Source organism: Pelagerythrobacter sp. (genome assembly GCF_041912895.1).
Classification (GTDB): domain Bacteria; phylum Pseudomonadota; class Alphaproteobacteria; order Sphingomonadales; family Sphingomonadaceae; genus Pelagerythrobacter.
The window spans coordinates 500,679-556,686 of record NZ_JAYSGI010000001.1; the positions used below are offsets into that span (position 1 = coordinate 500,679).

The window sequence follows — 56,008 nt, forward strand, 5'->3', positions numbered from 1 at the left end:
AGCTGGGGCTGGCCTTCGCGCATCTGGAAGGCGGTCTCCAGCGCCGGTGCGAGCACCGCGGGCGCGGTCTCGCCGGGCGCGCCGTACACCTGACCGGTGGCGATGATCGGGCGCGTCGTCGCGAGCTCGACCCCGAGGTCTTCGGCCACGTCGGCCAGCGAGACCCCGTCGCTCAACTGTTGCTCGATCTCGGCCGAGAGATCGGCGAGCGCGGTCTGCCGCTTTTCACTGCGCAATTGGTCGGCGATTTCGCCACTGGCCTGCTCGAGGCTGCGCGCCGCGGTCGAATCGATCGCGTCGACCCGCACGACGTGCCAGCCGAGCCCGCTGCGCGCCGGCGCCGCGATCGCGCCCTGGGCAGCGGCGAACACCGCACGCGCGACGTCGGCCGAGCTTTGCGCGGCGAGATTCTGCTGCGAGATCGGGCCCAGTTCGGAGGTGTCGAAACCCGCCTCGCTCGCGGCGCTTTCGAGCGAGCCGCCCGATGAGACGCGCTGGCGGATGGCATTGGCGGCCTGCTGCGTGGGCACGATGAGCTGGGTGACCCGGCGTTCCTCCCGCGCGGCATAGCGCGCCCGATCTTCTTCGTACCGGGTGCGAATCTCCGCAGCGGTCGGTTCGGCGCGTTCGCCCAGCGTATCGGCATCGAACGCGGCATAGCGGATCACGCGCCGTTCGGGCCGGATGAAGTCGCCGCGATTCTCGGTATAGTACGCCTCGAGCGCCTGGGCCGAAGGATCGCCGGTAGGCGCGAACGCCGACGCGGGGATCGTCGCGATGCCGCCAGTGCGGCGCTCGCGCAGCAGCGCGGCATAGCGCGACACCATCTTGTCGGGCGCCTTGGCGCCGAACGAGGCGGGGACGAGCAGTTGCTGCGCGAGGAAGCCCTGCGCGAGATCGGAGCGGAAGGTCGCCTCGCTGATGTTCTGCGCGCCGAGCACCTGCCGGAAGGTGTTCGTATCGAACTCGCCGTTCGCGCCGCGGAAGATCGGGAAGGTGAGAATCTCGCTGTTGACCAGGTTCTCGCCTGCACGCAGCCCGAGCCCGCGCGCGAACCCGGCGATCGCGACACGATCGATCATCTGGTCGAGCACTTCGTCGAGCCCGCCCTGTTCCACGAACGCGGGCATCGAGATGGTCGGATTCTGCTGGCGGACCTGATCGAGCGCCTGATCGGTGTAGCGCGCGAAATCGGCCGAGCCGATCTTCTCGTCGCCGACCACCGCGACCCGTTCCCCGCCGGCGATGCCGCCGAAGGTGCCGGTGCCGGCGATATCGCTGCTGGCGAACGCGAACGCGATCAGCGCCAGAAAGCCGAGGGTGACCGGAATGCCGAGCTTCGACTGGAAGAATCTGCGGAAGAAAGTAAGCATGTCGGGAGCGGTTCCGGAGCTGCGGGTTCGATTAAAGGCTTGCGCTATGCGGCGAGCGCTTTATCCGCCCTGCGACCTCGCGGCAACAGGTGCCCGACGCTTTTGGCATGGCAAGCCGATGTCACTGGCGGGCGGCGCCTTTCACCCCATATAGACGCCCGCGAATGCGGCGTCGAACCGCCGAACAATCGGGATTAGAACAGGATTCGTCATGGCCGAGCGGCCCTATATCGTTGGAAACTGGAAGATGAACGGCACGCGCGCGATGCTCGCGCAGGCGCGGGCCATCGATCGTGCGGCGCAGAACATGATGAAGGTCGAGGTCGCGCTCGCTCCGCCGTTCACGCTGATCCACGCGACCCACCGCGAGGTAGAGCAGATCGGCGTCGGTGCGCAGGATTGCCACGCGGGCGCCGACGGTGCGCACACCGGCGACATTTCGGCCTCTATGGCCGCCGACGCGGGCGCCAAGTTCGTGATCCTCGGCCACAGCGAGCGGCGGCAGAATCATGGCGAGAACGATTCGCTGGTCCAGGCCAAGGCCGCTTCCGCGCTCGAGGCCGGGCTGCGCGTGATCATGTGCTGCGGCGAAACCGAATCGGTCCGCGACGCGGGCGACGCGATCGCGTTCGTCTCGGCCCAGCTCGAGGCTTCGCTGCCCAAGACATTCGAGCGCGCTGGCGAATTGCTGACCGTCGCTTACGAACCGGTCTGGGCAATCGGCACCGGGCGCACCCCGACCGCGGACGACGTGGGCGCGATGCACCGCGCGATCCGCGCGCTGCTGGTGCGGCTCTACGGCGAGGACGAGGGGGGCGCGGTACGCATCCTCTACGGCGGCTCGGTGAAGCCCGAGAACGCGCGCGAACTGCTCGGCGCGGACGAGGTCGGCGGCGCGCTGGTCGGCGGCGCGAGCCTGACCGCTGAAAGCTTCATGGGCATCGTCATCGCCGCCGCCGAGGTTCACGAGCAGTAACCCCGGCGTGCGACTTGCCCCGACGCCGCGCAGCCCCTAGATGCGCGGTCAAACGGATCGAGATTGTTTCATGTTCATCTTCCTCTTCGTCGTTCAGTCCCTCGTCGCGGCCGCGCTCGTCGCCGTGGTGCTGATGCAGCGCTCCGAAGGCGGCGGCCTCGGGATCGGCGGCGGTGGCGGCCCCACCGGGCTGATGAGCGCGCGCGGCGCGGCCGACTTCCTGACCCGCGCGACCAAGTGGCTCGCGGTGGTGTTCGTCGTGCTGTCGATCGCGCTGGCGGCGATCGCTGCCGAGACGAGCGGGCAGGACGGGATCACCTCGACGCTCGACCGCACCGCACCGGCCGATCCGCTCGGCCAGGCGGGCGGGGCGCAGCAGCCTGTCGCGCCCGCCGCGACCGAAACGACGGCTCCGGCGACCGACGATCCGCTGGCCGACGCGACCGAGTAATTTCGCTTCGATAAATGTGGATCGCGGGCGCGCGCCCGCTGCATTCCGCTTGCCCCGAATCCACTCCGACCCTAAGGCCCGGCTCCCATGGCGCGGTATATTTTCATCACCGGCGGCGTGGTTTCCTCGCTCGGCAAAGGTCTCATGGCGGCGAGCCTCGGCGCGCTGCTGCAGGCGCGCGGCTACAAGGTCCGCATCCGCAAGTTCGACCCCTATCTCAACGTCGATCCGGGGACGATGAGCCCCTATCAGCACGGCGAGGTCTACGTGACCGACGACGGGGCGGAAACCGACCTCGACCTCGGCCATTACGAGCGCTTCACCGGCGTTTCCGCACGGCAGAGCGACAACGTCACCAGCGGGCGCATCTACCAGCAGATCATCGCCCGCGAAAGGCGCGGCGACTACCTCGGCGCGACGGTGCAGGTGATCCCGCACGTGACCGATGCGATCAAGGAATTCGCGCTCGCCGACCAGGGCGACCACGATTTCATCCTGTGCGAGATCGGCGGCACGGTGGGTGACATCGAATCGCTGCCCTTCATGGAAGCGATCCGCCAGCTTCGGAACGAGCTGGAGCCGGGCCGCACGCTGAGCGTCCACGTCACGCTGGTGCCCTACATCAAGGCCGCGGGCGAGCTGAAGACCAAGCCCACGCAGCACTCGGTGCGCGAACTCGCCAGCCTCGGCATCAAGCCCGACGTGCTGCTGTGCCGCTGCGAACATCCGCTGCCCGACAGCGAACGGCGCAAGATCGCCAATTTCTGCAACGTGCGGATGGAATCGGTCATTCCCGCGCTCGACGCCTCGTCGATCTACGCGGTGCCGCTGCAATATCATGCCGAAGGGCTCGACAGCGAAGTGCTGCGCGGGTTCGGCATCACCGACGCGCCCGATCCCGATCTGGCGACCTGGCACGACATTCTCGACCGCCACCAGCATCCGGAAGGCGAAGTGACGATCGGGGTGGTCGGCAAGTACGTCGGGCTGCCCGACGCCTACAAGTCGCTCAACGAGGCGCTGGTCCACGGCGGCATGGCCAACCGCACGAAGGTCAACATCCGCTGGATCGACGCCGAACTGTTCGAGGAAGACGACGACGAGATCGCCGCGCGCCTCGAACCGCTGCACGCGATCCTCGTCCCCGGCGGCTTCGGCGAGCGCGGCTCGGAAGGCAAGATCGCCTCGGTTCGCTTCGCGCGCGAGCGCAAGGTGCCGTTCCTCGGCATCTGCCTGGGCATGCAGATGGCCTGCATCGAGGGCGCCCGCAGCGCGGGGCATGCCGGCGCGTCATCGACCGAGTTCGGCCCGACCGACGAGCCGGTGGTCGGCATCATCACCGAATGGATGAGCGAAGAGGGGCTGCAGACGCGCGAGGCCGGGGGCGACCTCGGCGGGACGATGCGGCTCGGCGCCTACGACGCGAAGCTCGCCGGCAACAGCCACGTCTCGCGCATTTACGGCGGGGCGAGCGAGATTTCGGAACGTCATCGCCATCGCTACGAAGTCAACGGCGCCTATCGCGAGGCGCTCGAAGGCGACGGACTGCTGTTCTCGGGCATGTCGCCCGACGGCCTGTTGCCTGAAATCGTCGAACGGCCCGACCATCCATGGTTCGTGGGGGTGCAATTTCACCCCGAGCTCAAGTCGAAGCCGTTTGCGCCGCATCCGCTGTTCGCGGGCTTTGTCGCCGCGGCGCTCGCGCAATCGCGCCTCGTATAAACATAAGATAACTTTCTGCGAAATCGCGCCATATTGTTGCGCAACCCCTTAGTACGCCGGAATTCCTGTGCCGGGCCGGGACGAGCAGCGAAGCAATCGTTCGCCGCCGCTTTATCTTTTGATGGTTTTGGCGCATGATGACGTCACTGTGCGATTCCTCGCGGGAAATCGCGTGCGGCGGGCTTGCGAAAATTTCAGGCTTGGCCTGGAGCCGGATCGTCTTCTGCGACCCGGACGATCCGGCCCCGGACAAGGCGGCGCTCGCGTCGCGGGGGCGAGTCTCACGACTCGCCCCCAACTTCTTCAGATCACGCGTAGGGTCGAGCTCAGGCCGCGTCAGCCTTGCCCTCGCTGTCATCGTCGTCGTCGCGGACGACTTCGAGCGTGGCCTGTCCGTTGACCGCGATTTTCTTGGGCTTCATCGCCTCGGGCACTTCACGCACGAGGTCGATCACCAGCAGGCCGTCTTCGAGCCGGGCGTTCTCGACCCGGACGAAATCGGCCAGTTCGAAGCGACGCTCGAAGCCGCGGTTGGCGATGCCGAGATGCAGCATCTCGCCGTCGTCGCCCGAATCCTCGCGCTTGCGGCCCTGCACGACGAGCAGATTCTGTTGGGCGGTGATGTCGATGTCGGCGGTGCGGAAGCCGGCGACTGCGAGCGTGATGCGGAAATCGTCCTCGCCGCGGCGTTGGATGTTGAACGGCGGGTAGTTGTCGCCGGCGTTGGTGCGCGCCTGGTTCTCGAGCAGGTCGAACAACCGGTCGAAACCGACGGTCGAGCGGCGATAAGGGCTGAAATCGAAACGGTTCATCGAAACAAATCCTCTTATGAGCAATTTGACACTGTGCCGGGCCCACGCGTGGCAGCGCCCGGATACTATCGGCGGCGCGTCCATTGCGGCACGCGCCTCCATTCGCCAGATAAGGCCTGCGGCAGGCCGTTCAAGTGCCGCGCCGTGCCGAGAAGAACCGGGGAATTTCAATGCCTGAGCCCAAGATCGAGATCTACACCAAGTTCGGATGCGGATATTGCTTCCGGGCCAAGCGGCTGCTCGACAACAAGGGCGCCGAATACACCGAGCATGACATCACCATGGGCGGTCCGAAGCGCGAGGAGATGCTGGAACGCGCGCCGGGCGCCCGCACCGTACCGCAGATATTCATCGGCGAGACTCATGTCGGCGGCTCGGACGACCTCGATGCGCTCGAGCGGAGCGGCAAGCTGGACGCGCTGCTCGCCGGATGACGCGCATCGCACTTCTCCAGATGACCGCGGGGATCGATCCGGCGGCCAATGCGCGAACGGTTGACGATGCCGCGCGCGAGGCGGCGGGGGAGGGAGCCGCGATGCTGTTCACGCCCGAGATGTCGGGCATGCTCGATCGCGATCGTGCGCGCGCCGCGCAGGCGATTGCGCGCGAGGGCGACGACCGAACGCTCGCCGAAGCCCGCGAAGCCGCGGCGCGCGAAGGACTGTGGATCGCGCTCGGCTCGCTCGCGATCGATCGCGGCGACGGCAAGTGGGCCAACCGCAGCTTCCTGATCGGCCCCGACGGCGCGATCGCCGCGCGCTACGACAAGATCCACATGTTCGACGTCGACCTCGCGAGCGGCGAGAGCTGGCGCGAATCGAACGCCTACCGGCCCGGCGACGCCGTCGTCGCCGCCGAAACGCCGCTCGGCCGCATGGGACTCGCGGTGTGTTACGACTTGCGCTTCCCCGCGCTGTTCGAGGCGCTGGGCCGGCGGCAGTGCGACGCGATCGCGATCCCGGCGGCGTTCACCGTGCCCACGGGCAAAGCGCACTGGCACGTGCTACAGCGCGCCCGCGCGATCGAGGCGAGCGCCTACGTGATCGCCGCGGCGCAAGTGGGTGAACATGCGGACGGGCGGCGGACCTACGGCCACAGCCTAGTGGTCGATCCGTGGGGCGAAGTGCTGCTCGACATGGGCGGCGAGGCGCCAGGTCTTGGCTACGTCGAGATCGACCCTGCGCGGATCGCGGATGCCCGACGGCAGGTGCCGAGCCTTGCCAACCGCCGCGAAATTCCCGACTAGCGCCGCCACCATGATCGTGTTCGACCTCTCGTGCGCCGAAGGGCACCGCTTCGAAGGCTGGTTCGGTTCGTCGGACGATTTCTCCAGCCAGCTGGCGCGCGGACTGGTCGCGTGCCCGCAGTGCGGTTCGCCCGAGGTGGCGAAGGCCCCGATGGCGCCCGCGGTCCCGGCGAAGGGCAACCAGCGCAACGAGGTGCAAGCCGCGCGCAGGCCCGTCGCGGGCGGAAAGATTCCGCCCGAGGTACGCCGCGCGATGGAGGCGCTCGCCAAGGCCCAGGCGCGCGCGCTCGAAAAGAGCACGTGGGTCGGCGAGGGCTTCGCGGAGGAATCGCGCGCCATGCACTATGGCGAGAAGGATCTCGCCGCGATCCACGGCAAGGCGACGCTCGAGGAAGCGAAGGAACTGCTCGACGAAGGCATCGGCGTCGCCCCGCTGCCATTCCCGATCGCCGAACCCGACGAACTCAACTGATTGCCAGTGCCCCGCGCGTTCCCTAAACGCATGCCGCGTGCGCCCGTAGCTCAGCAGGATAGAGCACCAGATTCCTAATCTGGGGGCCACAGGTTCGAATCCTGTCGGGCGCGCCACATCGCGACATCCCGCGCATTTCGCTTGATATTGTCGGCAAGCTCTGGGAATTCCGGCCGGAATGCTTCCGGGGCCTCCTTCTTTTCACGCGATTGCGGCGATGGTGGTCACGATCGCGATGTTCGTCGCTTTTGCGCGCGGGCGGATGTCGACCGAGATCATTTCGCTGCTGACGATCGCGGTGATCGCCGTCGGGCTGTATTTCTTTCCGCTCGAAGGCACCGGCCCGACCGACGGCCTGCAACTCGCGTTCTCGGGCTTCGGGCACTACGCGCTGATCACGATCTGCGCGCTGATGATCATGGGCCGCGGGCTCGTGGTGACCGGCGCGCTCGAACCCGCGGCGCGTTTTCTGGAGCGGGTGTTCAAGCTCAACGTCCAGCTCGGTTTGCTCGTCTCGCTTTTGATGGCCCTGCTCCTGTCGATGGGCATCAACGACACGCCGGTGGTCGTGCTGCTGCTGCCGATCTTCGTCAGCCTCGCGGCGCGCGGGGCGATGCCCGCCTCCAAGACGCTCATTCCGCTCAACGCGGCGGTGCTGATCGGCGGCATGGCGACCACCATCGGCACTTCGACCAACATCCTGGTGGTGTCGATCGCGCGCGATCTCGGCATGCCGCAGATGAGCGTGTTCCATTACACCCCGATCGTGCTCGTCGCCGCGCTCGTCGCGTTGCCGTACCTGTGGCTAGTGATGCCGCGGTTGCTGCGCGACAATACGGCCACTGAAACTCATGCCGCGCGGCGTTTCCATACCCGCCTACGCGTGGGCGACGAGAGCGCGCTCAACGGACAGGTGCTGGCCGCGATCCTGCCGCGACTGCCGGGCGACCTGGAGTTTCACGACGCGCCGCAGGGGCCGATCCAGCTGCAGCAGCGGCTGAGCGTGTCGGGCACCCACGAAGCGCTCGAAGAAGCGATGCGCACGCTCAAGGGCGAGGTCGCGCCGGCCTGGGTGCTGGACAGGATCAAGCGCAGTTCGACGTCCTCGGGAGAGGATATCGCGGTGGTCGAGATGACCGTGACCGCCGATTCGCGGCTTATCAGCCGAACCCTGCCGACCTCGGGCGTGGCCGATCTCTACGGCGTCGCCGTGCTCGGCATCCACCGGCCCGAACGGCTGGTGGGGGAAAAGGATCGCTACAGCGAAGGTGGCGATCTGCGCATCGCCGAGGGCGACGTGCTGCTGGTCATGGGCATCCCCAAGGACCTCAACGATTTCGCTCGCGCGGACAGCCTCCTGACGCTCGAGGGGATGCGCGAGCTGCCGCGCCGTTCGAAGGCGGTGCTTGCCGGCGGAATCATGCTCGGCTCGGTCGGCCTCGCCTCGATCGGGCTGCTGCCGATCGCCGTCTCGGCGCTGGCGGGGGCGATCCTGATGTTCGTCACCGGATGCGTGAAGTTCGACCGCGTCGGCCGCGCGCTGTCGGCGCAGGTCATCGTGCTCGTCGCGGCGAGCATCGCGATCGGGCGGATCATCCTCGAAAGCGGCGCCGCAGGCTGGCTGGGCGAGGTGCTCGCGGCCGGCCTGCAATTCCTCCCGCCCGCGGGCGTGCTGGCGGCGATCATGCTGTTCGTGACGCTGCTGACCAATTTCGCTTCGAACGCGACGGCGGCGACGGTGGGCACGCCGATCGCCTTCGCGGTGGCACAGCAACTGGGGCTGCCACCCGAACCGTTAATCCTCGCGGTGCTGTTCGGCTGCAACCTCTGCTACGCGACGCCGATCGCCTATCAGACGAACATGCTCATCATGGCGGAGGGCGGCTACGAGTTCAAAGACTACATCCGCACCGGCCTGCCGCTGGTGATCCTGATGGTCACGACGCTCTCGTTCCTGCTGGTGACGACTTACGGCATGTGATGCCGGCGCTTCGGCGCGCTTTCCTAGGTGGCCGCGATCTGCGATGATCGGCGACAGAGGTGCCGTGGACCGGGTGAAAGTCCACGCGGATAGGGGGGATTGTCCAATGAAGAGAGCAAGTTCGCGCACATCGTTTCGCTGGTTTGCATCGACCTCGATGGCTGCTGCTGCGGCGCTCACGTTGTCTTCTCCCGCGCAGGCAGACGAGCTGCGCGACGCGGTTGCGGCGGACATGCCCGAGCTGATGGACCTCTACCGCGATCTCCACGCCAATCCCGAACTGAGTTTCGAGGAAGTCGAGACCGCGAAGAAGCTGGCGGCGCGGATGCGCGACCTGGGGTTCGAGGTGACCGAGCAGGTCGGCCGGACCGGAGTGGTCGCAGTGATGGAGAACGGCGACGGCCCGACGATCATGCTGCGCGCCGACATGGATGGCTTGCCGGTGGTCGAGCAGACCGGGCTGCCGTTCGCCTCGAAGGTGGTTGCGACGCCGGCTTCGGGAGTCGAGACCGGGGTGATGCACGCCTGCGGGCATGACACGCACATGACCGCCTGGATCGGCGCGGCGCAGCAGCTCGTCGAGCGCAAAGGCGAGTGGTCGGGCACGCTGGTGATGATTCTCCAGCCCGCCGAAGAGATCGGCGAGGGCGCCTTGGCGATGATCGAGGACGGGCTCTACACCCGCTTTCCCAAGCCGGACTATGTCGTCGCATTCCACGACGCGGCGCAGTTCCCGGCAGGTATGATCGGCTATTCGCCCGGCTACGCGTTGGCCAACGTCGACAGCGTCGATATTGTCGTGCCGGGAATTGGCGGACACGGCGCCTATCCGCATACCACGAAGGATCCCGTCGTGCTGGCGAGCGCGATCGTGATGAAGCTCCAGACGCTGGTCAGCCGCGAGAGCAATCCGCTCGATCCGGCGGTGGTAACCGTCGGCAGCTTCCGCGCGGGCGCGAAGCACAACGTCATTTCGGACGAGGCTCGGTTGCAACTGACGGTGCGCTCGTACAGCGACGAATCGCGCAAGCAACTGCTCGACGGAATCGCGCGGATCGCGCGCGGCGAGGCGATCGCCGCGGGCATGCCCGACGACAAGATGCCCACGGTCACCGTGATCGAGCCCTATACGCCTTCGACCTTCAACACACCCGAGTTCACCGAGCAGGTGATGGTACGGTTCAAGACCCGGTTCGGCGAGGATCGCGTGGTGCAGGTGCCCTCGGTCATGGGTGGGGAGGACTTCGGCCAGTTCCTCCGCGCGTCGCCGGACGACACCGAATCGCTCATCTTCTGGGTCGGCGGCGTGCCGCAGGAACGGTTCGACGCGGCGCAGAAGGGCGAGGCGGAGCTGCCTTCGCTGCACAGCCCGTTCTGGGCGCCCGACGCGGAGAAGGTGATCGCGACCGCCGCCGAGGCGCTGACCGCGGCGACGCTCGACCTGCTTCCCGCGAACGGCGGCTAGACTCTAGAGCTCGAGCACACCGCCGCCGCGCGCGGCAGAGCCTTCGAGGAGCGAGCGGGTCTGGCGGGCACGGGTTTCGTGGAACTGACGCAGGAGTTCCTGCTGCGTGGCCGGATCGAGCTCGTCGAACTGCGCCTTGCTGAGGCCGAGCGCAGCATAGTCTATCCCGGTTCCGGCGCGCGTGGTGGTGTTGCGGCGCGGGGCGGAGCTTGCGCTCCGGTCGCTACCGCCGAGCGGGTCCATCGGCGCACCGTAAGCGCCGCCCCCGCCGCCGTAGTCGAACGAAGCGGACTGCGCGGGTTGGCCCGACCCGATCAATAGCTTGGGCTGGCCGAACTTCGCGACTTCGGCGCGCTCGAGATCGGTCTGGGCTTCGTGCGCGGCGATTTCGTCGGCGACCGCCTGGCGGCTCTCGCCATCGGCGAAGATCGCGAGGCCGGCGGTCAGACACACGGTGACGACGGCGAAATGCCGGTACATCTTCGCGTTCATCGCCGCCTGGTTCACGCGCCGCGCCATCGGCGGATCGGGTAACCGCCAAGGGTTAAGATCGGGCGAAAATATGACGGCCGCCGAGGTTCGTGGAACCCCGACGGCCGTGCTCTCCTCCCCAGGAGATCGTGCCCAGAAGATCGTGAATGCGTTCAGCTATAGGTGCCGAGGCGGTGGTGCAGCGCGTTGATGCGGGCAAGCTCGTCGCGGTCCTCCACCGTGCGCGCGTGGCTGGCGAGCGCGGCGCGCAGCAGCTTGAAGTCGGCGGTCGAGAACAGCGCGCGGGCGCGGCCGGGCTCGCGGGGTAGCGTATCTGTCGTCATCGTGCCTCTCCTTCGGGCGGTTTCGCGGCGGCGGGGACACGTGCCGCCGCGAACTGGGTGCGGCTATGCTGCCGCGAACTGGTTCATCGTGTTGTGCTGGCCGCCGGCCTTGAGCGCGGCTTCCCCGGCGAAGTATTCCTTGTGATCGTCGCCGATGTCGCTGCCGGCCATGTTCTGGTGCTTCACGCAGGCGATGCCCTGGCGGATTTCCTCGCGCTGGACCTGCTTGACGTAGCCGAGCATGCCTTCCTCCCCGAAATAGCGCTTCGCGAGGTTATCGGTGCTCAGCGCCGCGGTGTGGTAGGTCGGCAGGGTGATGAGGTGGTGGAATATTCCCGCCTCGCGCGCCGAATCCTTCTGGAAGGTGCGGATGCGCTCGTCGGCCTCGATGGCGAGATCGGTGGCGTCGTAGTCCACGCTCATCAAACGGTCGCGCTCGTAGGCCGAAAGGTCGCGGCCTTCTTTCGCCCATGCATCATAGACTTGCTGGCGGAAGTTGAGAGTCCAGTTGAAGCTGGGCGAGTTGTTGTAGACCAGCTTGGCATTCGGGATCGTCTCGCGGATGCGGTTCACCATGCCGCCGATCTGGCCGATGTGCGGCTTCTCGGTCTCGATCCACAGCAGATCGGCGCCGCTCTCGAGCGCGGTGATGCAGTCGAGCACACAACGGTCCTCACCGGTGCCGGGACGGAACTGGTAGAGGTTCGAGGGCAGGCGCTTGGGCCGCATCAGCTTGCCGTCACGGGTGATGAGGACATCGCCGTTGCCGATCCGGCCCGCGTCGACCTCCTCGCAATCGAGGAAGGCGTTGTAGCGGTCGCCGAGATCGCCCGGCTCCTTGCTGAAGGCGATCTGCTTGGTGAGCCCTGCGCCGAGGCTGTCGGTGCGCGCGACGATCACGCCGTCCTCGACGCCCATCTCGAGGAAGGCGTAGCGGATCGCGCGGATCTTCTGGTGAAAATCCTCGTGCGGCACGGTGACCTTGCCATCCTGGTGGCCGCACTGCTTCTCGTCGGACACCTGGTTCTCGATCTGGAGCGCGCAGGCGCCGGCCTCGATCATCTTCTTGGCGAGCAGATAGGTCGCTTCGGGATTGCCGAAACCCGCATCGATATCGGCGATGATCGGCACGACGTGCGTCTCGTGGTTCTCGATCGCGTGCTCGATGCGCTTGGCCTCGACCTCGTCGCCGCGCTCGCGCGCCTTGTCGAGATCGCGGAACAGCATGCCGAGTTCGCGCGCGTCGGCCTGGCGCAGGAAGGTGTAGAGTTCCGCTATCAGCGCGGGGACGCTGGTCTTCTCGTGCATCGACTGGTCGGGCAGGGGGCCGAACTCGCTGCGCAGCGCGGCGATCATCCAGCCCGAGAGGTATAGATACCGGCCCTTGGTGGTGCCGAAATGCTTTTTGATCGAAATCATCTTCTGCTGGCCGATGAACCCGTGCCAGCAGCCGAGCGACTGGGTGTAGGCCGCCGGATCGGCGTCATAAGCGGCCATGTCGGCGCGCATGATCTTCGCGGTGTGGCGCGCGATGTCGAGGCCGGTGGGGAAGCGGTTCTGGATCCGCATCCGGGCGGCCGCTTCGGCGTTGATCGCGTTCCACGACGCGCCGCGCGTGCCGATGGTGTCGCGGAACTCGTCGATCTTGCCCTGGTACGTCACGTTCGGTCTCCTGATTCGATCGGCATCGCTGCCTTCAGACCCCGTAATCGCGCCGACAGCGGCGATTCTCCAGATAAAGTTACAAACTTTGTTGTCTGTTCGCGCGATAGGGCGCAAAGAGGCGTGTAAAGATGTAAAGGAATTTACAAATGGCCGAGGAAGCCGTCTTCGCCGGGCCCGCGCTCCGCCGCCTGCGCAAGCGCGAAGGATTGACGCAGGCGGCCATGGCCGGGCAGCTCGCAATCTCGCCGAGCTATCTCAACCTGATCGAGCGCAACCAGCGCCCGCTCACCGCGCGCGTCATGGTCCAGGTGGTCGAGCGGTTCGACTTCGATCCGCGCAGCCTGCGCGCGGCCGAGAGCGTCGGCGGGGTCGACGGGCTCGCGCGCCGCTTGGCCGATCAGCGCTTCGCGGAACTCGCGATCGATCGCGACGAAATTGCCGAGGTGCTGGCGATGGCGCCGCATCTCGCGACCGCCTTCGCGCAGCTTTACGACACCGCCGGCGAGGCTGCGGCGGGCGGTGCCGACCCGCTCGAATCGTCGCGCCGCGAGATCGAGCGCTGGCGCAACCATTTCGCCGATCTCGATACCGCCGCCGAAACGCTGGCGGACGAACTGCGCCTGTCGCGCGGCGATATCGGCGCGGCGCTGGCCGAGCGCCTGCGCGAACGGCACCAGATCGCGTTGCGGGTGCTGCCGCGCGATGTCATGCCCGATGCGGTGCGGCGGCTCGATCTTCACGCGCGCCAGCTCCAGCTGTCCGAGATGCTGTCTCCGGCGGCGCGCAATTTCCAGATCGCGGCGCAGCTCGCCCAGCTCGAGCAGCGCGACGCGATCCGCGCACTCGCTTCGGGCGGCGAACTCGTAGGCGAGGATGCCCGCAAGCTGTTCGAGCGGCACTTGCACGGCTATTTCGCCGCCGCGCTGATCATGCCTTATGGCCGCTTCCTGCGCGCCTGCGACGCGACCGGATACGACTTTCCCGTGCTCATGCGCCGGTTCGGCGTCAGCTTCGAGCAGCTCGCACACAGGCTGACGACACTCCAGCGGGTCGGCCAGCGCGGCCTGCCGTTCTTCATGGCGCGGGTCGATCGGGCGGGGCAGCTTTCCAAGCGCTTCGCCGGGGCGAGCGGAGCGACTTTCCTGGAAGGCGGCGAGAGCTGTCCGCTGTGGCGCGTCCACCGCGCATTCGAGCGCGCCGGCGAATGGGGCGTGCAGGAAATCGCGATCGACGGCGCGGAGGCGCACGATCACTGGCTCACCGTATCGCGCGTGACCGACGGCGTCGCGGCCGAAGGCGAAGCGCAGTTCGCGGTCGTAGTGGGGATCGAGGCGCGCTTCGCGGCCGATCTCGCCGCAGCACGCGGCCTGCCGCTCCGGCGAGAACATGCGCAGGGGATCGGGCCCGGATGCCGCGCCTGCCATATCGCCGATTGCCGCCAGCGCGCGTTTCCGCCGCGCCACGCGCGCCTCGCCTTCGATAACCACCAGCGCGGGATCACCCCGTTTCGCTTCGGGGCGGAGGCCTGACGGGGAACCAGCCTTTCGCGCCGGGATTTTACCGGCAGCAAGGCAGAGGGAGCAGCGAGATGACCGAAGAACGCATCACCGAAATCGAAACGCCCGACGGCAAGACCCACACGCAGACGACCGTAGTCCATCACGACGAGCCGCGCCGCAGCGGCGGCAGCGGCTGGGTGATCGCGCTGGTGCTGGTGCTGGCGGTGATCGCCGGCGTCTATTTCTTTTCCCGGATGAGCGGGGCGGAAGCGGCCAAGGACACCGCGATCGCCGATGCCGCCGGACAAGTCGGCGACGCCGCGCAACAGGCCGGCCAGGCGGTCGAGGACGCCGCCAACGAAGTGACCGACGGCAACTAGGCCCGATCCGATCGGCGCAATCGCGCCTTAACCTTCGCTAGCCGCCCGCCGCGGCGGATTTTCGCGGGGTGTAAGGTTTACCGACATTTCATCTCTGTCTCGTAATCCGGTGATCCTCGCGAGGATCCCGGACCGAGACAGGAATGATCCGCCTCTTCAAACACTACATCCCGCACGCGGTGCTGCTGCTTGGCCTGCTGGACTTGTTCCTGCTGGTGGCGGCAGGCGAACTGGCGTGGCTCACGCGTGCTTCGCAGGCGGGCATCGAGGTCGGGCCGCTGCGCGAGCGACTGGCGCCGCTGGCGGGTTTCGCGCTGACGGTGTGGCTCGCGATGATCGCGGTCGGGGTCTACGGCAGCGAGGCGCTGCGCTCGATGCGATATGCCTGCGCGCGCCTGATGGTCGCGATCAGCCTGGCGATCATCGCGCTTTCGCTGATCGACTTCCTGCTGCCGGGGCTGACCTTCTGGCGCTCTACGCTGCTGTTCGCGATGGTGATCTCCGCGGTTCTGCTGGTTGCCGACCGGGTATTGATCGGCTCGTTTCTCGGCACGTCGGCCTTCCGCCGCCGGGTGATGGTGCTCGGCGCGGGGCCGCGCGCCGCGCGGCTGCGCACACTCGCCGAACGGCCGGAGAGCGGCTTCGCGATCGTATCCTACATCGCGATGACCGACGGCGAGCAGGCGGTCGAGGAAGCGATCGCGCGCCTCGCGATCCACGATCTCGGCCGTTTCGTGGAGAACCTCGGCGCCAGCGAAGTCGTCCTCGCGCTCGAGGAGCGGCGCAATGCGCTGCCGCTCAAGGACCTGCTGCGGATCAAGACGCACGGCGTCCACGTCAACGACTTCTCCAGTTTCATGGAGCGTGAGACGGGGCGGGTCGATCTCGACACGCTCAATCCGAGCTGGCTGATCTTTTCGGACGGGTTCTCCTCCGGCCGGATGGTGTCGAGCGCGGTCAAGCGATTGTTCGATATCGCCGCGAGCGGGCTGTTGCTGGTGCTCGCATCGCCGGTGATCGTGCTCTTCGCGCTGCTGGTGAAGCTCGACAGCAAGGGGCCGGCGTTCTTTCGGCAGACGCGCGTGGGCCTGTACGGTCAGCCTTTCCAGCTCATCAAGCTGCGGTCGATGCGGACCGATGCGGAGAAGGACGGCGCGAAATGGGCCGAGCGCGACGATCCGCGGATCACCCGGCTCGGCCGGTTCATTCGTAAGGTGCGGATCGACGAACTGCCGCAGGTCTGGACGGTGCTGAAGGGGCAGATGAGTTTCGTCGGCCCCCGGCCCGAGGTGCCGCGCTTCGTGGCCGATCTCGAGCAGCAACTGCCCTATTATGCCGAGCGCCATATGGTGAAGCCCGGCATCACCGGTTGGGCGCAGATCAACTATCCCTACGGCGCCTCGACCGAGGATGCGCGCCACAAGCTCGAATATGATCTCTACTACGCGAAGAACTACACGCCTTTCCTCGACCTGCTGATCCTGTTGCAGACGCTGCGCGTCGTGCTCTGGCCGGAGGGGGCGCGATGATCGGGCTGGCGCTCGGCACGGCTCCGCTCGGCTGGCAGCTTGCCGGGTTCTTCCTGGCGGTCGCGGGGGCGGTCGCCGCGGCGGTCTCCGCACTGTGGCTCGCGCGACGGCGAACCGCGCCCATGCCGCATCGCGCCGCGACGCTGACGGCGCTTGCGGCGACCGCGCTGTGGTGCGTGGCAACCGCGGCGCTCGGGCCGCAGCATGCGCTTGCGGAACTGCTTGAAGTGGTGCGCAACCTCGCGTGGATCGGGGTGGTCTATCGCCTTTTCGCCGCCGACGGGCGGCACCATGCCATCGTGCTGGTGCGGCCCGTGATCGTGGTTCTCGCGCTCGTCGAGGGGCTTCAGCTCGTGCTGCTGGCGATCGTGGGCGGCATCGCGCCCGATTTCGCCGCCCGGATCGCGGAGATCGGCGCGGTCTTCCGCATGCTGGTGGCGATCGGTGCGCTGGTCCTGCTGCACAACCTCTATGTCGGGGCGGCCCCCGGGGCGAGGCAGGCCTTGCGCTGGCCGGCCGCGGCGCTCGCGGTTTTCTGGGCCTACGAGCTGAACCTGTTCACCATCGCCTGGCTCGGCGGCCGGCTCGACGAGCTTGTGGCACTCCGGGGCCTGGTGGCAGGCGGGGTCGCCGTCGCGCTGGTGTTCGGCGGAAGCGCGGCGGAACAAGGGCTCCGCCTCGCGCCTTCGCGAGCCGTGGCGTTCCGCACGTTCTCGCTCGCGGTGATCGGCGGATACCTGCTGCTGATGGCGGCGATCTCCTATCTGCTCACCGCTTTCGGCGAAGGGGAGCAGCGGCTCACCCAGGTCGGTTTCCTGATCGCCGCCACAGTCGGGGCCGTGCTGTGGCTGCCGTCGCGCAAGCTGCGCGAATGGTGGCGGGTGACGATCGTCAAGCACCTGTTCCGGCATCGCTACGACTATCGCGCGGAATGGCTGCGGTTCACCCGCACGATGGGGGAGGGCGGTCCCCCCGGCGAGGCGCTGCCGCAACGCGCGGTGCGGGCGATGGCCGATGTCGCCGAAAGTCCTTCCGGCCTGCTGCTCGCGCCCGATGAGGATGGGGCGCTGGTCCTCGCCGCGCGCTGGCGTTGGCCGGGGATCGAGGTGCCGGCGATCGCCGTACCGCCCGCTTTCGTTTCCGCGATCGAGCGCGAAGCGCAGATCGTCGACGTCGAGCACGCATCGCGCGCCGTCAACGCCGCGCGATTGCCCGATTGGCTCGATCCGGCGCAGGGCGTATGGGCGCTGGTGCCGCTGCTGCACTTCGACCGGCTCCAGGGCGTGATCGTGCTCGCCCGGCCGCCGGTGCCGCGGCGGCTCGACTGGGAGGACTTCGACCTGCTCAGCGTCGTCGGCCGCCAACTCGCCAGCTATCTCGCCGAACGGTCGGGCCAGGAAGCGCTGATGGAGGCGCGCCAGTTCGACGAATTCAGCCGCCGCATCGCGTTCGTGATGCACGACGTGAAGAACCTCGCGAGCCAGCTCTCGCTGCTCGCGCGCAATGCCGAGCGCCACGCCGACAACCCCGACTTCCGCGCCGACATGCTCGTCACCCTGCGCAACAGCGCGGACAAGCTGAATGCGCTGCTCGCGCGCCTCGGGCGCTACGGCGCGGGCGGCGGCGCCCGGCGCGAGCGCGTGGACCTGCGCGAGGTCGCGGGCCGGGTGAAAGCGCGGCTGGCGGCGGACGGGCGGATCAGGGTGGTCGCCCCGGGCGAAGTGGTCGTACCGGGAGACTCCGAAGCGATCGAACAGGCGCTGCTTCATCTCGCGCAGAACGCGCTCGATGCCAGCGACGCGGCGCAGACGGTGCATATCGCCGTCGCCAGCGACGGGCTGCGCGGCACGATCGAGGTGATCGATTCGGGGCAGGGCATGACCGCCGATTTCGTGCGCGAGGGGCTGTTCAGGCCGTTCGTATCCTCCAAGCCCTCGGGCTTCGGGATTGGAGCGTTCGAGGCACGCGAGCTCGTGCGCGCGATGGGTGGACGGATCGATGTCGTATCGCGCGAAGGCGTGGGCACGCGCTTCGCGATCAGTCTGCCGCTGTTCGCCGCGCAGGAGCTCATCCGCAACCACAGCACCGCCATCGCGGAGGCCTCATGATGCCGCAGGATCGCCCCAAGCTGTTGATCGTCGAGGACGACGAAGGTCTTCAGGCCCAACTCAAGTGGGCCTACGAGGATTTCGAGATCGTTTCCGCGCACGATCGCGACAGCGCACTCGCCGCCCTGCGCGCCGACATACCGCCCGTCGTCACGCTCGATCTCGGCCTGCCGCCCGATCCAGACGGAGTGAGCGAAGGCTTCGCCGTGCTCGACGCGATCATGGCGCTGAAGCCCGACACCAAGGTCATCGTCGCGTCGGGACACGGCGCGCCCGAAAGCGCGCTGGAAGCCATCGCGCGCGGCGCGTACGATTTCTACCGCAAGCCGGTCGACATCGACGCGTTGGGCCTGATCGTGCGGCGCGCGCTCAACCTACACCGGATCGAGGCCGAGAACCGCCGCCTCGCGCTCCGCGCTGCCGACGACAACGCCGTGCTCGGCGGCCTGCTGACCGGTGCTCCGGAGATGATGAAGGTCGCGCGCACGATCGAGCGGGTGGCTAACACCGGCGCTTCCGTCGTGCTGCTCGGCGCGAGCGGCACGGGCAAGGAACTGCTGGCGCGCGGACTGCACGATGCGAGCGACCGCGCGGGCGGACGGTTCGTCGCGATCAATTGCGCCGCGATCCCCGAAACCCTGCTCGAAGCGGAGCTGTTCGGGCACGAGAAGGGCGCGTTCACGGGCGCGGTGAAGACCACCGAAGGCAAGATCGAGCAGGCGCACGGCGGCACTCTGTTCCTCGACGAGGTCGGCGACATTCCCCTGCCGCTGCAGGTCAAGCTGCTGCGCTTCCTGCAGGAACGCCAGATCGAGCGGCTCGGCGGGCGCAGCCCGATCGACGTCGATACCCGGATCGTCTGCGCCACCCATCAGGACCTCGAGGCGATGATCGCGCAGGGCGGCTTCCGCGAGGATCTCTATTACCGCCTCGCCGAGATCGTCGTGCGCATCCCCTCGCTCGCCGAACGCGCGGGCGACGCCACGCTGCTCGCCAAGGTGTTCCTCAAGCGGTTCGCGGCGGAGATGAATCCCGCGATCAAGGGCTTCGCGGCGGACGCGCTGGCGGCGATCGACGGCTGGGGCTGGCCGGGCAACGTGCGCGAGTTGGAGAACCGCGTGAAGCGCGCGGTGATCATGGCGGACGGCAAGATGATCGGCGCCGAAGACCTCGATCTCGAGGCAGCCGGGGACGACGAGGAAATGCCGCTCAACCTCAAGCGCGCGCGCGAGCAGGCGGACCGCAAGGTCATCCGCCACGCGCTCGCCCGCAGCGAAGGCAATATCTCGCACGCCGCCAAGCTGCTCGGGATCAGCCGCCCGACGCTCTACGACCTGCTCAAGCAATATGATCTCCAGTCCTGACACCCGGCTGCTTCGGTGGGTGGCGGCGCTCGCGCTGTTCGCGCTTGCCGGATGCGAGGAGCCCGCACCGTCGCCCGCACCGCTCGAATCGGCGGAGACGGCGCTCGCGCGCGGCGATGGCTTGGGCGCCGAGATCGCGCTGCGCCGGCTGCTGGACGACGGCGCGCCGCGCGAGCGGCTGGCGGCCTATTTCGGTGAAGCGGAGCTGGCGCAAGGCAACCTCGCCGAAGCGCGCCAATGGCTCGGACCGGCGGAATTCGCGCCCGGATCGCGCGCACGCGGCCTGCGAATGCTCGGCATTCTGGAGATGCGCTCGGGCAACCTCGCCGCTGCCGGAGCGGCGCTCGACCGATCTCTCGCCGTCGACGCGCTCGATCCCGAACTGTGGGTCGCGATCGGCCGGCTGCGCTATCTGGGCGGGGAGCAGGCGCAGGCGGTCGAAGCGAGCCGGCGCGCGGTCACGCTGGGGCCGCACAATCCCGAGGCGCTGCGGTTTCGCGGCCAGCTCGTGCGCGACGCCCACGGCATGACCGCCGCGCTGCCGTGGTTCGAGGCCGCGATCGAGGCCGATCCCGACAATATCGATCTGCTGGCGGACTACGCCGCGACGCTCGGCGAGGCGGGGCGTGCGCGCGACATGCTCGCCGCCGTTCGCCGCATGGCGGAGATAAATCCGGGCGACCCGCGGCTGTTCGTATACCAGGCCGCGCTCGCCGCCCGCGCGGGCGACTTCGATCTTGCCCGTGGGCTGCTGTCGCGCGCGGGCGATGCCGAGCGGATGGACGCCGCGTCGGCGCTGCTGGCAGGGGTCATCGACTTGCAGGAGGGCAATCCCGCGACGGCGGCGCAGGCGTTCGACCGGCTGTTGCGGAGCCAGCCGGACAACCGGCGCGTGCGCCAGTTGCTGGCGCGGGCGCTGCACCTTGCGGGCAACGATCGCGAACTGGTCTATCGCTTCGCGGCGGAAGCGGCAGCGCCGGGCGCCGAACCCTATCTCGCCCAGATCGTCGGCCGGGCGTACGAGGCACTGGGCGAACGTGACAAGGCCGCGCCGCTTCTCGAGAAGGCCGCCGGGGCCGACCGCAGCGGCCTGACCGCGCTGGCGGCGGCGATCCCGCTCGAGGTTGCGCAGGCGCGGGGCGGGGACGACGGGCGCGACGCCGTATCGCTCGTGCGCGGACTGATCGCGGCCGGTCGAACCGACGCCGCGATCCGCGCCGCCGAAGTCTTCCGCGGGCGGTTCCGCGGATCGGCCGACGCGCTCGGCCTCGCCGGAGATGCCTATCTCGCCGCCGACGATCCCGAGCGCGCGCTCGACCGATACCGCGCGGCTGCGGAAATCCGCCGCTCCTGGCCGCTCGCGCGGCGGATGCTGGCGGCGCACGTCGCGCGCGGCGACCGCGCCGGGGCCTGGTCGCTGCTCAGCGACCACCTCGCGGGCGAGCCGGCCAATCGCGAAGTGGCCGCGATGTTCGCACTGCTCGCGTTCGACGCGCGGAGAAGCGAACAGGGCGAAGCCGCGCTCGCCCATGCGCTCGCGGGCGGAGGATCGCGCGATCCGCAATTGCTGGCGCTCGCCGCGCAGATCGCGCTGCAAGACGGCGATGCCGCCGCCGCGCGTGATGCGGCCGAGCGGGCCTACGCGCTCCAGCGCCGCAATCCGCTCGCCAGACGCGCGATCGTTCGCGCTCTCGATGCGACGGGGGAAGAGGAGACCGCGGAGGTGCTGGCACGGGACATCGCGCGCTAGCGCCCGATCGGTCTCGACAGCATCGGCGCGGTGCGCCATCGGATGCCCGTGGCGATCCCCGTGCTTTCCCGTGTCGACCCGATGGTCCGTCTGCTCGTCGTCGCGATCGCGCTCGCGACGCTCGTCCCCGCGGTCGGCGCCGGGCGGGAGATCGCGCAGGCGGTGTCGAGCGCGGCCATCTTCGCACTGTTCTTCCTCAATGGGTTGCGCTTGCCGCGCGACGAGGTGCGCCGCGGTCTCGGCCACACGCGGTTTCTCGTTCCGCTGGCGGCATGGTGCTTCGGCGCGATGGCGCTTGCCGGGCTCGCCCTGTCGGCGCTGGCCGACGGGCGCCTGCCGATGGAAATCGCGACGGGTTTCCTGTTTCTCGGCACGCTCGCATCGACCGTGCAGTCGGCCGCGGCCTACAGTTCGATCGCCGGCGGAAACGTCGCGGCGTCGGTGGTCGCGGCGGCCCTGCTGAACATCGCCGGCGTGTTCGTCACCGCGCCGCTGTTCGCGTTGCTCGGCGGTCTGGAGACGGCCGACGTCGGGCTCGGCGCGCTGGCGCGAATCCTCGGGCTGCTCGTCGTTCCGTTCGTATTGGGTCAGGCGTTCCAGCGCGCGGGCCGGGCATGGGTCGTTGCGCATCCCCGGGCGGTGTCGTGGACCGACCGTGGCGCTATCGCGATCGCGGTCTACGTCGCCTTCTCGGGCGCGGTCGAGCGCGGGCTGTGGTCGGCGCTGGATGCGGCGCAGTGGGCGGTTTTCGGCGGCCTGCTCGCGATGTTCCTGCTCGCGGCATTCGGCGGGAGCTGGCTGGTATCGGGGGCGCTGCGGCTCGACCGCGCGACGCGCATCTCGTTCATGTTTGCCGGCGCGCACAAGAGCGTGGTGAGTGGAGCGCCGATCGCGCTGATCCTGTTCGCGCCCGCGGCGGCGGGCCTCGTGATGGTGCCGCTGCTGGCCTACCACCTCGCGCAACTGGTGGTCTCGGCCCCGCTGGCTACTCGGCTGGCGCGTTCGCCTCGCTGACCGGGTGGCGCCGGTTGTGGCGCACCGACCACCACAGCGACAGCCCGATCAGGATCGCGCCGATCAATCCGGTGATCGTCTCGGGGATATGGAACCTCGCCGAAAGCAGCATGATCGCGCCGAGCACGATGATCGCCCAGAACGCGCCGTGTTCGAGGAAACGGTACTGCGCCAGCGTCCCGCGCCTGACGAGATGGATGGTCATCGAGCGGACGAACATCGCGCCGATCGACAGGCCGAGCGCGATCACGATCATGTTGTTCGACAGCGCGAAGGCGCCGATCACCCCGTCGAAGCTGAACGAGGCGTCGAGCACGTTGAGATAGAGGAACCCGCCGAGGCCGCTGCGCACGACGGCGCCTTGCAGACGCGCGGTGTCGGCTTTCATCTCGAGCACGGTGTTCAAGCCTTCGACGGCGATGAAGGTGACGAGGCCGAGGATGCCCGAGACGATGAAGGTCAGCGCATCGGCCGGATCGAGCATCGTCGAAACGCCCCACATCGCCAGCAGCAGCAGGGCGATCTCGACCGCCGGAAGCGCGGCGATGCGGGCGAGCCTGCGCTCCACCGCCGCGATCCAGTGAACGTCCTTGTCGAGATCGAAGAAGAACTTGAGGCCGACCATCGCGAGGAACGCGCCGCCGAACCCGGCGATGCCGACATGCGCCGAACTGACGATCTCCTCGTAACGGGCTGGATCGTTGAGCGAGAGGTTCAGCGTCTCGATCGGGCCGAGCCCGGCCGCGATGGCAACGATCGCCAGCGGAAAGACGACGCGCATGCCAAACACCGCGAAGGCGATGCCCCAGGTGAGGAAGCGCCGCTGCCACACCTCGTCCATTTCCTTGAGCACGGAGGCGTTCACCACTGCGTTGTCGAAGCTGAGCGAGATCTCGAGCACCGAGAGCACCACGATGATCCACACCAGCGAGGCGGTCGCGCCGATGTCTCCGGTGCTCGACCAGCCGTACCAGACGCCTAGCCCGAGGCAGATCAGCGTGAAGACGAGCGAGAACTTGTAGAAGCTAAGGAACGTGGCCATGCGGCAACCCCGATGAGACGAGCGCGCCCGCTAGGAAATTCGCGCCCGTGCCGCAAGGCGCAACATGCGCGCTACTTCGGCTGGTAGGTCTGGTCCTCGCCCGGGAAGGCCCGGCTGCGCACGTCGGCGGCATAGCTGGCGGCCGCCTTCGAGATGATCGCCGCCAGTTCCTCATACCGTTTCACGAAACGCGGCACGCGGTCGAACATGCCGAGCATGTCGTCGCACACCAGCACTTGCCCGTCGCACTTCGCCGAGGCGCCGATGCCGATGGTCGGGCAGGAGAGCGCCTGCGTCACTTCGATCGCGATCGGCTCGACCACGCCTTCGACGACCACCGCGAACGCGCCTGCCTCGTCGAGCGCTTTCGCGTCGGACACGATCTTCCCGGCTTCAGCATCGTCCCGCCCGCGCGCGGCGTAGCCCCCGAGGACGTTGACCGCTTGCGGGGTCAGCCCGACATGGCCCATCACCGGGATGCCGCGCTGGGTCAGGAACGCCACCGTTTCGGCCATCGCCGCGCCGCCTTCGAGCTTCACTCCCGCCGCTCCGCTGGCCTTGAGCAAGCCCGCGGCGCTTTCGAATGCCTGTTGCGGCGAAGCCTCGTAGCTGCCGAAGGGCATGTCGACGATCACCACCGCGTGATAGCTGCCCCGCACCACTGCGGCGGCATGGTTGGCCATCATGTCGAGCGTGACGGGGATCGTCGAGGGCAGGCCATAGATCACCTGCGCGAGGGAATCGCCGACCAGCAGCAGGTCGCAATGCTCGTCCAGCAATTGCGCCTGACGCGCGGTGTAGGCGGTGAGCATGACGAGCGGCTCCTCGGTCACGCCGTCCGTTTTGCGCTGGCGGATCTTCGGCACCGTGAGGCGTCGCATCGGCTGTGGGGTGGGGTTGGCGCGGCTGGTCGCGGTGTCGAGCTGGAAGGTCGTGGACATGGCCGGGGTTCTAGCCGCAGCGGGCAAAAGCGCCAACCGTGCCCTTGGCCCGATCGCCTTTTCCATGCAGAAGGGTGCCAAATGGCGCGACCGGCCGTGTCGGCGGCGCGCGCAAGAGGGGTTTTTCCAAAGATGGCCGCAACCGGCGATACCACAGGCGCCAAGACGACCAGCGAAGGCTGGTCCTCACGCTCGGCGTTCATACTCGCGGCGATCGGCGCCGCGGTCGGGCTGGGCAATATCTGGCGCTTCCCGACGCTCGCGGGTGAAAGCGGCGGCGGCGCCTTCGTGATATTCTACGTCGGCTGCGTGTTCCTTCTCGGCCTGCCGCTGGTTCTCTCCGAGATTATCGTCGGGCGGGTCGGACAGACCGATGCTGTGGGATCCATCAAGCGCGTCGCGGCGAAGTCCGGCGTGGCTCCGGGTTGGTCGATCTTCGGTGCGATCGGCGCCTGCGCGGCTTTCCTGATCCTGTCGTTCTATTCGGTCGTGGCCGGATGGGTGCTCTACTACGTCGGCGTGATGGGCGTCGATTTCGCCGAGGCGCTGGCGGCGGGGGACCCGTTTCGAGGGGCGCTGGCCGGCGAGAGCCGCGAGATGATCCAAGGCAGGATGGCCGGGCTCTTCGCGAGCCCGAGCCTGATGCTCGGCATGCACCTGGTGTTCATGGGTGCGACGTTCTTCATCGTCGCGCGCGGCGTGCACGGCGGGATCGAGAAAGCGGCGACCTGGCTGATGCCGGGCTTCTTCGCGCTGCTCGTGGGGATCACGATCTATGGCGCTTTCGCCGGCGAGATGGGCCAGGCGCTGGCGTTCCTCTTCACGCCCGACTGGTCGAAGCTGACGCCGCCGGTGATGAACGCGGCGCTCGGTCAGGCGCTGTTCTCGCTCTCGCTCGGCGTCGCTGCGCTGATCACTTACGGATCGTACATCAAGGAAGGGTCCGGGCTGGGGCCGACCGCCGCGATGATCGCCACCGCCGACACCTGCGTGGCGCTGCTGGCTGGGCTGATGATCTTCCCGATCGTGTTCGCGGTCGGACTCGATCCCGCCGCCGGACCGACGCTGGTGTTCCAGTCGCTGCCGTTCGCATTCCAGACGATGCCCGGCGGCGCGCTGATCGGCCTGCTGTTCTTCGTGCTCATCCTCGTCGCCGCGATCACCAGTTCAATCTCGCTGCTCGAAGTGCCGACCGCGTGGGGGATAGGCGAACGGCGCTGGAGCCGGGTCCGGTCGGCCTCGATCTTCGGCGGCGGCGCGTTCCTGATCGGGATCGCCTGTCTTCTCGGTTACAATGTGTGGTCGGACGTGCGCCCGCTCGGCTTCTGGCCGATCTTCGCCGAAACCGACATACTCGACACCGTCGACGGATTCACCGGCAAGATCATGCTTCCGGTGGTCGCGCTCCTGACCGCGATCTTCATCGGCTGGAAGGCGGATCGCAAGCTCGTGGGCGCGACCGCCGGGCTCTCGCCCGCGATGCTCGGCGTGTGGCGGTTTCTCGTCGCGTGGCTGTGCCCGATCGCGGTCGCCCTGATCCTGCTCTTCGGATTGTTTCCGGGGCTGCTCGGTGCCTGACGAATTCCGGTTGTCACCGGGCTGAAATATCATAGAAACAGCGCGTCGGCTGGCAGGGCGGGGGAGTCTCGCTGCGGGCCCGGGAGAACCCCTGCATGTTACTGGACAGGATAAAGCCGCTCGATGCGATTCTCGCGACGGCACAAAGGAAGTCGCTCAAGCGAACGCTGGGGCCGATCCAGCTTATGCTGTTCGGTATCGGCTGCATCATCGGCACGGGCATTTTCGTGCTGACTTCGGTCGGCGCGCAGAAGGCCGGGCCGGGCCTGATGATCGCCTTCGCCATCGCGGGCGCGGTGTGCATCGTCGCCGCGCTTTGTTATGCCGAGATCGCCGCGATGGTGCCGGTGGCGGGCAGTGCCTACACCTACAGCTACGCGACCATGGGCGAATTTCTCGCCTGGACGGTCGGCTGGGCGCTGATCATGGAATATGCGATCGCGGCGAGCGCGGTCTCGGTCGGCTGGTCGGGGTATTTCAGCGGGACGATCCTGAACGAGTTCCTCGGTATCCAGTTACCGCAATTCCTCGCTGCGGGTCCGCTGGCGTTCGGCGGCGAGGAAGGCGGGTTCATCAACCTGCCCGCAGCGCTGATCGCGCTGGTCGTCACCGGTCTGCTGATCGTGGGCACCAGCGAAAGCGCGAAGGTCAACGCGATCCTCGTGGCGATCAAGGTGGCAGCGTTGACCGCCTTCGTCGCGCTGACGCTGACCAGCCCGGAATTCGATGCCGACCGCTTCAACCCGTTCCTGCCCGCCGGCCTGTTCGGTGGCTGGGGCACCGGCGTCGGCGCGGTCGGTGCGGCGGCGACGATGTTCTTCGCCTATGTCGGGTTCGACGCGGTTTCGACCGCAGCGGAGGAAACGAAGAACCCGCAGCGCAACGTGCCGATCGGGCTGATCGGATCGCTGCTGTTCTGCACCGTGTTCTACATCCTCGTCGCTGCCGGTGCGATCGGCACGATCGGCGGACAGCCGATCTTCGACGCCACCGGCTTCCCGCTCGAGGCGGGATCGCCCGAACTCGCGCGCCAGTGCGCGATGCCGCAATATGCCGGCGCGCTGGTGTGTTCGGACGAAGCGCTGGCCCACGTGCTGCGCCAGATCGGCTTCTCGGGCATCGGCAACCTGCTCGGCATCGCGGCGTTCCTGGCGCTGCCGTCAGTCATCCTCGTGCTGCTGTTCGGTCAGACGCGCATCTTCTTCGTGATGAGCCGCGACGGTCTGCTGCCGCCGCTGCTGAGCCGGGTCCACCCGCGTTTCCGTACGCCGCACGTGGTGACCGCGATCACCGGAATTGCGGTGGCGGTCGCCGCTGCGTTCTTCCCGGTGGGGCAACTGGCGGACATCTCGAACGCCGGCACGCTGTACGCATTCCTGATGGTCGCCACGGCGGTTATGGTGCTGCGTCGCCGCGATCCGACGCGCGAGCGCTCGTTCCGCGTGCCGTTCGTCTGGGTCGTTGCGCCGCTGACCATCGTCGGCTGCGTGCTGCTGTTCTTCAACCTGCCGAGCCAGGCGATGCTGTTCCTGCCGATCTGGAGCGCGATCGGCATCGTGATCTATTTCCTCTACAGCCGCCGGAACAGCCATCTGGGCCGCGGGATCGTGGAGGTGATCGACGATATCGAAGGTGAGGAAAAGACCGTGCCGATCGATACGCCGCGGGGCTGATCGGGCCGGTATAACGATAAAGGGCCGCCTCTCGCGAGGCGGCCCTTCTTGTTTCGATCGGCAGACTGGTCAGAGCGTTGTTTCGGTGTGCTGGTCCTTGGCGTCTTCGTGAACCGTTATGCCCAGCGCCATCTTGGCGGTGTCGAGCAGCCCCATCTCGCCATCCCAGATTTCGGCATGGCCGAGGTCCATGCGCAGGAACAGGATGTCGGGATCGTCCTTGCCGCCATCGTACCAGGCGGCGACGAAGTTGTTCCAGAACTGGTCGAACCGTTCCTTGCTGGTCTCGACCGAAAGGTTTCCGTGGAACCGAGCATACATGTCGTGCCCCTTCGATTCGAAGGTAGCTGACACCGGCCCGAGCGCAGCGAACTTGCTCCGCGTCTGCGTGAAGAACCAGATCGCGCTGTTCGCATCCTTGTCGAGCTGCGGGCTCATCGGCACGGCGGTGGCGCTGTCGCCGTCGAGCTGAAGAAATAGGAAGGGCGAATCGGCAAGCGCCTTCCAGAACTTCGTCTTGAGCTTGTCGGGGTCGCCTTGCTGATATTTCATCGGAACGTTCCTTTCGCTGTCCTTCCGCCAACGGCCCCGGCCAGCGTTTCGTTCCGCGGAGAAATCAGCGACTTGCCAACCGCGGCAAAAAAGAACATATACCGAACACATGGCGTCGCAAACCATCCTCGAACGGCTCGAAATCCTCGCCGACGCAGCGAAATACGATGCCTCGTGCGCGTCGTCGGGGACGGCGAAGCGCAATTCGCTCGGCGGCAAGGGGATCGGTTCGACCGAGGGCATGGGGATTTGCCATGCCTATGCGCCGGACGGGCGGTGTATCTCGCTGCTCAAGATCCTGCTGACAAACTACTGCGTGTTCGATTGCCATTACTGCATCAACCGCAAGAGCTCGAATGTCCGCCGCGCTCGGTTCACGCCGCAGGAAGTCGCCGATCTCACGCTGAACTTCTATCGCCGCAATTACATCGAGGGGCTGTTCCTGTCCTCGGGCATCGTGAAAAGCTCCAACCACACGATGGAACTGTTGGTCGAAACCGCGCGCATCCTGCGAGAGGAGCATGACTTTCGCGGATACATCCATCTCAAAACCATCCCCGAAGCCGATGCCGAACTGGTCCATCAGGCGGGGCTCTATGCCGATCGCGTATCGATCAACGTCGAATTGCCGACCGATAGCGGGCTCGCGCGTCTGGCTCCCGACAAGAGCGTGTCGCAGATCGAAGGGGCGATGGGTCGGACGAATTCCGACATTATCGAGGCGAAGGACGCGAAGAAGCGCTTCCGCCATGCGCCGCGCTTCGCGCCTGCGGGCCAGTCGACCCAGATGATCGTCGGCGCCGATGCCGCGACCGACGCCGATATCGTCGGGAAGGCGAGCCGGCTGTACACCGGGTTCAAGCTGCGGCGGGTTTATTATTCGGCGTTCAGCCCGATCCCCGACGCGAGCGCGGTCCTGCCGCTCAAGCGACCGCCCTTGATCCGCGAGCATCGGCTTTATCAATCGGACTGGCTGATGCGGTTCTACGGCTATGCTCCATCGGAGGTGAAGGAGGCGACCGGGCCCGACGGCAATCTGCCGCTCGATATCGATCCCAAGCTTGCATGGGCGCTGAAGTTTCGCGACCGGTTCCCGCTCGACGTCAACCGTGCCGCGCGCGAGGATTTGCTGCGCGTGCCGGGTCTGGGCGTGACCGCGGTCAACCGCATCGTCGCCGCGCGCCGGCACCGGACCTTGCGGCTCGACGATGTCGCCCGGCTGACGCTGTCGATCGCCAAGGTGCGGCCTTTCCTGTGCACCGCCGACTGGCGACCAACCATGCTGACCGACCGCGCCGATCTGCGGGCATTGCTGGCGCCCAGACAGGAGCAGCTCGAGCTGTTCGCGGCATGACCGCGCTTCGCCAGGTCGATGCCGACGTTCGCTATGCGGTGCGGTTGCCGGAGCCGGACGATTTCGATTTCTGGCGCGATCGCGCCCGTGCGCTGGTGCAGTGCGGCGTCGCTCCCGAGCGCATATCGTGGCTGGAGCCGCACGGCGCCGGCGAACTGTTTGCGCATGGCGACGAACCTTTGCCCGTCCCCGATGCGCGGTCGCGACCGGTGCGCGCCAGTCGCCGGTTTATCGAAGTGGCGCGCAATGCCGCGCTCCATTCCGATCCGCAGCGGTTCGCGCTACTCTATCGTCTGCTCTGGCGGTTGCAGTCGAATCCTGCGATCATGGACGACAAGGCCGATAGCGACGTCCGCCGGGTGGAGGATCTGGCCAAGGCGGTCCGCCGCGACAGCCACAAGATGCACGCCTTCGTCCGCTTTCGCCGGATCGAGGGCGATACCGCGGGCGGCGAGCGCTACGTCGCCTGGTTCGAGCCCGACCATCACATCCTGCGCGCCAACGCGAGCTTCTTCGTCCGGCGCTTCGCGGGAATGGCCTGGTCGATCCTCACGCCGCGCGGTTCGCTGCATTGGGACGGCGAGACGCTGGAGGAGGGGCCGCCCGCGCAACGGTCCGACGCGCCGGCCGGCGATCCGATGGAAGAACTGTGGCGCAGCTATTATGCATCGATTTTCAATCCCGCGCGTTTGAAGGTCGGCGCGATGCTCAAGGAGATGCCGCGCAAATACTGGAAGAACATGCCCGAAACCGCGCTCATTCCCGGCCTGGTCGCGGGCGCGCAACAGCGGGAGCGGACGATGGTGGCTGAAGGAGCGATGGAGTTCGAGGCGCGGCCCGGGTCGCTGAAGGGGGTCGACGAGGCGATCCACGCCTGCCACCGTTGCCCGATCGGCTCGCTCGACAATCGCGCGGTCATGGGGGAGGGCCCGAAAGGTGCGGCGCTGATGATCGTGGGCGAACAGCCGGGCGACCAGGAAGACGAGGCCGGAAAGCCCTTCGTCGGGCCGGCGGGTCAGTTGCTCGACCGGCATCTGGAAAAGGCCGGGATCGATCGCGGGCGGACCTACGTTACCAATGCGGTCAAGCACTTCAAGTTCGAGCCGCGTGGCAAGCGGCGGTTGCACAAGTCGCCTTCCGCGAAGGAGATCGATACCTGCCGCTGGTGGCTGGAAAGCGAGCGCGAACTGGTGCGGCCGAAGCTGATCCTCGCGATGGGCGGCAGCGCGGCGCGGGGTCTGCTCGGCAAGTCGGTAAGCATCTCGAAGGCGCGGGGCGAGCCGATCGCGCTGGAAGACGGCAGCGAACTGTGGATCACCGCGCACCCCTCCTACCTGCTGCGGCTCGACGGAGCGGCGCGCGAGGAGCAGGCGCGCCTGTTCGATGCGGACCTTGCTGCGGTGAAAGAGCGACTGTCGGAACTGGCGGCATGATCGGCGGATCGACGTTGCATTGAGCGAGCGGCAGCGGACTTTTTCGCGCGCGATCGGGCGTTTGCGAGGCGATCGCCGGGCGGTCTGGCTGCTGATCGTGGCCGGGCTACTGCTCGCCGCCCGCGGCTGGCTGGCCGACCATCCGCAGCACGATCCCTGGGCGCCGCTCGACCTGCGCGATCCGCCGGGCTGGGCGACCCGCACCAAGCTGCTTTCGCTGAAGGACGATCCCGTTGAATGCCGCGCGGTGCTCGAGCGCAGCGGGGTTGCGTTCCGGACGCTCGACCAGGCGGGCGAGGGAGCGTGCCTCCGGGCTGACCGGACGGTGCTTTCGGACCTGCCGCTATCGCCGCAGGTGCCGCCTGCGACCTGCGCGGTCGGCGTCGGCATGGAGCTGTGGATGCGCGACGTCGTGCAACCGGCGGCGCAGGCGCGCTTCGGCAGCGAAGTGGCGCGCGTCGAGCATTTCGGCGCCTACAGTTGCCGCCGCCTCTACGGGCGTTCCGAAGGCAGGTGGAGCGAGCATGCGACGGGCAATGCGATCGACATCGGCGCGTTCGTGCTGGACGACGGCCGCCGGATCGGCGTATTGCAGGATTGGGACGGTGAAGGCGAAGAGGCCGCGTTCCTGCGCGCGGTGCGCGACGGTGCGTGCGATTTCTTCGCCACCGTGCTCTCGCCCGATTACAACGCGGCGCACGCCGACCACTTCCATCTGGATCAGGCGGGGCGCTACAGCGGCGTGTGCCGCTGAGCCGGTCTGTTACCTGACGCTTTCCAGCGCATAGCCGGCCGAGCGCACGGTGCGGATCGGATCGGCCGCGCCCTCGAGCTCGATCGCCTTGCGCAGCCGGCGGATGTGGACGTCGACCGTGCGCAGTTCGATATCGCTGCCGGTGCCCCATACCCCGTCGAGCAACTGGTTACGACTGAACACGCGGCCGGGGCTTTCCATGAAGAACTTGAGCAGGCGGTATTCGGTCGGGCCCATCTGAAGGTTCTGCCCGCGGCGCGACACCTTGTGCGCCACCGGGTCGAGCTTGATGTCGCCGACCTCGACCGTTTCGCCCGCCAGCGCCGGGCGGATACGGCGCAGGACGGCGGCGACCCGCGCCAGCAGCTCGCGCGGGGAGAAAGGCTTGGTGACGTAATCGTCCGCGCCGGTTTCGAGCCCGCGGATGCGGTCGTCTTCCGCTTCGCGCGCAGTCAGCATGATGATCGGCACGTGCGCGGTCGCCTTGTCGCGGCGCAGGCGGCGGCAGACCTCGATCCCGCTGGTACCTTCGATCATCCAGTCGAGGATCACGAGATCGGGCACTTCCTCGGCCGCGAGCATCAGCGCCTCGTCGCCGTCGGCGGTGGTGCGCACCCGATAGCCTTCGTTCGAGAAGCGGTACTCGAGCAGTTCGGACAGCGCCGGATCGTCTTCGATCAGAAGGAGCGTTGCGGTGGACATGACCGTTTTAAGACACCGCGATTATTTCACTTTGACGACAACGCCGTCACAAATCTTCGTCGACCGGATAGACCCCCGTCGCCGCGAAATGGACCATTTCCGCGACGTTGGTCGCATGATCGCCGATCCGCTCGATATTGCGGGCCACGAACAGCAACTGCGCCGCGGTCGAGATCGTCGCAGGATTCTCCACCATGTGGCTGACGAGATTGCGGAAGATCGAATCGTAGAAATTGTCGACCTTCTGGTCCGCCGCGATAACCGCCCGCGCCAGCGCAGGATCGCGCGCGCCATATGCGGTGAGCACGTCATGGACCATCTCGGCCGCCAGTTCGCCCATCGCGGGCAACAGCGTCAGCGGTTCGAACTTCTTGCGGTCGGCGATCTCGCGGCTCGCGCGGGCGATCGACTTCGAATAGTCGCCGATCCGCTCGACCACGCCGGCGATCTTGAGCGCGGCGATCACTTCGCGCAGGTCGTCCGCCATCGGCGCGCGCAGGGCGATCACGCGCACCGCGAGCTTGTCGATCTCCGATTCGAGCGCGTCGATCTTCTTGTCGCCCTTGATGACCTGCTTGGCGAGCGCGTCGTCGCCCTTCACCAGCGCGTCCATCGCGTTCTGCACCGCGACTTCGGCCAGTCCGCCCATTTCGGCGATCAGGCCGCGCAGGCGGGTGATGTCCTCGTCGAACGCCTTGACTGTATGCTCGGCCATCATCCGTACCTGCCCGTGATGTAATCCTTGGTCCGCTCTTCGAGCGGATTGGTGAATATGTCAGATGTGCGACCGTATTCCACCATCTTTCCAAGGTGGAAGAAGGCGGTGCGCTGCGAAACGCGCGCGGCCTGCTGCATCGAGTGGGTGACGATCACGATCGCATAGCGGCCGTTCAACTCGTCGATCAGTTCCTCGATCTTCGCGGTCGCGATCGGGTCGAGCGCCGAGCATGGCTCGTCCATCAGGATGACCTCGGGATCGACCGCGATCGCCCGCGCGATGCACAGCCGCTGCTGCTGGCCGCCCGAAAGCGCGGTGCCGCTGTCCTCGAGCCGGTCCTTCACCTCGTTCCACAGGCCCGCGCGCTGGAGCGAGGTCTCGACGATCGCGTCGAGTTCCTGCTTGCCTTCGGCGAGGCCATGGATGCGCGGCCCGTAGGCGACGTTCTCGTAGATCGACTTGGGGAACGGATTGGGCTTCTGGAACACCATGCCCACGCGCGCGCGAAGCTGCACCACGTCCATCTTCGAGCGGTAGATGTCGTCCCCGTCGAGCAGGATTTCGCCTTCGACCCGCGCCGAGGGGATCGTGTCGTTCATCCGGTTGAGCGTGCGCAGGAAGGTCGACTTGCCGCAGCCGGAGGGGCCGATGAAGGCGGTGACGTATTTCGTCGGGATCTCGATCGAAACCTCGTCGATCGCCTTCTTGTCACCGTAGAACACGGAGACGTCGCGCGCGTTCATCTTGGCTTGGGTGTCTTCCAGGTTGGGATGGACTACAGTCACCACTTTTTCTCGAACTTGTTGCGCAGGTAGATGGCGAGGCCGTTCATCACCAGGAGGAACAGCAGGAGGACGATGATTGCGGCCGAGGTCCGTTCCACGAAACCACGGTCGATCTCGTCCGACCATAGGAAAATCTGCACCGGCAGAACAGTGGCCGGCGAGGTGAACCCGTCGGGCGGGCTGGCGACGAAGGCGCGCATGCCGATCATCAGCAGCGGCGCTGTCTCGCCCAGAGCGCGCGCCATGCCGATGATCGTGCCGGTGAGGATTCCGGGCAGGGCGAGCGGCAGGACGTGGTGGAACACGACCTGCACCGGCGAGGCGCCGATCGCCAGCGCCCCGTCACGGATAGAGGGTGGCACCGCCTTGATCGCGTTGCGGCCGGAGATCACGATCACCGGCATCGTCATCAGCGCCAGCGTCATGCCGCCGATGAGCGGGGCGGAGCGCATGCTCGGGAATATCCACAGGAACACCGCGAGCCCGAGGAGGCCGAAGATGATCGACGGCACCGCCGCGAGGTTGTTGATCGACACTTCGATCAGGTCGGTCCAGCGATTCTTGGGCGCGTATTCCTCGAGGTAGAGCGCGGCGAGCACGCCGATCGGGAAGGCGAGCGCGAGCGTGACGATCATCGTCAGGATCGAGCCCTTGAGCGCCCCCCAGATGCCAACCTGTTGCGGATCGGTGGCGTCCGCACGGGTCAGGAAGCCAAAATCGAGCGCGGTGTCGAGCTTGCCTTCGCTCACCAGCCGTCCGGCGAGCGCGCGCATCTCGGCGGTCCCTTCGCCGTCGAGCGCCGCCGCGAGGTCCGAGCTGGCCGGGAGGTCGAAGCGCGCGGAAGTTTGCAGCAGCGCGGGATCGGCGATCACCGCCGCGCTCACGTCGCGCCACGCACCGTTGTCGAGCTGGGCCGCGCCATCCTCGCCGAGATCACGTTCGGCGAAGAACTGCACGACCGAGGGCAGACCTTGGGCTTCGAGGCTCTGCATTCCGCCGGGCTGCGACAGGACCGCGGGATCGCCGACGAGGCCGGCTTCGGTGAAGTCGACCGAAACCGCCAGCTCGGCGCGCTGGAAACCGCCGATGCCGTTGAGCGTCATCGTCACCAGCAGGAAGGCCAGCACGACGACCGAGAACAGGATCGCGCCGATCCCGGCGAGCTTGAAGCGCCGCTCCGCGGCGTAGCGCCGCTTCAGGCGCGCTTCGAATGCCTTCGTGCGCGTTGGGGGCGTGTGCTCACTCATAGGCTTCGCGGAACCGCTTGACGACGCGCAGGGCGATGAAATTGAGCCCCAGCGTTACGAGGAACAGGACGAAGCCGAGCGCGAAGGCGCTCAGCGTCGCGGGATGGTCAAAGCTGCCTTCGCCCGTCAGCATGGCGACGATTTGCACCGTCACCGTGGTCATCGCGTCGAGCGGGTTGGCGCTGAGGTTGGCCGCGGTCGACGCGGCCATAACTACGATCATCGTCTCGCCGATCGCACGGCTGACCGCGAGCATGACGCCCGCGACGATCCCGGGCAGCGCGGCGGGGACGAGCACGCGACGGATCGTCTCAGACGTCGTCGCGCCCATCGCCAGGCTGCCGTCGCGCATCGCCTGCGGAACGGCAGCGATCGAATCGTCGGCCATCGAGGACACGAACGGGATGATCATCACGCCCATCACGATGCCCGCGGCGAGCGCGCTTTCGCTGGAGGGGTTGGACATGCCCGCCGCCAAGGCGAGGTCGCGGATCGCGGGCGCCACCGTCAGCGCGGCGAAATAGCCGTAGACCACGGTCGGCACGCCCGCGAGGATTTCCAGCGCGGGCTTGACCCACGCGCGCACGCGCGGAGCGGCATATTGCGTCAGGTAGATCGCGCTCATCAGGCCGAGCGGAATGGCCACGATCATCGCGATGATCGCGCCGATGAAAATCGTCCCCCAGAACAGCGGGATCGCGCCGTAGCGGCTTGGATCGGGATTGTCGGCGCTGGCCATCGGGTCCGGGCCCCAGTGGGTGCCGAACAGGAAGTCGATCGGGTTGACCATGCCGAAGAACCGGACAGTCTCGAACACCAGGCTGGCGAAGATGCCGAGCGTGGTCAGGATCGCGACCAGCGAAGCGAGCAACAGCACGATCATCACCGTGCGTTCGACTTTGGTCCGCGCGGCGAAATCGGGCTTGAGCCGCAGGAACGACCACGCTCCGCCGATGAAGCCGAGCAGCAATGCGACGACGATGCCGATCGTCTGATAGCGGCCGATCGCCTCGCGATAGGGTTCAATCAGCGCGCTCGCGTCCTGGTTGAACACCGCCGGAGCGGCGCCGATCGCGACGGCACGCGCTTCGGCCAGCAGCGATTCGCGCCGGAAGCCGAACGGCGGCAAGTCCGCAGCGCCGGGCGAGGCGAGCACGTGCTGGCTGACCAGATGCGGCGCCACGCCCCCCCAGATCACGATGAAGATCACCATCGGCACCACGATCCACAGCGCGACGTACCAGGCGTGATAAGTGGGGAGGGCGGCGAGCTGGCCGGCCCCGCTCTCCCGGCGGAAGGACCATGCGCGCGCGCGGGCGGCGAGCCATCCGGCAAGTCCGAGCCCCAGCGCCAGAAGGAAGAGTATCGTCAGCGACACGCGAGTACGATCCTCAGATCGATGGAAATTCGAAGGGCGAGCCGGCGGAGCTGCTGCCCGCCAACGGCGCAATGTTGAAGTTTTGTGACAGTTTCATGACGTCTCGTCGGAGTCCTCCGGAGCGAGGGGAATACGCACCGCGATCGTCGTGCCGTGGCCGAGCTTGCTGGAGATGTCGAGCCGCCCGCGATGGCGCTCCACGATATGCTTGACGATCGCCAGCCCGAGGCCGGTCCCGCCCGACGCGCGGCTGCGGCCCGGATCGGTGCGGTAGAACCTGCGAGTGAGATGGGGCAGGTGCTCGGGCGCGATCCCTTCGCCGCGATCCACGACGGTGAGTTCGGCTTCGCCACCGGGCAGTTGTTTCAGCGAGACGTCCACCTTCTCTGCCGGGTCGCCGTACTTGAGCGCGTTGTCGACCAGATTGCGGACGAGCTGTTCGAGCTGGCGCGCATCGCCCTGCACCGCGATTCCGCGCTCGCTCCGAAGTTCTATCCGCCCCTGGCGGTCCGGGCCGGCGGCGTCGCGTGTGGCGCTTTCCACGAGTTCCCCCAGCGCGACCGAATCCTGCGGCAGATCGTGCTTTTCCGCTTCTACGCGCGACAGCGACATGAGGTCGTTGACGAGGTTCTGCAGCCGCCGCGCCTCGTTCAGCACGGTATCGAGGAATTTCGCGCGCGTATCGGCAGGTGCCTTGCCTTCGTCCTCGCGCAGCGTTTCCACGTAGCCGATGATCGACGACAGCGGCGTGCGAAGCTCGTGGCTGGCGTTGGCGACGAAATCGGTATGCGCGCGGCTGATATCGGCCTCGGCGGTCTGGTTGAGCAGTTCGATTACGCCAAGATCGTCGGTCAGGCGCTGGTAGTTGACGATCCATATGTCGCGCCGGCGGACGAGCCCCTGCACGGTCGCCTGCCCGCTGTTGCCGCGCTCCAGCAGGGCGACCGCTTCGGGATGGCGGAAGGCCACGCGCAGATCCTGGCCGAGGACATGCGCGCCCAGCAAGTTGCGGGCGGACTTGTTCGCCAGCGAGATACGGCGGCTTTCCATGACCAGCAGCGGCGTGCCGGCATGCTCGATCAGGTCCCCCATCCGATCGCGGTTGAAGCGAACGTTCGTGGCCGGTTCGACCGCCGGCGGCGGCGCGGCGGTCGCCAGCCACAACGATCCTGCCCAGACCAGCAGCACCGACACCGCGAGCCAAAGCTGCGCCCCGGCGACGGCCATGGCCACCGCGGTGAGGACCGCGAGCGCCAGCGCGGCGACGGGGTAGGTGCGATCCGACTCCATAGCCGCGCGGCCTTAGCCATACCCCGGCGTGCCCGCCAGTCGCGATTTCGCCGGGGCGCCCGATGGATGCAGGTGTCGGAAGGTGGTGACCCCTACGGGAATCGAACCCGTGTTTCAGCCGTGAGAGGGCCGCGTCCTAACCGCTAGACGAAGGGGCCATGCCATTTGGCTGGCGCGCCACGGGCCTTGCTTGCCGGTGGTGACCCCTACGGGAATCGAACCCGTGTTTCAGCCGTGAAAGGGCCGCGTCCTAACCGCTAGACGAAGGGGCCGAACCGTGCTGCTGCCGGTGGCGTGGCGGCGCACTTACGGGCGCGGCGCGGCGCGGTCAACCCCGCGATGCAACGCGCGTCAATCGGCCCACGCGGCGTCCTCAATATGCAGCTCCGCTTGCGGGCGGGCGCCCCAGTCGTCGATCTTCGCGCGGCCCGCCAGCCACAGCTTGCGCCCCTTCGCGCCGTGGAGCAGCGACTGGCCGAGTTCGCTTTCCGCCATGCGGAAGCCGATCGCCTTGAACGACTTACCGTCGTCCCCGCTCGCGATCACCCGCACGTGATCGGTGCCGACGAGATCGGCCTTCACCAGCCGCACCGGCCCGACCGCCAGCTTCGGGCCGGGCCAGCCGACCCCGAACGGCCCGGCGCGATCGAGCGTTTCGACGAGTTCGGGCGTCAATCCGCCCGGCGCGAGCGAGAGGTCGAGCGGCAGCACCTGCTCCGCGCTCGCACGCTGCACCGCGCCCGCCAGCCGCGTATCGAGCCAGTCGGCCAGCGCATCGAGCTTTTCCGCGTCGATCGTCAGCCCGGCCGCCATCGCGTGGCCACCGCCTGCCACGAGCAGGTCCGATTCGCGTGCCGCGATGATCGCCGCGCCGAGATCCACGCCCGAGATCGAGCGGCCCGAGCCCTTGCCCTGGCCACTTTCGCCGTCGAGCGCGATCACGATCGCGGGCTTGCCGGTCTTTTCCTTGATGCGCCCGGCGACGATGCCGATCACGCCCGGATGCCAGCCGGTGCCCGAGAGCACGAGGACCGAGCGGTTGTGCTGGCGCGCGAGCTGCGCCTCGGCGGCTTCCTGTACCTCGGCCTCGATCGCGCGGCGCTCGTCGTTGAGCGCGGAAAGCTGGGCGGAGATCGCCTGCGCCTCGTCCATGTCCTCGGTGGTCAGCAGCCGGACACCCAGGGTCGATTCGCCGACGCGCCCGCCCGCGTTGATCCGCGGGCCGAGCGCGAAGCCGAGATCGCTGCACGCCGGTGCGCGCGTCAGCCGGCTCGCGTCGATCAACGCCGACATGCCGACGTTCTGCCGCCGCGCCATCACCTTCAGGCCTTGCGCCACGAACGCGCGGTTGAGCCCGTGAAGCGCGGCGACGTCCGCCACGGTGCCGAGCGCGACGAGATCGAGCAGGCCGCGCAGGTCGGGCTCCGGGCGGCTCTCGAAATACCCGCGCAGGCGCAAGGTGCGCACCACCGCAATCCCCAGCAGGAACGCGACGCCGACCGCCGCCAAGTGCCCGTGCCGCGCACCGAGATCGCTTTCGTCGAGCCGGTTGGGATTGACCAGCGCGGCGGCCTGCGGAAGCTCGGCCGCGCACTTGTGATGGTCGACCACGATCACGTCCACGCCCGCCGCGTGCGCCATCGCCAGCGCCTCGTACGCCATCGCGCCGCAATCGACGGTGACGATCAGGCTCGACCCCTGTTCCGCCAATGCAACCAGCGCTTCGCCGCTCGGGCCGTAGCCTTCGAGTAGACGGTCGGGGATGTAGTGCCCGGCATCGTGGCCGAGCATCCGCAACAAGCGGATCATCAGCGCGGAGCTGGTTGCCCCGTCCACGTCGTAGTCGCCGTAGATCGTGATCGTCTCGCCGCCAAGCACGGCCTGCGCGATCCGTTCGGCCGCCGCGTCCATGTCGCGGAATGCGGAGGGGTCGGGCAGGAATTCACGCAACGTGGGGGTGCGATGGCGGTCAAGCTCTTCGCGCGCGACGCCGCGCGAGAGCAGCAGTTGCGCGACGATGTCGTCGCTCAGCGAAGCCGCGCCGCCGCCGAGCGCCATGTTGCCGCCGCGCCAGCGCCATGCCTTGCCCGATAGAGAACGTTCGATGCCAAATACGTGGGGGATGGAATGGGACGCCATCAGCGCGATCTACCCGACCCTGCGGCGCGGCGCAAAGAGCGTGGTTTGACAATCGACAGCCGAGCGCGTTGGTGGCGGCGATGGCCGAACCGCTCCTGATCGCATGGCACAGCCGCACCGGCGCGAGCCGCGCGATGGCGCAGGCCGCCGCGGAGGGAGCGGGGCAGGCGGCGCGGTTGATGCGGGCACACGAAGTCGAACCGGCGGACATTCTCGGCGTGTCGGCGTTCCTGTTCGTTTGCCCGGAAAATCTCGCGAGCATGAGCGGCGAGATGAAGGAGATGTTCGACCGCTGCTACTACCCGGTGCTCGGCAAGGTGGCGGGGCGCGTCTACGCCACGCTGATCGCGGCCGGTTCGGATGGGGAGGGCGCACAGCGGCAGATCGACCGGATCGCGACCGGATGGCGCCTGCGCCGGGTGGCCGATCCGGTTATATTCGGTTTCGACGCACAGACCCCGGAAGCGATCCTGACCGACAAGCAAGTGTCCGGCGAACGGCTCGCCCAATGCCGCGAGCTCGGTGCGGCGCTGGTCGAAGGGCTGGCGCTGGGAATGTTCTGAAATCGGCTCGGAATCGGAGGCATTCCGCGCGTCGCCTCTCGACGTAGAAGGCCTTTCGCGCCAGGGAAACCCCGTCGCTGCAGGGGGATGCTTCCGATCGTCGAGCCGAACGCCACCATCGGAGGAGGTCAGTCCCCCGATCTTCTGTTGCTGTTTCGCGCGGCGGAGCGGCCCGACATGCAAACGATACGCCGCGCGATCGGCGCTGCTGACAGCCTGACGGTCACGCACGGCGCGGGCGCGGCTGCGGACGGCGAACCGGCGTGGCTGGAACTGCTCACACACGGAATGACCTTCGACCTGAGCGGGATCGCACCCGGCCCGGGCCATGCCGCGCCCGATGTCCGCAACCGCTATCAGGTGCCGTCCGGTTTTTCCGACGCGGTCGCCGAAGCGCTGGCGCTCGCGCCGGGACCGCACCTCGCCGGTGGACGGACGCGCATGGCGGTGGTGCGAATGCAAGCGGCGCTGGCCGCGCATTTCGTGCGGGAACTGCCGACCGTCGCCGCGATCGCCTGGGTTCCGGCGCGCACGGCGATCGGGCGGGATTTCTACCTCTCCGCGATCGATGCGTGGCAGGCCGACGGCCCGTTTCCCGCACTTGGCCTGACCGCGTTCCGCCGGACTCTCGGGACCGCCGTGCAGTCCGAGGGGCTCGCGTTCTTCACCGGGCAGGAGCTGCATTTCGACCCGTCGTTGTTTCCCGACCCGGCCGCCGCGACGCGGCTCGGGGTGCGGCTCGTCAACGAACTCGTCGGCCGCGCTCCGCTCGTCGAACCGGTCGAACTGGCCGGTCCCGATGGCGAGCCGATCGTGCTCGAACCATCGCGCAACGGGCGCTACCTGCGGGTCGGGCATGGCTGAGCCGACGGTCGGCGCCGTCCGCTGAGGCAGCCGATTCAGCCGATGAACTTGCCGTCCAGCTCTGCCTTCGCGGCCTGATACTCGCGGACCAGCCGATCGACCCGGTCGGCCACGCTGTCGACTGCGTCGACCATGCCGACGCCCTGGCCCGAGCCCCAGATGTCCTTCCACGCCTTGGCCTTGGAATTGCCGCCCGAGCCGAAGTTCATCTTGCTCGGATCGCTGGTCGGCAGGTCGTCGGGGTCGAGCCCGGCGGCCTCGATCGAGCCGCGCAGGTAGTTGCCGTGAACCCCGGTAAAGAGGTTGGTGTAGACGATGTCCGCCGCGCGGCTGTCGACGATGCTCTGCTTGTAGCGCTCGTCCGCGTTCGCCTCTTTCGTGGCGATCCACGGCGAGCCGATATAGGCGAAATCGGCCCCCATCGCCTGCGCGGCAAGCACCGAACGGCCGTGCGCGATCGAGCCCGACAGCGCCACCAGCCCGTCGAACCACTGGCGGATTTCCTGCATCAGCGCGAAGGGCGATTGCACGCCCGCGTGCCCGCCAGCCCCGGCGGCGACGGGGATCAGCCCGTCCGCGCCCTTCTCGATCGCCTTGTGCGCGAAGAAATCGTTGATGACGTCGTGCAGCGTGATCCCGCCCCAGCCGCGCACCGCGGCGAAGATCTCCTCGCGCGCGCCGAGCGAAGTGATGACCAGCGGCACCTGCCACTTGGCGCACACCGCCATGTCCTCTTCCAGCCGGTCGTTCGACTTGTGGACGATCTGGTTCACCGCATAGGGCGCGGCGGGCCGGTCGGGATGCGCGCGGTTGTGCGCCGCCAGTTCCTCGGTGATCCGGTGCAGCCATTCGTCGAGCACGCCCGAAGGCCGCGCGTTCAGCGCCGGGAACGAGCCGACGATGCCCGCCTTGCACTGCGCGATCACCAGCTCCGGGCCGGACACGATGAACATCGGCGATCCGATCACCGGCAGGCGCATTCGGTCGAAGGGGGCGGGCAGGGGCATCCGGGTCTCCGTTGTCGTTCGCAACCTGTGCTGGCGGGCTATCCGCCGCGTACGAACTTGTCGAGCATGACGTTACGTAAGCGTCAAGCCAGCAGGTGTTCGATGCGATAGGTGCGCGCCGCCGTGCCTGCGAACAACGCGCGCTTCTCGTCCGCCGTTGCACCGGAGGCGAGGCGCTTGAACGCGTTCCACAGCACCGGATAGCTCGCGCCCCAGCGGTCGACCGGGTAGTTGCTTTCAAACATCGCGCGATCTGCGCCGAACGTCTCGATGCAGGTTTCGATATACGGCTGCCACAGCGCGGCCAGTTCCTCCGACCCGCAGCCTTTCGCGGGGCCGCCTTCCGGCATGCCGCAGAACGCCATCGCCAGCCCGCCAAGCTTGACGGCGACGTTCGGGCATTCGGCGAGGGCGCGGATGCTCGAACGCCAGCGACCGAAGTGTTCGTCCAGTTTGCCGCGATAGCTCGCGATGCCGAGCGGGGTGCCGCAATGATCGAGCACGATCGGCTGAGCGGGAAACGCGCGCGCGAGATCGAGCACGTCGCCGAGTTGCGGCTCGAGCACCCAGGCGTCGAACGTCAGCCCACGCTTGCCGAGTTCGGCGAAGCCTGCGCGAAAGGCCGCATCGCGATAGAGGCCCTCGGGCGCGTGGAACGGCGGGCCAAGCACGTCGGGGTCGGCATCCCACGCCCCGGCGTGGCGGATGCCGACGAAGCGCGGGGAGGCCGCTTGCAGCGCGTCGAGCACCTCGCCCGCCGCCGCGCCGCGCGTCAGGTCGGCGTGGCCGACGATCGCCGCGCACGGGCGATAACTGCCGTAGAGGCCGCTGGCGCCCTGCGCCGCGACGCCGTTCACGAACTCGACCTCGCCGACCGGCTTCAGTGCGTCGGCGCGCCCCGCATCGTAGAACGCGCCGCATTCCATGAACACGGTGCCGATCACGTTGTGGCCGCTGTGGGTGTCGGCGTGGAGTTGGTCGAACGTGTAGTACGCCGCGCCCGCGATGGTATCGAGGAAGGGGTGCCGGGGTTCGGGGAACGCGGGGAGCAGCGGGCGCAGATCCCACAGATGGTGGTGCGGGTCGATGATCGGCAGATCGGGCTCGAGAATCGATTCGCTCATCGTGTTCCTCCACCGATGATACATTGAGACATGGACCACATGTTACACAGTCCTGGAGCAAAAAAGTTCGGCGTTTCCGGCGGCCGTTTCGCGTGGCTCGAAAGGGGCAGGGCTGTGCTCATCCGGCGAGGCTAGCGCGGATTTGCCGGGGTAGGAAAGAGTGGCTTCGTGGTGAAAGATAAGGGGGTCACGCCGAGACCGCGGAGAAGCGGAGATCGCGGAGGTATTTGTTTCACACGAAGACACGAAGGCACGAAGATGCCGCACGTCTCCGCCCCGCAGGCGCATCAGTTTCCAGCGTGGCGCCAGAAAGTATGGAGGCGGCTTCGCCGCGAGAAAAATATCTTCGTGTCTTCGTGCCTTCGTGTGAACCAACCTTCTTTCTTCTCTGCGGTCCCCGCGTGAACCAAAATCACACCGCTGCGGAATTCGCCGCACTCAGCACCGCGCGTACGCTCGCCGTCGCGACGTCCTCGTCGATGCCGCAGCCCCATACGCGTTCGCCCGAGGGGAGGGCGCATTCGAGGTAGGCGGCGGCGCGCGCGTCGGAGCCGGTGGAGAGCGCGTGTTCGGTGTAGTCGCACACCTCGAGTTCCAGCCCGAAGCTGTCCCGCAGCGTCGCGACGACCGAGGAGATCAGCCCGTTGCCGCGCCCCGACACGCTGCGCGCCTTGCCCCCGACCTCGATCGTGCCTGCGAACACGCGGGTGCCATCCGCCGCGCGGTTTTCCTCGTAATCGACGAGCTGGAAGTGCTTGGGGCGGACCTGCACGTGGTAGGTGCGCTTGAACACGTCCCAGATATCGGCGCCATTGAGTTCGCGGCCGAGCTCGTCGGCCATCCGCTGGACGTGGCGGGAAAAGTCGGCCTGCATCCGCTTGGGCAGCTTGAGGCCCTGATCCTGCTCCAGCACCCAGGCGAAGCCGCCCTTGCCCGACTGACTGTTGACCCGGATCACCGCCTCGTAACTGCGGCCGAGGTCCGCCGGGTCGATCGGCAGGTAGGGCACGCGCCAACGCTCGTCGTTCTGTGTCGCGTGCGCCTCGAATCCCTTCTTGATCGCATCCTGATGGCTGCCGGAAAAGGCGGTGAACACCAGCTCGCCGCCGTAGGGATGGCGCTGGTGGACGGGCAGTTCATTGCAGTATTCGACCGTCTCGATCACTCGGTCGATGTCCGAGAAATCGAGGCCGGGGTCGACGCCTTGGGTGTACATGTTGAGCGCCACCGTCACGAGGCAGCAATTGCCGGTGCGCTCGCCGTTGCCGAACAAGCAGCCTTCGACCCGGTCGGCGCCCGCCATCAAGCCGAGTTCCGCCGCCGCGACGCCGGTGCCGCGATCGTTGTGCGTGTGGAGGCTGATGACCGCACTCTCGCGGTTCGGCAGGTTCCGGCAGAAATACTCGATCTGGTCGGCGTAAATGTTGGGGGTCGCCGCCTCGACCGTGGCGGGGAGGTTGAGGATGATCGGCCGTTCGGGCGTAGGGGCGAGCACCTCCATCACCGCGGCGCAAACCTCGATGCTGAAATCGAGCTCGGCGGTGGAGAACGTCTCGGGCGAATACTGGAAATGCCAGTCGGTGCCGGGGTGGGCCGCCGCCTCGTCGCGCAGGACTTTCGCTCCCGCCACGGCGATCTCGCGCACCTCGCTCCGGCTCATGCGGAACACGATGTCGCGCCATGCGGGGCTGACCGCGTTGTAGAGATGGACGATGGCCGCGCGCGCGCCCTCGAGGCTGGCGAAGCTGGTGCGGATCAGATCCTCTCGGCTCTGGGTCAGTACCTGCACGGTGGTGTCGTGGGGAATGCGGCCCGAGCGCACGAGGCCCTGAATGAAATCGAACTCGGTCGCCCCCGCGCTGGGGAAGCCGACCTCGATCTCCTTCACCCCGATTTCCACCAACAGGTCGAAGAAGCGGTTCTTCTTCACCGCATCCATCGGGTCGACGATGGCCTGGTTGCCGTCGCGCAGGTCGGTGCTGAGCCAGCGGGGCGGGGCGGTGATCGTGCGCGCGGGCCACTGGCGGTCGGGCAGCGGCACTTGCGGGAAGGGGGCGTATTTGCGTGCGGGGTCGCGCAGCATCGTACGGGGCGTGGTGCGGGGGCTGGTCATGGCGGCGGTACTCGTAACGGATGAAGCGGCTTCGTGGCGGTCGGTCCCCTCGGGCGCGTTGCGCACCCGGCCGGCACGCGTCAGCTCACGCCCAAGGGCGGGTAAGTCGAAGCAGAATTAGTCCGTTGCGTCGCATGGGTGTCGCCATGATCCAAAGTTGCGCGAAAGGCAAGCGTGAGGAGTGGTTTGGTTACTCCGCCGCTGCTTTCTCGAACGCGGCGGTGAATTCCAGCTCGACGTCGTCCGACACGACCGGAAGCGCGAAGGCGATGCCGTAGTCCGAACGCTTGATCGTGGTCGTGCCCTCGAAGCCGACCGTCTCGGCCTTGCTCATCGGGTTGGCACCCGCGCCGGTGAAGCGCGTAGCGAGGACGACTTCCCTGGTCACGCCGTTGAGCGTGAGATCGCCGGTGATGTCCGCCGTCATCCCGCCGGGGCTGACTGCGACCGATTTCGAGACGAAGCGTGCGGGCTGCGGCTCCGGCCCGAAGAAATCGGGCGCGCCGCCGTCTGTCCCTGCGCGCAACAGGTGATCGCGCAGGCCGTCGCTCGCGACGGTGACGCTGGCGATCGGGATCGTCACGTCCACCGAAGCCTGACCCAGCTGCGCGGGATCGATCGTCAGCGTGCCCGACACGTCGCCGAACAAGCCGAAGTAGTCGTTGAAGCCGAAGTGATTGACGCGCCACTGCACGAGGCTGTGGGCGGAATCGGCCTGATAGGTGCCGCGGGTGATCCGCGCCGGATCGACCGCGCCGGGCAGTGCCGGGCCCTCCTGCGCTTCCAGCGCGGCGAAGGCCGACAGGCCGAGCGTTACGGCGCCGAGCGCGGCGATCAGGGTCGTTTTCATGGACATCGGCTCCGAATGATTGCGGGGCGCAAGGTGGCGTCAGTTCTTTTCCTTGTCGACCAACTTATTCTTTCCGATCCACGGCATCATCGCGCGCAGCTTCGCGCCGGTCTGTTCGATCGGATGCGCTTCCGCGGCCTTGCGCGCGGCCTTCAATTCGGGCTGGCCGGCGCGGTTGTCGAGCACGAAGTTCTTCACGAAGCGGCCCTGCTGGATGTCCGCCAGCACGCGCTTCATTTCGGCCTTCGTCTCGTCGGTGATGATCCGCGGGCCGGTGGTGATGTCGCCGTATTCGGCGGTGTTGCTGATCGAATAGCGCATGTTGGCGATGCCGCCTTCGTAGAGCAGATCGACGATCAGCTTGGTTTCGTGGAGGCACTCGAAATAGGCCATTTCGGGCGCGTAGCCCGCCTCGACCAGCGTCTCGAACCCGGCCTGGATCAGGTGGGTGATGCCGCCGCACAGCACCGCCTGTTCGCCGAACAGGTCGGTCTCGCACTCTTCCTTGAAGTTCGTTTCGATCACGCCGCTGCGCCCGCCGCCGACGCCGCTGGCATAGGCGAGCGCCACGTCATGCGCGTTGCCCGTGGCGTCGTGATGGACGGCGATCAGGCACGGCACGCCGCCGCCGCGCTGGTATTCGCTGCGCACGGTGTGGCCGGGGCCCTTGGGCGCGATCATGATGACGTCGATGTCGGCGGGCGGCTCGATCAGGCCGAAATGGATGTTGAGCCCGTGGGCGAAGGCGATCGCGCTGCCGGGCTTCATGTTGCCCTTGAGGTCGTTTTCCCAGATCGCGGCCTGATGCTCGTCGGGCGCGAGGATCATCAGCACGTCGGCCCACTTCGCCGCCTCGGTGTTGGTCATCACGGTGAAGCCCGCGTCTTGCGCCTTCTTCGCCGTGGCCGAGCCTTCGCGCAGCGCGATCGCCACGTCCTTCACCCCGCTGTCGCGCAGGTTCTGCGCGTGGGCGTGGCCCTGGCTGCCGTAACCGACGATGGCGATTTTCTTGCCGGTGATGAGGTTCAGGTCGGCATCGGCGTCGTAATAGACTTTCATTTCTTTCCTCACGTCATCCCAGCGAAAGCTGGGATCTGGTGCAGCAAGCGTGCACCTGGTTGCAAGCGATCCCAGCTTTCGCTGGGATGACGAATTGTTTCAGGCCCCTTGCGCCCCGCGCATCATCCCGACGATGCCGGTGCGGCCGACCTCGACCAGCCCCAGCTCGCGCATCAGGGCGATGAAGCTGTCGACTTTCTCCGGTGGGCCGGTGATCTCGAAGATGAAGCTTTCGGTGGTGGTGTCGACCGGGCGCGCGCGGAAGATGTCGGCCAGCCGCAGCGCCTCCACCCGCTTGTCGCCCGTGCCCGCGACCTTGACCAGCGCCAGCTCGCGCTCGACGTGCGGGCCTTCCTCGGTCAGGTCGACGACCTTGTGCACCGGAACCAGCCGGTCGAGCTGGGCGTGGATCTGGTCGATCACCGCGGGCGGTCCGTTGGTGACGATGGTGATCCGGCTGACCGCGTGATCCTCGGTGATGTCGGCCACCGTCAGGCTGTCGATATTGTAGCCGCGCGCGGTGAACAGCCCGGCGATCTTGGCGAGGATGCCGCTCTCGTTGTCGACGGTGATCGCGAGCACGTGGCGCTGCGCTTCCTGCTGGGCGATCTGCATCAGACGAGCGCCTTCGCCTTGTCGTCCATCGTGCCGCTGACCTTGTCGCCGTAGAGCAGCATCTCGGTGTGTGCCGCGCCGCTGGGGATCATCGGGAAGCAGTTCGCCTCCTTCGACACCCGGCAATCGACCATCACCGGCCCGTCGTGCGCCAGCATCGCTTCGATCCCCGCGTCGAGCCCGGCCTCGTCCTCGATGCGGATGCCCTTCCAGCCATAGGCTTCGGCGAGCTTCACGAAATCGGGCAGGCTGTCCGAATACGAGTTCGAATAGCGGCTTTCATAGGTGAGTTCCTGCCACTGGCGAACCATGCCCATGTACTCGTTGTTGAGGATGAATACCTTCACCGGCAGGCGATACTGGCTGGCGGTGGCGAGTTCCTGGATGTTCATCTGGATCGAAGCCTCGCCCGCGATGTCGATCACCAGCGCGCCAGGATTGCCGAGCTGCGCGCCGATCGCGGCGGGCAGGCCGTAGCCCATCGTGCCGAGGCCGCCGCTGGTGAGCCAGCGGTTGGGGGCGGCAAAGCCGAAATACTGCGCGGCCCACATCTGGTGCTGGCCGACTTCGGTGCTGACGATCGGATCGTGGCCGCGGGTGAGGGCGAACAGCCGCTCGACTGCTTTCTGCGGCATTATCTCGCTGTTGCGCGGCGGGTAGGCGAGGCATTCGACCGCGCGCCAGCCGGCGATGCGCGCCTTCCACTCGCCCAGATCGCGCGCGCGCCGGGTGCCCCAGCCTTCGACGAGCTGATCGAGCACATCGCCGCAGTCGCCCACGATGGCGAGATCGACCGGCACCGTCTTGTTGATCGAACTCCGGTCGATATCGATGTGTATCTTCTTGGAATCAGGCGAGAACGCATCGAGCCGCCCGGTCACGCGATCGTCGAACCGGGCACCGATGCAGACCATCAGGTCGCAGCGGTTCATCGCCATGTTCGCTTCGTAGGTGCCGTGCATCCCGAGCATGCCGAGCCAGTCGGGATGGTCGCAGGGAAACGCGCCGAGGCCCATCAGCGTGCTGGTGACCGGCGCGCCGGTAAGATCCTGCAGACGGCGCAGCAGTTCGCTCGCGCGCGGCCCCGCGTTGATGACCCCGCCGCCGGTGTAGAGCACCGGGCATTCGGCTTGTGCCATCATCTCGACCGCCCGCGTGATCGCCTCGTCCTCCCCGCGGGTCTGCGGGGCGTAGCGGGCCGAGGCGAGCGGAGCGTCGTCCTGATCGCTCCACGATGCGAGCGCGATCTGCACGTCCTTGGGAATGTCGACCACGACCGGGCCGGGGCGGCCGGTGGTGGCGATGCGGAACGCCTCCTCGATCGTCGCGCGCAGCTGCGTCGGGTCCTTCACGAGGTAGTTGTGCTTGGTGCAGTGGCGCGTGATGCCGACGGTGTCGGCCTCCTGAAACGCGTCGGTCCCGATCAGCGAGGTCGGCACCTGCCCGGTGATGACGACGAGCGGGATCGAATCCATGAAGGCGTCGGCGATGCCGGTCACGGCATTGGTCGCCCCGGGGCCGGAAGTGACGAGCACCACGCCGGGCTTGCCGGTCGAGCGGGCGTAGCCTTCGGCCGCGTGCGCCGCGCCCGCTTCGTGCCGCACGAGGATATGGCGCAGGCGTTGATCCGCGAACAGCTGGTCGTAGATCGGCAGCACCGCGCCGCCGGGATAGCCGAATACGAATTCGACGCCCTGCCGCACCAGACATTCGATCAGGATGGACGCGCCGCTGCGCTCCTCCGCCGCCATTGTTCGACCCTTTCCTTCCAAACGAAAACCGTATCGCCGAAAAAAGAGCGACCCGGCGCGGGGGGTTATCGCGCCGGGCCAAAGCTTTTAAAACGACCTGGCCTCGCTATGAGACATAAAATGCCATGTCAAGGCCTAATCACGTAATAATAATGCGAAATTGTCCTCAATATCACCCGATATCGTCTCCATGCGGTTCCATTCTTGCGGGGGCTGATGGCGGAACCAAGTATACTGCCGCTTGGCGTAGCGGCGTGTCGCTTGCCGTCCAGCCTCGATGGCCTGATCGCGCGAAAGCTCGCCGTTCAGCAGTGCCGCGATCTCGCGTACGCCGATCGCGCGCATGACGGGTAGCGCCGGGTCCAGCCCTCGCGCGAGCAACGCCTCCACCTCCTCGGTGGCCCCCGCATCCATCATTATCGCAAACCGCCGGTCGCAGCGTTCGTAGAGCCAGCTTCGCTCCGGCAGGAGAACCAGCGGGTGGAGGTCGACCGCATCGCCGATCCCGCCTTCGCGATGCGCCTGCCAGTGCGCTAACGGCTTGCCGGTAGAACGAACCACCTCCAGCGCGCGCGCGATGCGCGTGGTGTCGGCAGTGGCAAGCACGGCGGCGCGTGCCGGATCGAGGCGCGCCAGATCGGCATAAGCTTCGACCACCGGCATCGCGCGTACTTCTACGCGCACGGCAGGGTCGATCGGCGGGATGGGCGCGATCCCGTCGAGCAGGGTGCGCAGGTACAGCCCGGTGCCGCCGACGAGGATCGGCACGGCGCCCTCGTCGTGCAGCGCCGCGATCTCAACCTTTGCGCGTGCAGCCCAGTCGGCTGCGGAGCAAGCCTGCGCCCCGTCCCACGCGCCGAACAGGCGATGGGGAACCCCTTTCATTTCCTGCTCGGAAGGCCGCGCGCTTAGCACTCGCAGGTCGGCATAGGCCTGTGCGCTGTCCGCGTTGATAACCGCCGCCGGGCGTCCGCGCGCAATCAACGTCTGCGCCAGCCGCACGGCCAGATCGCTCTTGCCGCTCGCGGTCGGCCCTGCGATGAGCGCGACCGGCTTCTTTGGCGGCGACCGCCTGCCGTCGGAACTCGGAGAATTATCGGTGCTCATCGCCCGGCTGATAGCAGACCCGGCCGAACTGGAAACGCGCCTCGACCGCGCGACCGCCGCGCTGGAGGGCGAGGGGATGCGCGTGGCGCTGGCCCAGATGCTCGATTTCTGCGGCGACGTGCTCCAGATCGGCCTGCCCGAAGGTGACGCCACGACGCTGCGCCGCGTGCTCGACGAGCATTTCGCGCCCGCCGATGTGCTCGTGTCCGAAGCCGAGATCGCGGTGCCCGAACTGTTCGTGTCGGACATGGATTCCACCATGATCGGGCAGGAATGCATCGACGAACTGGCCGATTTCGCAGGGCTGAAAGATCGTGTTGCCGCGATCACCGAACGCGCGATGCAGGGCGAACTCGACTTCGCCAGCGCGCTGGCCGAGCGGGTCGGGCTGCTCGCGGGGCTGGGCGAGGATGCGATCGAAACCTGCCTTGCGGAACGCATCCGCCCGGTCGCGGGTGCGGCAACGCTGGTCGCTACGTTGAAGGCGAAGGGGTGCCGCACGGTGCTGGTAACGGGCGGCTTCCATCACTTCGCCGATCCGGTGGCGGAGCGGATCGGCTTCGAACACGTCGTCGGCAACCGGCTCGCGGTGGCGGACGGCAAGCTGACCGGCGCGCTCGTGGGCGCGATCACCGACAGCGCGGTGAAGGAACGCGTGCTACGCGAGGAGGCGGCGCGCATCGGGTCCGACGCCACGAGCCTCGCTGCCGGCGACGGGGCGAACGACATTCCGATGCTGCAGGCGGCGACCTGGGGCCTCGCCTATCGCGCCAAGCCCAAGGCCCGCGCCGCCGCCGACGGCTGGGTCGATCGCGGCGACCTGACCGCGGTGCTCGACCTGTTGGGCGTGCCGCGCGAGGAATGGGTACGGGGTTGAGGCGCGCGCCGATTAACTTTCAATTTGCAACCGATCGTCTATACTGACAGCAGTGTCAGTCCAGGACTCGCTGCGATGAACGAGACCCACGCCCTTCTTCAAGCCGATAGCAACGCCGCCTGCGCGGCCGACGGGACGGTGTTCCGCAACCCCGTGCGGCCGCAGCCGAAGCGCGACGTGGGCAAGGCGCTGCATCACTTCCGCGAGCTCATCAAGGACAAGGAAGACACCGAGCAGGTGTTCCACATCTACGAGGCGCTGCCGTCGAAGGATTTCCTGCCGCGCGCCCGCGCGCTGACGCTGAGCGAGCACGGCGAGGCGTTGCGCGCGAGCGAGCCGTTCCTGCCGCCGATCCTCGACAACCATGCCGCCTTGCGCAAGCTGCCGCGCGGGAGCGTGGCGCACGCCTATTGCGACTTCATGGAGCGCGAGGGGCTGACCGCCGCCGGGCTGGTCGCCGAATCGGACAAGATGGGGCGGCCCAAATACGGCGACCTGATCGAATGGTACGGCTTCCGCCAGCGCGATACGCACGACCTGATGCACGTGCTGACCGGCTACGGCCGCGACGCGCTGGGCGAACAGTGCGTGCTGCTGTTCACCCACGGGCAGAGCCCGAGCCACGGACACCTGCTGTTGGGCTATGCCGGGGCGCTGAACATCAAGAAGCAGGTGAAGAGCCGCGCGCCGGTCTATCGCGCGGTGCGCGAGGCGCATCGCATCGGCAAGGCGTGTCCGCCGATCGCGGAGATGCCGATCCGCGAACTCTTGGCGATGGACCTGATCCACGCGCGCGAAGTCCTGCGGATCACCGAGCCGGTGTGGTACGCGCGCTGCCACGAAGTGTGGCGCAGCGAGGGCGTCGATCCCTACGACCTGCTCGGCAAGGCGATGGCGGAGAAGCTCGCCGCCTAGCCCGCGCGTCGCGAATAGGCGCGCGCCGTCAGCCACGCGATCGGGATGCCGACGAGGATGCAGTGGGAGAACAGCGCGTTGCCCACACTCCACGCCACTTCGCCCGCGCTCTTGCCGACCCACGTGGCGGGCGGCCAGTAGTCGGGCCAGCGCAGCGGGCGGACGATCCAGTACATGATCGCCCACAGCAGCAGGCCGTAAAGCAGCCCGGCGACGATCGGGTGGCGGAGCAGCGCGGGGAACCGGGGCGCGATGGCGACGTATGCGGCGGCCATCGCCAGCATGATCGCGAAATGCGTCAGCAGCCCCAGCGGCGCGCCCGCTGCGCTCTGGAACATGCCGTCGCCGAACGGTCCGCTGGCGACGAATTGCAGCACTTGCAGCGGGGTGACGCCCGCCATGCCCGCGAACACGAAGGCGGAGAGGATGTCGAGCGTCCCGGCGATCAGCCAGGCCAGCAGTATGGTGCGCGGCATGAGGCGCTCTCCCGATTATGCCGCCGGTTTATACCACTTCGTTCGCCGGGGGAACGGGCGAGCGCCACGCCTCAGCCTTCCATCCAGTCGCGGAAGAAGGCGTGATGGGCTTCGCGTAGCGAGGTGAGCGCAACGCCCGCCACGCTGTCGCCGCCGACGGTGCCGATCCGGTGCATCGGGATGCCTGCCGCCTGGATCTGCTCGGCATTGGCGCTGGTGACGACGTAGCGGCCCTGATCCTCGCCGAACGCGGTCACGTGGTCGCCGATTTGCTCCAGAGTACAGCCGATATTGCCCGCGAGCGCCATTTCGGCGAGCGCGACCAGTAGGCCGCCGTCGGACACGTCGTGGACCGCGGTGACCAGCCCTTCGCCGATCAGCTTGCGGACGAATTCGCCGCGCTCGCGTTCCTTGGCGAGATCGACCGGCGGGGCCTCGCCCGCTTCGTGTCCGTGCAGTTCGCGCAGCCACAGCGACTGGCCCAAGTGGCCGTTGTTGTCGCCGATCACGAAGATCGCGTCGCCTTCGCCCGCAAAGCCGATCCGCGCCATATGCGCGTAATCCGCGATCACCCCGACGCCGCCGATCGCGGGGGTGGGGAGGATCGCGCTGCCACCGCCGGTCGCCTTGCTCTCGTTGTAGAGGCTGACGTTGCCGCTCACGATCGGGAAATCGAGCGCGCGGCAGGCGTCGCCCATGCCTTCGAGGCAGCCGGTGAGCTGCGCCATGATCTCGGGCCGCTGGGGGTTGGCGAAGTTGAGGCAATTGGTCACCGCCAGCGGGCGCGCGCCGACCGCGCAGAGGTTGCGATACGCTTCGGCGATCGCCTGCTTGCCGCCTTCGTAGGGGTCGGCGTAGCAATAGCGCGGGGTGCAATCGGTGGTCATCGCCAGCGCCTTGCGCGTGCCGTGGACGCGGACCACCCCCGCATCGCCGCCGGTCTGGAGCGTGTCGGCGCCGACCTGGCTGTCGTATTGCTCCCAGATCCACTTGCGCGAGGCGAGGGCGGGGCTGGCCATCAGCTTGAGCAGGTCCGCGCCAAGATCGGTGCTGGCCGGCACCTCGCCGAGCAGGGCGACGTTCGCCCACGCCTTGTAATCCTCGCGGCTCATCGCGGGCCGATCGTAGAGCGGCGCGTCGGCGGCAAGCGGGCCGAGCGGGATGTCGCAAACGACCTCGCCGCCGAATTCAAGCACCATGTGCTGCGTATCGGTGACTTCGCCGATGACCGCGAAATCGAGTTCCCACTTGCGGAAGATCGCCTCGGCCTCGGCCTCGCGACCGGGCTTGAGGACCATCAGCATGCGTTCCTGGCTCTCGCTCAGCATCATCTCGTAGGGCGTCATGCCCTCTTCGCGACAGGGCACCTTGTCCATGTCGAGCCGGATGCCGGCCTTACCGTTCGTCGCCATCTCGACGCTGGAGGACGTGAGACCCGCCGCGCCCATGTCCTGGATGGCGACGATCATGTCGGTCGCCATCAGTTCCAGGCACGCCTCGATCAGCAGCTTTTCGGTGAACGGATCGCCGACCTGCACGGTGGGGCGCTTTTCCTCGGCGTCCTCGCCGAAGTCCGCGCTCGCCATCGTCGCGCCGTGGATGCCGTCGCGCCCCGTCTTGGAGCCGACGTAGACGATCGGATTGCCGACGCCGGTGGCGGCGGAATAGAAGATCCGGTCGGCATCGGCGACGCCCACCGTCATCGCGTTGACGAGGATGTTGCCGTCGTAGGCCGGGTGGAAGTTCGTCTCCCCGCCCACGGTCGGCACGCCGACGCAATTGCCGTAGCCGCCGATCCCCGCGACCACGCCTTTGACGAGATGCTTCATCTTCGGATGATCGGGGCGGCCGAAGCGCAGCGCGTTCATGTTCGCGACGGGCCGCGCGCCCATCGTGAACACATCGCGCAGGATGCCGCCCACGCCCGTCGCCGCCCCCTGATAGGGTTCGATGTAGCTCGGGTGGTTGTGGCTCTCCATCTTGAAGATCGCTGCCTGCCCGTCACCGATGTCGATCACGCCCGCGTTCTCACCCGGGCCGCAGATCACCCACGGCGCCTCGGTCGGCAGCTTCTTCAGGTGGATGCGGCTGGACTTGTAGCTGCAATGCTCCGACCACATGACCGAGAAGATACCGAGCTCGACGAGGTTCGGCTCGCGCCCCAGCGCATGGAGCACACGCTCGTATTCCTCGGGGCTGAGGCCGTGCTGTTCGACGACTTCGGGGGTGATCGCGGACTCGGGTGTTGCCATGCGCGCGCCCTTAGCGTCGCCAGGTCGGCACCGCCAGTCCCACCTCGCGCCGGTGCCAGCGCGTGTTGCCCGTCCAGTAAGCGGCCCAGGTCGCGACGCCGAAGGCCGCCAGCACGCTCAGGTACAGGATCGGCCCCGCCGATTCGGGCGGCGGGCCGAACCAGTTGATCGCCTGCAGCGCCAGCAGGAGCGCGATCAGGATCAGCGGCGGCGCGACCGGCCCCTTG

Annotated in this window: 50 protein-coding genes and 3 tRNA genes (2 of these 53 only partly in view); 25 read left to right on the forward strand and 28 right to left on the reverse strand. The window is 67.5% G+C overall.

All coding sequences use genetic code 11. The features are described from left to right. On the reverse strand, nt 1-1,373 hold the 5' portion of the coding sequence (locus ACE3QC_RS02545; RefSeq protein WP_374405536.1) for a SurA N-terminal domain-containing protein. It extends 562 nt beyond the left edge of the window; the window shows 1,373 of its 1,935 coding nt (coding positions 1-1,373); its start codon is at nt 1,371-1,373; its stop codon lies off the left edge, out of view. 211 nt (nt 1,374-1,584) lie between these two features. Here ACE3QC_RS02545 and tpiA point away from each other — a divergent pair, with 211 nt between their 5' ends. The 3 genes from tpiA to ACE3QC_RS02560 all read left to right on the forward strand — a co-directional run bounded on the left by tpiA (nt 1,585) and on the right by ACE3QC_RS02560 (nt 4,522). Next, a complete protein-coding gene (gene tpiA, locus ACE3QC_RS02550; protein WP_374405537.1) occupies nt 1,585-2,349 on the forward strand; it encodes a triose-phosphate isomerase in 765 nt (254 codons plus the stop codon). A gap of 70 nt (nt 2,350-2,419) precedes the next feature. Then, complete coding sequence (secG, locus tag ACE3QC_RS02555; protein WP_374405538.1) at nt 2,420-2,800, forward strand: preprotein translocase subunit SecG; 381 nt, start codon at nt 2,420-2,422, stop codon at nt 2,798-2,800. Nucleotides 2,801-2,887: 87 nt separating this feature from the next. Continuing rightward, nucleotides 2,888-4,522 (forward strand): CTP synthase, encoded by a 1,635-nt coding sequence (locus ACE3QC_RS02560; RefSeq protein WP_374405539.1) that lies wholly within the window; start codon nt 2,888-2,890, stop codon nt 4,520-4,522. A 326-nt stretch (nt 4,523-4,848) separates the two neighbouring features. On the opposite strand, the gene ACE3QC_RS02565 is transcribed toward ACE3QC_RS02560, so the two are convergent. After that, nucleotides 4,849-5,334: an Hsp20 family protein gene (locus ACE3QC_RS02565; protein WP_374405540.1), complete on the reverse strand. Its 486-nt coding sequence runs from the start codon at nt 5,332-5,334 to the stop codon at nt 4,849-4,851. Nucleotides 5,335-5,504: 170 nt separating this feature from the next. Between ACE3QC_RS02565 and grxC the strand changes: the two genes are divergently transcribed. From grxC to ACE3QC_RS02595, 6 genes are all read left to right on the forward strand, one after another. Then, nucleotides 5,505-5,768, forward strand: coding sequence for a glutaredoxin 3 (gene grxC / locus ACE3QC_RS02570; protein ID WP_374405541.1), 264 nt, complete (start codon nt 5,505-5,507; stop codon nt 5,766-5,768). After that, a complete protein-coding gene (locus ACE3QC_RS02575) occupies nt 5,765-6,580 on the forward strand; it encodes a carbon-nitrogen hydrolase family protein (protein WP_374405542.1) in 816 nt (271 codons plus the stop codon). The genes grxC and ACE3QC_RS02575 overlap by 4 nt, the downstream gene beginning before the upstream one ends. 10 nt (nt 6,581-6,590) lie before the next feature. Then, the gene (locus ACE3QC_RS02580; protein ID WP_374405543.1) at nt 6,591-7,052 is read left to right on the forward strand and encodes a DUF1178 family protein; all 462 of its coding nucleotides are present in this window, start codon (nt 6,591-6,593) and stop codon (nt 7,050-7,052) included. A 39-nt stretch (nt 7,053-7,091) separates the two neighbouring features. After that, nucleotides 7,092-7,168 (forward strand) — tRNA-Arg (locus ACE3QC_RS02585). A gap of 101 nt (nt 7,169-7,269) precedes the next feature. Beyond that, nucleotides 7,270-9,033 (forward strand): SLC13 family permease, encoded by a 1,764-nt coding sequence (locus ACE3QC_RS02590; RefSeq protein WP_374405544.1) that lies wholly within the window; start codon nt 7,270-7,272, stop codon nt 9,031-9,033. A gap of 157 nt (nt 9,034-9,190) precedes the next feature. Then, nucleotides 9,191-10,498, forward strand: a complete 1,308-nt coding sequence (locus tag ACE3QC_RS02595) for an amidohydrolase (RefSeq protein WP_374405545.1) — start codon at nt 9,191-9,193, stop codon at nt 10,496-10,498. Between the two features lie 3 nt (nt 10,499-10,501). Here ACE3QC_RS02595 and ACE3QC_RS02600 read toward each other — a convergent pair whose 3' ends face one another. The 3 genes from ACE3QC_RS02600 to ACE3QC_RS02610 all read right to left on the reverse strand — a co-directional run bounded on the left by ACE3QC_RS02600 (nt 10,502) and on the right by ACE3QC_RS02610 (nt 12,975). After that, on the reverse strand, nt 10,502-11,005 hold the full coding sequence (locus tag ACE3QC_RS02600) for a hypothetical protein (RefSeq protein WP_374405546.1): 504 nt from the start codon (nt 11,003-11,005) through the stop codon (nt 10,502-10,504). A 137-nt stretch (nt 11,006-11,142) separates the two neighbouring features. Then, nucleotides 11,143-11,313 (reverse strand): hypothetical protein, encoded by a 171-nt coding sequence (locus ACE3QC_RS02605; protein WP_374405547.1) that lies wholly within the window; start codon nt 11,311-11,313, stop codon nt 11,143-11,145. A gap of 63 nt (nt 11,314-11,376) precedes the next feature. Further along, entirely contained in the window at nt 11,377-12,975 is a 1,599-nt protein-coding gene (locus ACE3QC_RS02610) for an isocitrate lyase (protein ID WP_374405549.1), read from the reverse strand. A 149-nt stretch (nt 12,976-13,124) separates the two neighbouring features. Between ACE3QC_RS02610 and ACE3QC_RS02615 the strand changes: the two genes are divergently transcribed. The 7 genes from ACE3QC_RS02615 to ACE3QC_RS02645 all read left to right on the forward strand — a co-directional run bounded on the left by ACE3QC_RS02615 (nt 13,125) and on the right by ACE3QC_RS02645 (nt 22,622). Continuing rightward, a complete protein-coding gene (locus tag ACE3QC_RS02615) occupies nt 13,125-14,507 on the forward strand; it encodes a short-chain fatty acyl-CoA regulator family protein (RefSeq protein WP_374405550.1) in 1,383 nt (460 codons plus the stop codon). A 59-nt stretch (nt 14,508-14,566) separates the two neighbouring features. Further along, entirely contained in the window at nt 14,567-14,857 is a 291-nt protein-coding gene (locus tag ACE3QC_RS02620) for a hypothetical protein (protein ID WP_374405551.1), read from the forward strand. Nucleotides 14,858-15,000: 143 nt separating this feature from the next. Next, on the forward strand, nt 15,001-16,386 hold the full coding sequence (locus ACE3QC_RS02625) for a TIGR03013 family XrtA/PEP-CTERM system glycosyltransferase (protein WP_374405552.1): 1,386 nt from the start codon (nt 15,001-15,003) through the stop codon (nt 16,384-16,386). After that, complete coding sequence (prsK, locus tag ACE3QC_RS02630; RefSeq protein WP_374405553.1) at nt 16,383-18,494, forward strand: XrtA/PEP-CTERM system histidine kinase PrsK; 2,112 nt, start codon at nt 16,383-16,385, stop codon at nt 18,492-18,494. Before ACE3QC_RS02625 ends, prsK begins: the two co-directional genes overlap by 4 nt. Continuing rightward, nucleotides 18,494-19,858 (forward strand): PEP-CTERM-box response regulator transcription factor, encoded by a 1,365-nt coding sequence (prsR, locus tag ACE3QC_RS02635; RefSeq protein WP_374405555.1) that lies wholly within the window; start codon nt 18,494-18,496, stop codon nt 19,856-19,858. Before prsK ends, prsR begins: the two co-directional genes overlap by 1 nt. Continuing rightward, nucleotides 19,842-21,608, forward strand: a complete 1,767-nt coding sequence (locus tag ACE3QC_RS02640) for a tetratricopeptide repeat protein (protein WP_374405556.1) — start codon at nt 19,842-19,844, stop codon at nt 21,606-21,608. Before prsR ends, ACE3QC_RS02640 begins: the two co-directional genes overlap by 17 nt. Nucleotides 21,609-21,656: 48 nt before the next feature. Further along, on the forward strand, nt 21,657-22,622 hold the full coding sequence (locus ACE3QC_RS02645; protein ID WP_374405557.1) for a bile acid:sodium symporter: 966 nt from the start codon (nt 21,657-21,659) through the stop codon (nt 22,620-22,622). Here the strand turns inward: ACE3QC_RS02645 and ACE3QC_RS02650 are convergent. Then, nucleotides 22,594-23,664 (reverse strand): DUF475 domain-containing protein, encoded by a 1,071-nt coding sequence (locus ACE3QC_RS02650; RefSeq protein WP_374405558.1) that lies wholly within the window; start codon nt 23,662-23,664, stop codon nt 22,594-22,596. The two genes, ACE3QC_RS02645 and ACE3QC_RS02650, sit on opposite strands and share 29 nt — an antisense overlap. Nucleotides 23,665-23,735: 71 nt before the next feature. Beyond that, on the reverse strand, nt 23,736-24,605 hold the full coding sequence (panB, locus tag ACE3QC_RS02655) for a 3-methyl-2-oxobutanoate hydroxymethyltransferase (RefSeq protein WP_374405559.1): 870 nt from the start codon (nt 24,603-24,605) through the stop codon (nt 23,736-23,738). Between the two features lie 132 nt (nt 24,606-24,737). On the opposite strand from panB, the gene ACE3QC_RS02660 reads away from it, so the two are divergent. Together ACE3QC_RS02660 and ACE3QC_RS02665 are read left to right on the forward strand one after the other, a co-directional pair. Continuing rightward, a complete protein-coding gene (locus ACE3QC_RS02660; RefSeq protein WP_374405560.1) occupies nt 24,738-26,183 on the forward strand; it encodes a sodium-dependent transporter in 1,446 nt (481 codons plus the stop codon). Nucleotides 26,184-26,278: 95 nt separating this feature from the next. Then, entirely contained in the window at nt 26,279-27,856 is a 1,578-nt protein-coding gene (locus ACE3QC_RS02665) for an amino acid permease (RefSeq protein ID WP_374405561.1), read from the forward strand. 69 nt (nt 27,857-27,925) lie between these two features. Here ACE3QC_RS02665 and ACE3QC_RS02670 read toward each other — a convergent pair whose 3' ends face one another. Then, the gene (locus ACE3QC_RS02670) at nt 27,926-28,408 is read right to left on the reverse strand and encodes a pyridoxamine 5'-phosphate oxidase family protein (RefSeq protein WP_374405562.1); all 483 of its coding nucleotides are present in this window, start codon (nt 28,406-28,408) and stop codon (nt 27,926-27,928) included. A 109-nt stretch (nt 28,409-28,517) separates the two neighbouring features. On the opposite strand from ACE3QC_RS02670, the gene ACE3QC_RS02675 reads away from it, so the two are divergent. The 3 genes from ACE3QC_RS02675 to ACE3QC_RS02685 all read left to right on the forward strand — a co-directional run bounded on the left by ACE3QC_RS02675 (nt 28,518) and on the right by ACE3QC_RS02685 (nt 31,949). Beyond that, a complete protein-coding gene (locus ACE3QC_RS02675; protein ID WP_374405563.1) occupies nt 28,518-29,762 on the forward strand; it encodes a putative DNA modification/repair radical SAM protein in 1,245 nt (414 codons plus the stop codon). Next, nucleotides 29,759-31,195: a UdgX family uracil-DNA binding protein gene (locus ACE3QC_RS02680; protein ID WP_374405564.1), complete on the forward strand. Its 1,437-nt coding sequence runs from the start codon at nt 29,759-29,761 to the stop codon at nt 31,193-31,195. Before ACE3QC_RS02675 ends, ACE3QC_RS02680 begins: the two co-directional genes overlap by 4 nt. A gap of 61 nt (nt 31,196-31,256) precedes the next feature. Further along, nucleotides 31,257-31,949, forward strand: a complete 693-nt coding sequence (locus ACE3QC_RS02685) for an extensin family protein (protein WP_374405565.1) — start codon at nt 31,257-31,259, stop codon at nt 31,947-31,949. A gap of 9 nt (nt 31,950-31,958) precedes the next feature. Here ACE3QC_RS02685 and phoB read toward each other — a convergent pair whose 3' ends face one another. From phoB to recJ, 9 genes are all read right to left on the reverse strand, one after another. Beyond that, nucleotides 31,959-32,651 carry a phosphate regulon transcriptional regulator PhoB gene (gene phoB, locus ACE3QC_RS02690; RefSeq protein WP_374405566.1) on the reverse strand — a complete coding sequence of 231 codons (693 nt, stop codon included), beginning with the start codon at nt 32,649-32,651 and terminating at the stop codon, nt 31,959-31,961. Nucleotides 32,652-32,697: 46 nt separating this feature from the next. Beyond that, nucleotides 32,698-33,369, reverse strand: coding sequence for a phosphate signaling complex protein PhoU (gene phoU / locus ACE3QC_RS02695; RefSeq protein ID WP_374405567.1), 672 nt, complete (start codon nt 33,367-33,369; stop codon nt 32,698-32,700). Next, the gene (gene pstB, locus ACE3QC_RS02700) at nt 33,366-34,112 is read right to left on the reverse strand and encodes a phosphate ABC transporter ATP-binding protein PstB (protein ID WP_374406623.1); all 747 of its coding nucleotides are present in this window, start codon (nt 34,110-34,112) and stop codon (nt 33,366-33,368) included. The genes phoU and pstB overlap by 4 nt, the downstream gene beginning before the upstream one ends. Nucleotides 34,113-34,150: 38 nt before the next feature. Next, nucleotides 34,151-35,401, reverse strand: a complete 1,251-nt coding sequence (gene pstA, locus ACE3QC_RS02705) for a phosphate ABC transporter permease PstA (RefSeq protein WP_374405568.1) — start codon at nt 35,399-35,401, stop codon at nt 34,151-34,153. Beyond that, nucleotides 35,394-36,779 carry a phosphate ABC transporter permease subunit PstC gene (gene pstC, locus ACE3QC_RS02710; RefSeq protein WP_374405570.1) on the reverse strand — a complete coding sequence of 462 codons (1,386 nt, stop codon included), beginning with the start codon at nt 36,777-36,779 and terminating at the stop codon, nt 35,394-35,396. The genes pstA and pstC overlap by 8 nt, the downstream gene beginning before the upstream one ends. A gap of 93 nt (nt 36,780-36,872) precedes the next feature. Further along, nucleotides 36,873-38,069, reverse strand: a complete 1,197-nt coding sequence (locus ACE3QC_RS02715; RefSeq protein ID WP_374405571.1) for a sensor histidine kinase — start codon at nt 38,067-38,069, stop codon at nt 36,873-36,875. A gap of 83 nt (nt 38,070-38,152) precedes the next feature. Next, a tRNA-Glu gene (locus tag ACE3QC_RS02720) sits at nt 38,153-38,227 on the reverse strand. Between the two features lie 39 nt (nt 38,228-38,266). Then, nucleotides 38,267-38,341: transfer RNA gene (locus ACE3QC_RS02725), tRNA-Glu, on the reverse strand. 79 nt (nt 38,342-38,420) lie between these two features. Beyond that, complete coding sequence (recJ, locus tag ACE3QC_RS02730) at nt 38,421-40,208, reverse strand: single-stranded-DNA-specific exonuclease RecJ (protein WP_374405572.1); 1,788 nt, start codon at nt 40,206-40,208, stop codon at nt 38,421-38,423. An 80-nt stretch (nt 40,209-40,288) separates the two neighbouring features. Here recJ and ACE3QC_RS02735 point away from each other — a divergent pair, with 80 nt between their 5' ends. Together ACE3QC_RS02735 and ACE3QC_RS02740 are read left to right on the forward strand one after the other, a co-directional pair. Beyond that, nucleotides 40,289-40,771: a flavodoxin family protein gene (locus tag ACE3QC_RS02735; RefSeq protein WP_374405573.1), complete on the forward strand. Its 483-nt coding sequence runs from the start codon at nt 40,289-40,291 to the stop codon at nt 40,769-40,771. A gap of 177 nt (nt 40,772-40,948) precedes the next feature. Then, entirely contained in the window at nt 40,949-41,635 is a 687-nt protein-coding gene (locus ACE3QC_RS02740; protein WP_374405574.1) for a hypothetical protein, read from the forward strand. Nucleotides 41,636-41,670: 35 nt separating this feature from the next. On the opposite strand, the gene ACE3QC_RS02745 is transcribed toward ACE3QC_RS02740, so the two are convergent. The 8 genes from ACE3QC_RS02745 to miaA form a co-directional block, all read right to left on the reverse strand. After that, nucleotides 41,671-42,642 (reverse strand): NAD(P)H-dependent flavin oxidoreductase, encoded by a 972-nt coding sequence (locus ACE3QC_RS02745; RefSeq protein WP_374405575.1) that lies wholly within the window; start codon nt 42,640-42,642, stop codon nt 41,671-41,673. 83 nt (nt 42,643-42,725) lie between these two features. Beyond that, nucleotides 42,726-43,766 carry an amidohydrolase gene (locus ACE3QC_RS02750; protein WP_374405576.1) on the reverse strand — a complete coding sequence of 347 codons (1,041 nt, stop codon included), beginning with the start codon at nt 43,764-43,766 and terminating at the stop codon, nt 42,726-42,728. Nucleotides 43,767-44,178: 412 nt separating this feature from the next. Beyond that, the gene (leuA, locus tag ACE3QC_RS02755) at nt 44,179-45,849 is read right to left on the reverse strand and encodes a 2-isopropylmalate synthase (protein ID WP_374406625.1); all 1,671 of its coding nucleotides are present in this window, start codon (nt 45,847-45,849) and stop codon (nt 44,179-44,181) included. Nucleotides 45,850-46,069: 220 nt separating this feature from the next. Next, a complete protein-coding gene (locus ACE3QC_RS02760) occupies nt 46,070-46,729 on the reverse strand; it encodes a YceI family protein (protein WP_374405577.1) in 660 nt (219 codons plus the stop codon). Between the two features lie 39 nt (nt 46,730-46,768). Beyond that, on the reverse strand, nt 46,769-47,788 hold the full coding sequence (gene ilvC, locus ACE3QC_RS02765) for a ketol-acid reductoisomerase (RefSeq protein WP_374405578.1): 1,020 nt from the start codon (nt 47,786-47,788) through the stop codon (nt 46,769-46,771). 99 nt (nt 47,789-47,887) lie between these two features. After that, the gene (gene ilvN, locus ACE3QC_RS02770; protein WP_374405579.1) at nt 47,888-48,403 is read right to left on the reverse strand and encodes an acetolactate synthase small subunit; all 516 of its coding nucleotides are present in this window, start codon (nt 48,401-48,403) and stop codon (nt 47,888-47,890) included. Beyond that, a complete protein-coding gene (gene ilvB / locus ACE3QC_RS02775) occupies nt 48,403-50,154 on the reverse strand; it encodes a biosynthetic-type acetolactate synthase large subunit (RefSeq protein ID WP_374405580.1) in 1,752 nt (583 codons plus the stop codon). The genes ilvN and ilvB overlap by 1 nt, the downstream gene beginning before the upstream one ends. 135 nt (nt 50,155-50,289) lie before the next feature. Then, nucleotides 50,290-51,261, reverse strand: coding sequence for a tRNA (adenosine(37)-N6)-dimethylallyltransferase MiaA (gene miaA, locus ACE3QC_RS02780; RefSeq protein WP_374405581.1), 972 nt, complete (start codon nt 51,259-51,261; stop codon nt 50,290-50,292). Here miaA and serB point away from each other — a divergent pair. Both serB and ACE3QC_RS02790 read left to right on the forward strand, forming a co-directional pair. Beyond that, entirely contained in the window at nt 51,254-52,138 is an 885-nt protein-coding gene (gene serB, locus ACE3QC_RS02785; protein ID WP_374405582.1) for a phosphoserine phosphatase SerB, read from the forward strand. The two genes, miaA and serB, sit on opposite strands and share 8 nt — an antisense overlap. 75 nt (nt 52,139-52,213) lie before the next feature. Further along, nucleotides 52,214-53,053: a Coq4 family protein gene (locus tag ACE3QC_RS02790; RefSeq protein WP_374405583.1), complete on the forward strand. Its 840-nt coding sequence runs from the start codon at nt 52,214-52,216 to the stop codon at nt 53,051-53,053. Here ACE3QC_RS02790 and ACE3QC_RS02795 read toward each other — a convergent pair. The 3 genes from ACE3QC_RS02795 to ACE3QC_RS02805 form a co-directional block, all read right to left on the reverse strand. Further along, the gene (locus tag ACE3QC_RS02795; protein ID WP_374405584.1) at nt 53,050-53,529 is read right to left on the reverse strand and encodes a hypothetical protein; all 480 of its coding nucleotides are present in this window, start codon (nt 53,527-53,529) and stop codon (nt 53,050-53,052) included. The two genes, ACE3QC_RS02790 and ACE3QC_RS02795, sit on opposite strands and share 4 nt — an antisense overlap. A gap of 71 nt (nt 53,530-53,600) precedes the next feature. After that, nucleotides 53,601-55,781 carry a phosphoribosylformylglycinamidine synthase subunit PurL gene (purL, locus tag ACE3QC_RS02800; protein ID WP_374405585.1) on the reverse strand — a complete coding sequence of 727 codons (2,181 nt, stop codon included), beginning with the start codon at nt 55,779-55,781 and terminating at the stop codon, nt 53,601-53,603. Nucleotides 55,782-55,791: 10 nt separating this feature from the next. Continuing rightward, on the reverse strand, nt 55,792-56,008 hold the final stretch of the coding sequence (locus ACE3QC_RS02805; protein WP_374405586.1) for a hypothetical protein. 464 nt of this gene lie beyond the right edge of the window; only the last 217 of its 681 coding nucleotides appear in the window; the start codon falls outside the window, past its right edge; it ends in the stop codon at nt 55,792-55,794.

Bases quoted from the DNA above. Each gene is read 5' to 3' on its own strand.
- phoB (WP_374405566.1), bottom strand. From the start codon at position 32,651: ATGTCCACCGCAACGCTCCTTCTGATCGAAGACGATCCGGCGCTGTCC.
- panB (WP_374405559.1), bottom strand. From the start codon at position 24,605: ATGTCCACGACCTTCCAGCTCGACACCGCGACCAGCCGCGCCAACCCC.
- ACE3QC_RS02575 (WP_374405542.1), top strand. From the start codon at position 5,765: ATGACGCGCATCGCACTTCTCCAGATGACCGCGGGGATCGATCCGGCG.
- ACE3QC_RS02675 (WP_374405563.1), top strand. From the start codon at position 28,518: ATGGCGTCGCAAACCATCCTCGAACGGCTCGAAATCCTCGCCGACGCA.
- ACE3QC_RS02560 (WP_374405539.1), top strand. From the start codon at position 2,888: ATGGCGCGGTATATTTTCATCACCGGCGGCGTGGTTTCCTCGCTCGGC.
- ACE3QC_RS02580 (WP_374405543.1), top strand. From the start codon at position 6,591: ATGATCGTGTTCGACCTCTCGTGCGCCGAAGGGCACCGCTTCGAAGGC.
- ACE3QC_RS02760 (WP_374405577.1), bottom strand. From the start codon at position 46,729: ATGAAAACGACCCTGATCGCCGCGCTCGGCGCCGTAACGCTCGGCCTG.
- grxC (WP_374405541.1), top strand. From the start codon at position 5,505: ATGCCTGAGCCCAAGATCGAGATCTACACCAAGTTCGGATGCGGATAT.
- tpiA (WP_374405537.1), top strand. From the start codon at position 1,585: ATGGCCGAGCGGCCCTATATCGTTGGAAACTGGAAGATGAACGGCACG.
- pstA (WP_374405568.1), bottom strand. From the start codon at position 35,401: ATGAGTGAGCACACGCCCCCAACGCGCACGAAGGCATTCGAAGCGCGC.
- ACE3QC_RS02615 (WP_374405550.1), top strand. From the start codon at position 13,125: ATGGCCGAGGAAGCCGTCTTCGCCGGGCCCGCGCTCCGCCGCCTGCGC.
- ACE3QC_RS02565 (WP_374405540.1), bottom strand. From the start codon at position 5,334: ATGAACCGTTTCGATTTCAGCCCTTATCGCCGCTCGACCGTCGGTTTC.
- ACE3QC_RS02650 (WP_374405558.1), bottom strand. From the start codon at position 23,664: ATGGCCACGTTCCTTAGCTTCTACAAGTTCTCGCTCGTCTTCACGCTG.
- ilvC (WP_374405578.1), bottom strand. From the start codon at position 47,788: ATGAAAGTCTATTACGACGCCGATGCCGACCTGAACCTCATCACCGGC.
- prsK (WP_374405553.1), top strand. From the start codon at position 16,383: ATGATCGGGCTGGCGCTCGGCACGGCTCCGCTCGGCTGGCAGCTTGCC.
- miaA (WP_374405581.1), bottom strand. From the start codon at position 51,261: ATGAGCACCGATAATTCTCCGAGTTCCGACGGCAGGCGGTCGCCGCCA.
- recJ (WP_374405572.1), bottom strand. From the start codon at position 40,208: ATGGCGTCCCATTCCATCCCCCACGTATTTGGCATCGAACGTTCTCTA.
- secG (WP_374405538.1), top strand. From the start codon at position 2,420: ATGTTCATCTTCCTCTTCGTCGTTCAGTCCCTCGTCGCGGCCGCGCTC.
- ACE3QC_RS02640 (WP_374405556.1), top strand. From the start codon at position 19,842: ATGATCTCCAGTCCTGACACCCGGCTGCTTCGGTGGGTGGCGGCGCTC.
- ACE3QC_RS02595 (WP_374405545.1), top strand. From the start codon at position 9,191: ATGGCTGCTGCTGCGGCGCTCACGTTGTCTTCTCCCGCGCAGGCAGAC.
- ACE3QC_RS02745 (WP_374405575.1), bottom strand. From the start codon at position 42,642: ATGCCCCTGCCCGCCCCCTTCGACCGAATGCGCCTGCCGGTGATCGGA.
- ilvN (WP_374405579.1), bottom strand. From the start codon at position 48,403: ATGCAGATCGCCCAGCAGGAAGCGCAGCGCCACGTGCTCGCGATCACC.
- ACE3QC_RS02605 (WP_374405547.1), bottom strand. From the start codon at position 11,313: ATGACGACAGATACGCTACCCCGCGAGCCCGGCCGCGCCCGCGCGCTG.
- ACE3QC_RS02750 (WP_374405576.1), bottom strand. From the start codon at position 43,766: ATGAGCGAATCGATTCTCGAGCCCGATCTGCCGATCATCGACCCGCAC.
- ACE3QC_RS02590 (WP_374405544.1), top strand. From the start codon at position 7,270: ATGGTGGTCACGATCGCGATGTTCGTCGCTTTTGCGCGCGGGCGGATG.
- leuA (WP_374406625.1), bottom strand. From the start codon at position 45,849: ATGCTGCGCGACCCCGCACGCAAATACGCCCCCTTCCCGCAAGTGCCG.
- ACE3QC_RS02795 (WP_374405584.1), bottom strand. From the start codon at position 53,529: ATGCCGCGCACCATACTGCTGGCCTGGCTGATCGCCGGGACGCTCGAC.
- ACE3QC_RS02790 (WP_374405583.1), top strand. From the start codon at position 52,214: ATGAACGAGACCCACGCCCTTCTTCAAGCCGATAGCAACGCCGCCTGC.
- prsR (WP_374405555.1), top strand. From the start codon at position 18,494: ATGCCGCAGGATCGCCCCAAGCTGTTGATCGTCGAGGACGACGAAGGT.
- ACE3QC_RS02620 (WP_374405551.1), top strand. From the start codon at position 14,567: ATGACCGAAGAACGCATCACCGAAATCGAAACGCCCGACGGCAAGACC.
- ACE3QC_RS02680 (WP_374405564.1), top strand. From the start codon at position 29,759: ATGACCGCGCTTCGCCAGGTCGATGCCGACGTTCGCTATGCGGTGCGG.
- ACE3QC_RS02660 (WP_374405560.1), top strand. From the start codon at position 24,738: ATGGCCGCAACCGGCGATACCACAGGCGCCAAGACGACCAGCGAAGGC.
- ilvB (WP_374405580.1), bottom strand. From the start codon at position 50,154: ATGGCGGCGGAGGAGCGCAGCGGCGCGTCCATCCTGATCGAATGTCTG.
- ACE3QC_RS02735 (WP_374405573.1), top strand. From the start codon at position 40,289: ATGGCCGAACCGCTCCTGATCGCATGGCACAGCCGCACCGGCGCGAGC.
- ACE3QC_RS02625 (WP_374405552.1), top strand. From the start codon at position 15,001: ATGATCCGCCTCTTCAAACACTACATCCCGCACGCGGTGCTGCTGCTT.
- ACE3QC_RS02715 (WP_374405571.1), bottom strand. From the start codon at position 38,069: ATGGAGTCGGATCGCACCTACCCCGTCGCCGCGCTGGCGCTCGCGGTC.
- pstB (WP_374406623.1), bottom strand. From the start codon at position 34,112: ATGAACGCGCGCGACGTCTCCGTGTTCTACGGTGACAAGAAGGCGATC.
- phoU (WP_374405567.1), bottom strand. From the start codon at position 33,369: ATGATGGCCGAGCATACAGTCAAGGCGTTCGACGAGGACATCACCCGC.
- ACE3QC_RS02670 (WP_374405562.1), bottom strand. From the start codon at position 28,408: ATGAAATATCAGCAAGGCGACCCCGACAAGCTCAAGACGAAGTTCTGG.
- ACE3QC_RS02740 (WP_374405574.1), top strand. From the start codon at position 40,949: ATGCAAACGATACGCCGCGCGATCGGCGCTGCTGACAGCCTGACGGTC.
- ACE3QC_RS02665 (WP_374405561.1), top strand. From the start codon at position 26,279: ATGTTACTGGACAGGATAAAGCCGCTCGATGCGATTCTCGCGACGGCA.
- purL (WP_374405585.1), bottom strand. From the start codon at position 55,781: ATGGCAACACCCGAGTCCGCGATCACCCCCGAAGTCGTCGAACAGCAC.